We start from the raw sequence: 56,883 nt of genomic DNA on the forward strand, positions 1-56,883 counted from the left end.
TATATATATCTTCATTTCTTTAGGTCTAGTGACAATAGCGGAGAGGTCACACCTGTTCCCATGCCGAACACAGTAGTTAAGCTCTCCAGCGCCCATGGTAGTTGGGGCTTTGCCCCTGCAAGAGTAGGACGTTGCTAGGCTGTTATTGAATTCCGACAAACTAGAGTTTTTGAAGCTTTAGTTATTACATTCAAGGCCCGCACGGGGTTTTAAAATATCCCGTACGGGCACTATTTTTGGAGGATTAGCTCAGCTGGGAGAGCACCTGCCTTACAAGCAGGGGGTCGCAGGTTCGAGCCCTGCATCCTCCACCATTTTAAAATAGGGTTATTCCTACATTATCGCGGGGTGGAGCAGTTCGGTAGCTCGTCGGGCTCATAACCCGAAGGTCGCAGGTTCAAATCCTGCCCCCGCAACCAAATATTTTTGGAATGATATTTTCACTATGTGAAAAACTCTGGTCCGGTAGTTCAGTTGGTTAGAATGCCTGCCTGTCACGCAGGAGGTCGCGGGTTCGAGTCCCGTCCGGACCGCCATATGCCGGCCTAGCTCAATTGGTAGAGCAACTGACTTGTAATCAGTAGGTTGGGGGTTCAAGTCCTCTGGCCGGCACCATTTAATATAGTTAATAGATAATTACTAAATCACGAGCCATTAGCTCAGTCGGTAGAGCATCTGACTTTTAATCAGAGGGTCGAAGGTTCAAGTCCTTCATGGCTCACCAAAGTTTTTTGCATTAGCAAAATAACTAATTTTGCGGGTGTGGCGGAATTGGCAGACGCGCTAGACTTAGGATCTAGTGTCTTATGACGTGGGGGTTCAAGTCCCTCCACCCGCACCAGTTTCAGTATCATCATTAGCCATGCCGGGGTGGCGGAATTGGCAGACGCACAGGACTTAAAATCCTGCGGTGGGTTTCCACCGTGCCGGTTCGAGTCCGGCCCTCGGCACCATTATGCGCCCGTAGCTCAATTGGATAGAGCACTTGACTACGAATCAAGAGGTTAGAGGTTCAAGTCCTCTCGGGCGCACCATATCGGGAAGTAGCTCAGCTTGGTAGAGCACTTGGTTTGGGACCAAGGGGTCGCAGGTTCAAATCCTGTCTTCCCGACCATTATTTTATGGGGCCTTAGCTCAGCTGGGAGAGCGCCTGCCTTGCACGCAGGAGGTCAGCGGTTCGATCCCGCTAGGCTCCATTGGTAATATATTGTTTTGGCGGTGTAGCTCAGCTGGCTAGAGCGTACGGTTCATACCCGTGAGGTCGGGGGTTCGATTCCCTCCGCCGCTACTTGATAGGACCCTTAGCTCAGTTGGTTAGAGCTATCGGCTCATAACCGATCGGTCGCAGGTTCGAATCCTGCAGGGTCCACCATTGGAATGTAAATTTAATACGGAGGAATACCCAAGTCTGGCTGAAGGGATCGGTCTTGAAAACCGACAGGGGCTTCGCGGCTCGCGGGGGTTCGAATCCCTCTTCCTCCTCCATAAAATTTAACTGTATTTTAAAAATGCGGGTGTAGTTTAGTGGTAAAACCTCAGCCTTCCAAGCTGATGTCGAGGGTTCGATTCCCTTCACCCGCTCCATTATAACTATGGGCCTGTAGCTCAGCTGGTTAGAGCGCACGCCTGATAAGCGTGAGGTCGGTGGTTCGAGTCCACTCAGGCCCATTAACCTCATTAAGAAGATCTTTATGAGGCATTTATTTTAATATAAACTTTGGTAAAAACTTGACAGGTTTATAATGTTTAACGTGCGCCCTTAGCTCAGCAGGATAGAGCAACAGCCTTCTAAGCTGTGGGTCAGAGGTTCGAATCCTCTAGGGCGCATAACTTTTTTTAGCTATAAATGAAAAGTACAGATTCAAATTATTCCACAGTAGCTGAACCGCAAACATCATCGAATTAGCATCCATGCAGGTTCTGCGAAAAGCGATAGCTCATCGATATGACTTCACGCTTTGAGCACATCCAATTCAAATGGAAGAGCTCGTTGAAAAGTACAGATTCAAATTATTCCACAGTAGCTCAGTGGTAGAGCAATCGGCTGTTAACCGATCGGTCGTAGGCTCGAGTCCTACCTGTGGAGCCAATGGAGAAGTACTCAAGTGGCTGAAGAGGCGCCCCTGCTAAGGGTGTAGGTCGTGTAAGCGGCGCGAGGGTTCAAATCCCTCCTTCTCCGCCATCTTTTTTTATGGCCCGTTGGTCAAGTGGTTAAGACACCGCCCTTTCACGGCGGTATCACGGGTTCGAATCCCGTACGGGTCACTTTTAAATAAAGCCATTCTATGAACGCACCAACTTGGGAATGACACATTAATCCCTTCAAATCACCCATCGCAACACATACCCTATCACAATCTTTCCACCGGAGGATTAGCTCAGCTGGGAGAGCACTTGCCTTACAAGCAAGGGGTCGCAGGTTCGAGCCCTGCATCCTCCACCATTTACTGAAATAAAAGACTTATTTATATATGGAGGGATAGCGAAGTTGGCCAAACGCGGCGGACTGTAAATCCGCTCCCATCGGGTTCGTAGGTTCGAGTCCTACTCCCTCCACCATATACCAAATAGAATTCTAATGGGCTATAGCCAAGCGGTAAGGCAACGGTTTTTGGTACCGTCACGCGCTGGTTCGAATCCAGCTAGCCCAGCCATTCCTATTTCAAAAAAATACTTACTTAGGGGCCTTAGCTCAGCTGGGAGAGCGCCTGCCTTGCACGCAGGAGGTCAGCGGTTCGATCCCGCTAGGCTCCATATTTCAAAAGGACTGCATTTAATGCAGTCCTTTTTTTGGAAAAGCCATGGTGGATCGTAATAAATGTTAGAACCAGAATTACATAGAAGTAGTATTTGTTGAATTATTTGTGAGGGTTAAATCCATACTAAATGCTGAGGTGAGATGATGTATAAACTGTTGTCACATAACGATCTAGATGGAGTCGGGTGTGGAATTTTAGCAAAGATTGCTTTTGGCAATCAGGTGAACGTTCGTTATAACTCCATTTCAAGTCTTGACCGAGAAGTGGCTTATTTTTTAGAAAATGATAATAAGGATACTTCCTTAATTATTACAGATTTATCTGTAAATGAACAAAATGAAAAAGGACTTGATGCTTTCTATCAGGCAGGTGGGAAAGTAAAGCTACTGGATCATCACAAAACAGCAATTGCTTTTAACGACTATGAATGGGGAGAAGTCTTAGTCGAGGATGAAAATGGAAAATTAACCTCAGCTACTTCGTTATTGTATAATTATCTTGTTACCCATCAGCTATTAGAACCCACAAGTATGATTGAAGAATTTGTAGAGCTTGTGAGGCAGTATGATACTTGGGAATGGGAAAAAAATGACAATATTAAAGCAAAACGATTAAATACGCTCTTTTTCTTGTTTTCTATTGATTCATTTGAAGAAAAGATGCTCGATAGGCTAAAGACAGGTGAGCATTTTTATTTTGATGAATTTGAGCAGAGAATACTTGAAATGGAAGAAAACACGATTGAACACTACATCCGTCGTAAAAGACGTCAGTTAGTACAAATCGAAGTTGGTGGTCATTATGCAGGTGTTGTCTACGCTGAATCGTATCACTCAGAGCTAGGAAATGAGCTTGGTAAAGAATACCCTCATCTTGACTATATCGTGATTTTAAATATAGGTGGCAAACGTATGGGTTTTCGTACCATTCATGACGATGTAGATGTTTCTAAAGTTGCCGGACATTATGGTGGAGGTGGACACGAGAAAGCATCGGGGTCTCTGTTGACGGATGAGGCTTACAATCAATTTGTAGCTAATACATTTCCTTTAGATCCCCTACAAGAAGATGCTAAACGTAATCGCTTTAATTTAAAACGATCAACATTTGGTTCCTTATATAAAAATCGGAATGAAGACATATTCCTTATACATCAAGTTAATGATCAGGAGTGGTCAATTGAACATAACCATACAACTATGGAACAAACCTTTTTTACCAGCTTTGATGAAGCAGAAAAATTTTTAAAAAGAAATTATCAAGCTTGGTTAGCTAGAGATGAGGCTTTTGTTAATTATTTGATGAAGGAAGTTTCAAAATCAACATACCGGTAATAATCTTAATCCCCTAAGTTTAAAGGCATAGCCTTTGACTTGAGGGGATTTTTTTTAGAGATTAACATTTTCTGTTAAAATGAAAATAGCATAAGTTTAGAAGGCAGATATTTATGTTTGAAATCGTGGTGCAGTAATTCTATTAGTTATTTACTTTTTTGTAAGTGAATTTCTTCTAAAAAGACGACTGAAAAGTAGGTGAATGGATTATTCAAAAAAGAGCGGCAAACCTTCTTTATTACAATTGAAATGATAATTCCTCGTTTGTCATAGGCTCAAGTATTGCTTTTAATAATTTCTTTTACTCACCTATTTTGCGAAGAACACCCATATTCGTGTTCTTCTTCTTTCTACGCAGTAAAGGATTTTTATAGTCTTCTTTTTTAAAAGGAAGTTATTAGAGTTTTATCGAATTATTATATAAAAAGCGAGATATGGAGGCTGTTGATGTGTTAGTAAAACCAAAAAAATTACAACCTGGTGATCGTATTGCAACAGTTAGTCCTTCCTGGGGTGGGGCTGGAGATCCAGAACTAAGATGGCGCTATGATCAAGGTATTCAACGATTAAAAGAGTTGTTTAGTCTTACGGTTGTCTCTATGCCGAATAGTTTGAAAGGGTCAGATTATATTTATGAGAATCCTAAAGCTCGTGCAGAGGATTTAATGACGGCTTTTACAGATAAGAGTATTAAGGGGATTTTCGCGAATATTGGAGGAGAAGATAGTATTCGCTTACTACCTTATATTGACTTTAATGTAATTCGAAACAACCCAAAAATCTTTATGGGTTATTCCGATGTAACAGTGAGCCATTTGTTTTGTCATAAAGCAGGAGTTTCTTCTTTTTATGGTCCAGCAATTTTAACTGACTTCGCCGAAAACATTGAAATGGATCCATATACAATTGATAAGGTTAAACGGACATTTTTTTCTAGTGAGATTATTGGTGAGATTCAGCCTGCTAAGGAATGGACGAGTGAACGATTAGAGTGGATTGAAGAGAATAAAAATAAACGCAGAAAAATGGAACACAATCAAGGGTATGAAGTTCTTCAAGGATTTGGTAGAGTTCAAGGACCTCTTATTGGCGGCTGCATTGAAGTACTTGAGTTCGCAAAAGGAACAGAAATATGGCCAGACAAGAAACATTGGGATAATAGCATTCTTTTCTTTGAAACATCAGAGGAAAAGCCTCCGCCAAGTCTAGTTAAATATTGGTTGCGAAATTATGCAGCACAAGGTTTGTTACAAAATGCCAAGGGGATTATTTTTGGCAAACCACAGGATGAAAGGTATTACCAAGAATATAAAAAGGAAATTTTAACTGTTATGCGAGAATATAATTTAGAGAAGTTACCTATTTTATATAATTTGAATTTTGGTCATACCGAACCCAAATTCGTTTTGCCCTACGGCGCTTTGGCTGAGATCGATTGTGAATTAGGGACTTTCTCGATATTGGAAAGTGGAGTGGAATAACATTAGAGGAGTGGAAGGGATGAATCGTTTAAATTTAATTACTTTGGGTGTAAGGAGCATGGTTGAATCACTTCATTTTTATCGGGATGGGCTCGGCTTTGAGGTAGTTATCCACGGGGATGAAACTAATCCCGACGTGATCTTTTTTAACAATGCTGGGACAAAAATTTCTCTTTTTCAAGCAAATCAGTTAGCGAAGGATATAAACGAAGAAAATCCGCCTGTGCTTGCTCAAGGATTTGGTGGCATTACACTTGCTTATAACGGAAAGTCTAAAGAAGAAGTCGATCAGATATTTATGTTAGCAGAAAAAGCAGGAGCAAGAATTGTTAAAAAAGCCCAAACTGTATTCTGGGGTGGGTATAGTGGGTATTTTCAGGATCCAAACGGATATTATTGGGAAGTAGCGTATGGAGCTGATTGGGAATTTGACGAAAGTGACATGTTAATTATTGGTGGAAACTAAAAAGTAGAGAAGGAGGATTTTTTACTCCTTCTTTTTCTATTTGCGCATAGTAAAATTAAATAATATTATATTGAAAAATTCAATCTTGTTTTTTCAGTTATAATAGTATGGAGCCTTTAAGATTATGTTAGTATTTATAAAGGAGGATACTATATGAGAGTATTAGGAGATAGTTTTAAATACCTTTTTTATGTTCTTGGATTTATTTTATTATTGGTTATTATAAGTGAAATTAATTCTTACTTCGCTAGTTTTGTTCGCGATACATATAGAGTATTTCCATGGGTTATATACTCTACCTTAATGTATATGCCAATTGGTATATATCTTGGGATACCGAAATTAATAAAAGAGTTCACCAAAGTAGGTAAGTGGAGGGTAAACGTTTTAAAGATTATCTTTGTTGGTTTTCCAATGCTTTATCTTTCATTTTATTGGTATCTTCCTATTCCAGTTTTTTTGATCAATCCTGATTCGTTATTTAGTTTTGGTACTATAATAGCGGGTTATATTTTAGTAGATAGTTTTAATAAAGAAGAGCGATTCTTTAGCTAGACTTTGAGACCACAAATTCCACAGTGATATTAGTAGAAAGTGTGATAATTCGTAACTAGGATTCATTTTAATATGGAGGAGATCTCATGGATTGGAGCTGGCAACAATCTCAAGCATTAAAACCCAGACAGCGAAGTATATTCAGGTTGTATTTAGGCACTAAATATTACCGCTTAAGAAGAATTATAGAATGGTACACTGATGGCAAACTATATGCGAAAGACATTGAGGCTAATCTTTATCCTAATCAAATTATAAAGCATCAAACTGTATTGCGACGCAAGTTAAAGGATGTAGACATGTGGTATCAAGAAAACAAAATTATTAATTTAAAAATTGCATTAAAAAAATTGAACGGATTGACGATCAAGCCTGGAGAAACATTTTCCTATTGGAGGTTAATTGGACAGCCTACAAAACAAAAGGGATATAGAGAAGGCATGGTTCTTCATTATGGGGCTTTTAAACCGGGTGTTGGAGGTGGATTGTGTCAGCTTTCAAATCTCATTTATTGGATGACCCTACATACAAAATTAACTATAAATGAGAGGCATCGACATAGTTACGATGTGTTTCCAGACTCTAAGCGGACACAACCTTTTGGTAGTGGTGCCACTTGCTCTTATAATTATTTGGATTTGCAAATTACTAACGAAACAAATCAGATTTATCAACTCAACTTGTATATGACTGATAACGATTTGGTCGGAGAGTGGTGTGCTGAATACCCTGAAATCATGTCTTACCAAGTCTATCAAAAAGATCATCGAATTACACACGAAAATTGGGGAGGATATGTAAGACATAACACTATCTTTCGAAAAGTTTTTAATGGTCAAAACGAGCTTGTAGATGATGAATATATTACTGAAAATCATGCACTTATGATGTATAATCCTCTTATTGAATATGAACAAGAGGAAGAGTCTGTTCGTTTTTGACAATAGCGTACGAACATAGGATGAAAGGAGTTTTACAATGAATGCAAACAGAGAAAAACAAATGATAAAATGGGAAAAGACGAGAGAATTTGGAAAGTGGAAATACATTTTAGTATCAGGAGTATTTGGTGGAGTAGTGTATTTTATTATCTCAATCCTATTAGATATAATGTTCAGTAGACCTTTCAACTTTTATGAGCACATAATAACCGGAATAATTTTTGGTTTTGTGTATGGACTTGTGTCTTGGATGTTAAGTGAAAGAAATTATAAGAAATATAAAGAGAACAGTTAAGAATAAGGATCGATAAGACTAAAAGAAAAGAAGGAACTAAATATGGTTCCTTCTTTTCTTATAAAGCCCTCACATTATCACTTAACACCTATGACCCTGATTCTTTTGTAATCAGCAATCCAGACACCATCTTCTAATAGAGTGTCACTTAAGCTATGCTCTACATTAGTTATTATCAAACTGACTGTTTCTTCATCAATTCCAGCAAACATTGATTGTCCAAACATGTTAATCCAATTTCGTAGTCCGTTTTCTCCTTCTAATGGCGTAGGTCTTTTAAAGTGAGTAGCAAAAGTGACTTCAAAACCTTCTTTTTCCATTTGGGTTGAATACTCACCTATACTTGGAAAATACCAAGGAAAACGTTCCTCAGCATAGGTTAATCCTAAAAGCTCCATCTCTTGTTTAATTTGGTTTGTTATAAAGAGCACATTTCCCTTGCCTCCAAACTCAGCAACAAAACGGCCACCATCTTTTAAGCTATTGTAAATGCAGGAAAGTGCTTTTTGTGGGGGAGTTACCCAATGCAGGGTAGCGTTAGAAAAAATTGCGTCAAATTCTTCAGTGTACTTTAATTCAGTTGCATCTCCAACGGTGAACTTTATGTATGGATATTTACTTTTTGCTCGCTGGATCATATTTTCTGACTTATCGATTCCCACGACATTTACCCCATGATCATAAAGTTTTTTCGATATATCACCAGTTCCACAACCAAGATCAAGGATATGTTCGTTAGGCTTTGGAGCCAAGAAATTAATCAAATCATTACCATACTCAGAGACAAAAGAATGTTTTCCATCGTAAAGTTTGGCATTCCATGAATCACTACTTTGTTGACTTTGGTTCATAATATCCCCCCTAAAAGATACTAGATCTAAACTGATCTAAACTGTTAATTAAGTGAATTATAGGCTATAAATCCTTAAATTAGAATGTTTTTGTTTTAAATTATATCTACTTTTGAGAATTTTGAAAAATACGTTACTTTTGTAAGTATACTTCACGTTCATTAATTGGTTGTAAAGGTCGGCTATTTTCCGGGAATAGTTCAGTAATTTTGTTAATTTGACGTTTTGACATTTCAATTGGATGCTTGAAAATAAGCCATTCAACCCCTTCTGTACAAGGAGGAGTAGTTAGTGAACCTTTATATTTAAAAAAATCTTTTTGTTTTGGGAGAAGGTTCGCTATATCTATTGTTTTTTCTATCCGATGTATTTTACTATCTGTCTTAGGAACATTTTCAAGTATTTTTGAAATAATATTATTGGTGTCACCGGCTTTAACCCAGATCCCAATTACAGTGAGTCTCCCCGTTGAATCTTGATGAACTAAATGAACCTCAACCGGGAATCTCCTATTATCCAATTGATGTTCACTTGGGTGATGAAAATGTATTTGTTGAAGGTGATATTGTGTAGTGCCAATTGTAACTGAGTTTTTTTCATTATAGGGTACTACTTCTATAGTACGCCCACTATTTTTTACTGAAAATATAGTAGGAGTGTACTTAAATGAAATATCTTCTAGACCAGAGGTTTGGATGGCTTTTGCTGTTCTAATATTAATCGGGGATTGCATGGAGCCTATAGTACACTGGATAAATGTTGGATCCAACAACCCCCAATATCGCGGCCCTGTTTTTCCAAAATATGACCATTCCAGTTGTCTTTTTGATGAGACAGGATCTGAATTTATTGGACCATTAAATATGTTAGAAATTATAAAAAATATTAAAGTAAATACTAGTAACTTACGAAATCGTTCTTTATACATCTTAGAAATCCTTTCCTACGTTTTTTTGCTCACGTTTTTGTATTTAAGATTTTTCCGGTGGATTATCAATACCTTCTAATATTGTTCCACCTAACACATCAAGTATCCAAACTCGGTTAACGAAACATTGAATCATTCCACACTTTCATAGATAATAAATTTTCAGTTATTTTTTTTTGTTTTATTGATGTTTTTATTTGCTTAAATGCAAATGATAATGTGAACAAAATGATACAAAGCTTTAAAATATGATATCAATAGAAAATTTTCATTTAATATCTAGCTTGAAATCTGCTAGAATTAAAAAGTAAATGATTTTAAATACATGGATGAGTTGGCTAAACCTATCTAGTAATTTGTAAAGGGATAGTTATCCTATGGAAATGAAAGCGATTTAATTTTAAAATGAAAGAATACGGGGGACATACTATGACAGTGACAAAGCAGGATCGTTTAGCTTACACGGCTAAAGCAGAAGAAATTGTTAGTAAGATGACATTAGAAGAAAAAGTGTACTTAATGAGTGGTAAGATGCCATTTGAACAATTGATGGCCGATATTGCTAAAGGTCATCATTACAATTGGTACCCATACCCAGCAGGGGGTAACGACAGATTAGATGTTCCTGAAATGAAGTTCGTTGATGGGCCTAGAGGTGTAGTTTCTGGAAATAGTACGTGCTTTCCAGTATCAATGGCTAGAGGTGCTGCCTTTGATAAAGACCTTGAACAACGCATAGGTAATGCGATTGGTAAGGAAATTAGAGCGCACGGTGGGAACCTTTTTGGTGGGGTTTGTGTTAATCTGCCACGTAATCCGGGGTGGGGTAGAAGTCAGGAAGTATATGGTGAGGATTCGTTTCATTTAGGTGCGATGGGGGCTGCTTTAACTAAAGGAGTTCAAGAGGAAAATGTAATCGCATGTGTCAAACATTATGCTTTCAACAGTATGGAAAATGCGCGATTTAAGGTCAGTGTAAAGGCTGATAAACGAACAGAGCGCGAGGTGTATTTAGCTCATTTTAAAGATTGTGTTGATGCAGGAGCAGCTAGTATTATGAGCGCGTATAACTTGTATCAAGGAACCTTTGCCGGACATAGTGATTATCTGTTAAATCAAGTACTAAAAGATGAATGGGATTTTGACGGCTTTGTTATTAGTGATTTCATTTGGGGAGTCAAGGATACAGTCGAGGGTGCTAATGGTGGTATGGATATTGAAATGTGCCACACAAAATATTTTGGTGCTCACCTAGTTGAAGCCGTTAATAATGGACATGTAAAAGAAGAGAAAATTGATGAAGCTGCATTACGAATTGTTCGAACGCTACTTGCTTTTACTGAGGCTGACAATAAGGAGTACAGCAAGGAATTAATTGGCAGCAAAGAGCACATTGCCCTAGCTTTAGAAGCTGCAGAAAAATCATTAACACTGATGAAAAATGATGGAGCTGTATTGCCATTTTCAAAAACAGAGACAAAGCGAATTGCAGTGATAGGGAAACTTGGGGACAAAGGAAATATTGGAGACCATGGATCAAGTCGTGTGTTCCCAGATTACATTGTTACACCGTTAGAAGGGCTACAAAAATTAATGCCAAATACTGAAGTGATTTTTAATGATGGCTCAGATTTAGAACAAGCTAAAGAGCTGGCGAAATCTGTTGACGCTGTTGTGTTCGTAGTCGGATATAATCATGATGATGAAGGTGAGTTCATTAACAATCCTGATGAAGATGTAGATGCCTTGGGCGATGGAGATGCTGGTTTTGGTGCTGGTGGTGATCGGATGACATCCCTAGGACTCCATGATGAAGAAGTATCGTTGATTAAATCAGTAGGCCCTTTAAACACTAATTCAGTCGCTATCTTAATTGGTGGTAATACAATAATGATAGAGGAATGGAAAACAGAAGTCTCTGCAATCTTAATGGCATATTATCCAGGAATGGAAGGTGGAACTGCATTAGCTAAGACTTTGTTCGGAGATGTCAATCCTAGTGGTAAATTGCCATTTGTTCTACCACAGCATGAAAGTGACTTACCACAAACTGATTGGGATGCGACAGAGATTACTTATGATTACTATCATGGATATACAAAATTAGAGAAAGAGGGAATTGAACCTTCCTTACCATTTGGTTTTGGGATGTCTTATACAACTTTTACTATATCAAGTGCAACCTTTGAGCAAGAGGGAGATAGTATTGTCGCAACATGTGAAGTAGAAAATACAGGAGAATATACAGGAACAGAAGTCATCCAACTGTATGTAGGGTATAGTAACTCAAAGATAGATAGACCTGTTAAGGTACTACGCGGATTTGAACGTGTGGAGCTCAAACCAGCTCAAAAACAACTAGTTAAGGTTACTTGTCCAATTGAAAAAATAAAATGGTTTAATGAAGCAACAAACAAATGGGAATTAGAAGAAATGGACTATGATGTCTATATTGGAAATAGTAGTGATATGAAAAACTTGATCCAAGGTACTGTAACATTGAAAGGTTAAGTAAAAATAGTTAGAAAGAGATCACTTAAAATTAGGTGATCTCTTTTACTATAATTTATTTAGTTAAAAGCAAATGTTTAAGACTTATCTATATATTTTCCCCTTAAATATATAAAGACTTTAGTAACGATAATGGCTAAAGACAAAATAAGGAGATAGTTTAAGAAAAGGTAAAAGTAATTCATTCCCTTTTCGAGCTGCATTAAATTTACCGACACTAGAAGTGGTTTAATTACAAAAGAAAAGATAGCACTTAAAATAACTCCATATAAAAAAACATTCCTATTATGATTAAGACACCATTGATATACCAACATAAAACAAACAGGAACAAGTGATACATCTAAAGCTACATTAACTGGCATGATAGGTATTACCTGGAAAGGATAAGTGACATGCGCTGTTCTCATGGCAATTGCATCAGAATAAGCGAACCAGGTATGTATATTAAAGCCATAAAAACCAATTTGAAATATTTTTCTTTTATCAATAGCGAAATATATAACAATTAACGGGATGATCAACATCAGTAGAATAGCCCAGAATTGCCATGTTTCCCAAGTGGAGTAATCTTTCCAATACTCTGTCCACATTTTAACCACTTTTTCTTGTTCTTGTAATATTTTATCTAACTGTTCATTTTGCGCTTCTGTCATTACACTAACCACCTACAAGAAAGTTATTTATATTATCCCTTTGTTATTATGAATAATACTAGGTCATCTTTTCACTTGGAATAACACTTATAACCTTATAACTATTGTGACTTAGCACTAATCAACGTTAAAAATTATTGTTCTGCGTAAATTTTTAATAAATAATTTTTATCTTTTACTGTAGCTAGAAAGATTTTCTTAATATCACTATGTCCCTGTGCTAGAAGTTCTTCTTTTAACCATTGATGATCTTTCATTATGGACTTTAAGTTTTTAAGTTGAACTTTTCCCTCAACAATCACTGCTATGGGGAATCCTTCATCAACTGTAGATAAATTTAACTGACTTTGTGTATTAGCAACCCTATTATTTTGTGAGAGAATACTTATATTACCATTGGGTTCTAGCAAGGCATAATCTACCTCGTCGATATCTAAATAACCAGCAGTCCGGATAGATGACAGTAATTCCATCAATGTGTAGCGACTACTTCTTAAATTAGCTGGCATAATTTCTCCATTCTTAATTAAAAAGGTGGGCTCGCCCATGAGAAGTTTATTTAACTTATTCCATAGGCTCAATTTTGAAATGGACAAATAAATAACCACCACAACAATAACCCCAACTATACCCTGCGAAATTCCCTGGATCTTAATCGAACCGAAAAGTAAATAGGCTAAGAAAAAAATTGCTCCAAAGTCCTGTGGTGTCAATTGAGCTAGGGCTGTTTTCCCTAAAATTCTGATTGCTACTATGTAAACAATATATATAATAATTACTTGTCCAATAAAAAGTAACATAATAACACCTCATAGGATAAATTCCACATAATACAATGGTTTGTCTATTTATTTAAAACTATGCAATTTTTGAAAAAAGAAAAGAGTCTCAAATAAGGAGAAAGAACTGTTGTATTCTATAACATATAATTCCATTATTTTACATGAGAATTAGATTTAATTCAGACACACACTAACTCCTATAAAAGTATGAGAGGAGTAGGTTAATGGAGTTATCGCCTGTTTTGTACCATAAGCTTATACGCCCAAAATGGAGCACCCATAAACATATACATCAAAATGTAAAAGAACATTTTGATCTTGAAAATAAGAAAATCCTAGATTTCGGTGCAGGCACAGGAGCTAATTGTGCATTGTGTAGTCCTAGTAATTATTATGGTATCGATCCCGATATGAAAAGAATTTCTTATGCTCAACGTGTTTATCCTGAGTACACATTTAATGTATTTAAAGATGATAAAATTCAATTAGAGGATTCTTCCATTGATATAATATTGATTGTCGCAGTATTACATCATATCCCACCAGTTAAAATTGGATTGTATATAAAAGAATTTCAAAGAATTCTAAATCCAATTGAAGGTAAAGTTATTATTATCGAACCTTGTTTTACTAATGAAAAGTCTATTAGTAATTGGTTTATGAAGAATAATGATAATGGAAATCATATACAAGACGAACAGGGGTATTTAGATTATTTTGAACGGCATGGTTTTATGTCTAAAGTTTTAAAAAAGTATAGAAAGCACTTCTTTTATAATGAGCTATTCTTTTGCGCTTATTAGGTTTTATTTGTAAACAGTATGTACTTCCAATAATAGTGTGAACGACAGTCGATGAAGAAAAAAGGTACCGGTTCCACCTCGGCTCGTTCGTGACGGGTTCCGGTCCTTTATTGTAAATGGTGATTTTAAAAATGAGAACCCAGATTATCATATATCGGTTTCTCTGTTTCTTTACTACCTCCTAAGGGAGCAACTACAGTATCCCTTTATCCTTGAGATATTTGATAATATATCTAGCAGCATCTCTGGCTGAATGTTGCTCAGTATTTATAGTGAGCTCTGGATTGATTGGTGGCTCATAAGGAGAATCAATTCCAGTGAAATCTTTAATTTCTCCCTTTCTAGCTTTCTGATACAAGCCTTTTGGATCTCTCATCTCACAGATTTCGAATGGACAATCGATAAATACTTCAATAAATTCATCTTGACCAAAGATTTGTCTGATTTGTTCCCGATCCTTTCGATAGGGGGAAATGAAGGCGGTCATCACGATTTGACCACTGTCGACAAACAGTTTTGCTACTTCTCCAACTCTTCGAATATTCTCTACCCGATCTTTTTGACTGAATCCTAATTCTTTGTTTAGACCATGTCTTACATTGTCACCATCTAAGACATAGCTTTTTTTCCCTAAAGAATATAATTGAAAATCTAACTCGTTTGCTAAAGTTGATTTTCCTGAACCTGAATAGCCGGTAAACCACAAGGCACAGCTTTTATGTTTGTTTAGCTTTTGTCGATCCGCTTTCGTAATTTCGGTTGTGTGCCATACAATGTTTTTTTGTAACATATATTATTGCCCCGCTTCCGTTAAAGTTTTTGACATACCTTCAATAAGTTTATTAGCCACTTCTGGTCGACTAAATTGTTTTGGAGGTAGCTTCCCTTCCTTCAGCATTGCTCTGACCTTGGTTCCAGATAAGGAAACGTGGTGCTCTATATCATGGGGACAGGTTTTTGATGTTCCCATACTTTCACATTTATTGCAGTAAAAGCTATTTTCAAACCGAAAAATCTTTATCCCAATTTCCTCTTCGGAGAAATTATTAAAGATTTTTTGTGCATCATATGTCCCATAATAATCACCTACACCGGCATGATCACGGCCAACAATAAAGTGGGTGCACCCATAATTTTTACGAACTATTGCATGAAATATTGCTTCTCTCGGTCCAGCATATCTCATCGCTGCTGGAAATACAGATAAGAAAACACGATCGTTTGGATAGTAGTTTTCTAGTAAAACATGATAGCATTCCATCCTTAACTCACTAGGTATATCACCAGCTTTTGTTTCCCCAACTAGTGGGTGAAGTAGTAAGCCATCCACCGACTCTAATGCAGTTTTTTGAATATATTCATGCGCACGGTGTACAGGGTTTCGGGTTTGAAATCCTACCGTTGTTTTCCAACCCAGCTGACGAAACGCTTCTCTAGTTTCACTAGGTTCTAAATAAAAGGCTGCGAATCTATTTTTTTGCGGATAGTTAACTAACGTAATTGGTCCACCTAAATAGACATTTGGACGTTCTAGTAATTTTTTTACTCCGGGGTGTTCGGCATCAATTGTTTGATAGACTTTTTCTGCTTCTTTGTGTTTATCAGGAATATACATATCAGTTACAGTCATTACTCCATAAACGGTATTGTCATGAACCAAATTGACTGTACTACCGATTTCGATATCGCTGGCTGTATCTTCACTAACAGGTAATGTAATTGGAATGCTCCATGGAAGACCATTTTCAAGACGCATTGTTTCGATGACAGATTGATAATCTTCCATATTCATAAATCCAGTTAATGGACTATATCCCCCAATTGCAAGTAATTCCAAATCACTTAAAGCGATTTGATCAAGGTGAACCTGCTTATTCCTACCATCCACCTGGTAATCTGTATCAACTCTGTTAATTAGTAAACCTCCATGGGGTTTAATCATATTAATTTCCTCCTATTTTCTTTATTGCGACCTTCTCTTTATATATCGGATGAGCTTTCGTCGCTGGTTTCCATAAACCTATTGCATAAACCATTGCAATAAACACAAACAATATCGCTACTCCAGAAAAATCGAAATCTACGAACAATTTCACTAAGTTATAAGAAATAACAAGCGAAAAGAGTGGCGAAATCACCCATGTTTTAATTAATTTACCGATGATGGCTTTTTGCCAAATTTGTCTACCTTTATCTGATGCCCCAACCCCTAAGATACTGCAAGTCGTTACTTGAGTATGTGGAATAGGAATGCCAAATAGAGACGCGATAATGACTAAAGTAGCCCCAATGCCAGAGACTGCGCTTCCCTGTAATAGGCTTAGTTTGGTGATTTTTTTACCATTTGTCTCGAGTACTTTTCCACCTAAAAAGATCGCACCCAATGCAACAAAGAGGCCCCCACTGAATGTTCCTTGTTCAATGGTAATGATTCCGGTAGCAACAAGAGGTCCAACGGCATTCGCAACATTATTCATTCCAGCTGAAAATGCTTCTAGAAATCCAGTTACAATTACTAATAGCGCTAAAAGCTTAGGGCCTCTACCTCTAGAAAGAAAGGTGAATTTTCTCTCAGTTACCTTAACCACTTTATTAGTTACAAATGCTAATAAAAAGGCTATCAATGGTATAAGAATCCAGTACATTACTATAACCAACAGTGTCTTAACAAATAATACTTGGAAAGCAATACCAACGCCTACGATTGCTCCAACAGTGACCTCACTAGTTGATAATGGAATCCCACTTAAATTAGCAATAAACAGCGATATAGCAGCAGAGATAAGAATGATCAGGGCGATGTTAATCGATATGATACTCTCTGGAATGATCTCTGATCCTAGTGTTTTAACAACTTCTCCGCCCCCTAATATTGCACCGAAAAATACTCCACTGCCACAAATCAGTAATGCTATTCGTTTACGTTTTACCGCACCGGATCCGTATGCAATCCCCATCGAAGCTGCTGCACCACTTGCACCTATATTGATAGCAAAAAATAAAGCAATCAGACATGCGAGTATTGTTAATATCAATCTAAACAGCTCCTATTTAGGCTGGTGCAGCCCACATTCAGTTTTCTCAGCAGTTGCCCATCTCCCAGATCGGGTATCCGCCGCCTTTAGCACTTGCGTTGTGCATTTTTCACAACCAATGCTTGGGTAGTTGTTGTCATGAAGTGCGTTATAAGGCAAGTTGTTTAGCTCGATGTAACTCCAAACATCGTCCCATGTCCAATGAATTAATGGACAAATTTTAACTCGTTTGAACGTGTTATCTTTGTTAACATATTCAGTATTTCTTCTACTAAAGGATTGGTCGCGTCTTAACCCGGAAATCCAAGCATCCACATGAGATAGTTCATTTTCGAGGGGTTTGATCTTTCTGGTATGACAGCAAAGATTTGGATCTCTTTCCCACAAGTTGTGACCATATTTATCTGCTTGTTGTTCCAGGGTGAGTGAAGGCCTAATCATTTTTATTTTAAGTTCAGGATATTTTTTTTTAATTTCATCTATGAGGGAATAGGTTTCTTTAAAATGTAGATCTGTATCTAAGAAGACAACAGTTGCCTTTGGATCAACCTTAGAAATTAGATCAATCAAAACTATTCCCTCTGCTCCAAAGCTACAAGAGTATAATATTTTATCCCCATATACTCGGTAGGCCCATTTGATTACATCCATGAAGTCTTTTAGGTCTTTGTTAAGTCCTTGTTGAACCTGATCATCCCAGTTTTCATAGACAAGTTTTTCATTCATTTTTTACCCTCATTTAATAGTAATTTTGACAATTCCCTTTTTGTAAAATATAAATTTCTAAATAGGTATTTGCCTTAAAGTCAATGTATTCAATTGTTAATAGATTGTTCAAAATGTAAAAGCCTATTTCTGTGCTCATTAAAATGAGTAACGAATATAGGCTAGGCGAATATACTTTTTGTAATGGGTCCTCACTTTGTAGTGGATATTTCTCGTTTTTTTAAAAAACATTCAGAAAGATTAGGAGAAGATCTGATGAAGATTAACATTTATCAGGGAAGAACAGTCCCACCCACTGTAGCTGATACCACGATTGTTATTGATGTGATTCGAGCATTTACGGTAGCTCACTATGCTTTTTTACAAGGCGTTAGTCGGATTTTACTAGCAGAGACAGTCGAGCAAGCTTTTCAGATTAAAAAAGAACATCCTGAGTATCTGTTGGCAGGTGAAGTAGCTGGTTTAGCAATTAAAGGGTTTGACTTAGATAATTCCCCTTATCATATCCAAGAAAAAAATCTTACAGGAAAAGTACTTGTCCAAAAGACAACCAACGGAGTTCGAGCTACTCTGAATTGCTTAAAATCAGATAGTGTATTTGTTACTGGTTTTACCAATGCAAGAAACACAGCAGAATTTGTTAAAGAAAGAATAACAGGAGAAGAAGAAACGATTAATATCATTGCCTCCCATCCGAGTGGAGATGATGATCTTGCTTGTGCGGAATATATAAAAAGTTTAATAGAAGATTCCAGTTCAATTTCAGCACGAGAGGTAGTGGATAGAATAAAGCAATCTCATGTGGCTGCAAAGTTTTATGACAGAGAGAACAAAGCATTTCAATATGAAGACATCTTTCAGTGTATAAGAGAACTAAATACGGATTTTGTAATGAAGGTGGATCATGCTAGTAAAATACCAACGATTGAGAGGGTTCAGTATGATGGAAACAGGTTTAATTTTGCCAACAAGGGAAGTGAAACCAAGACAAAAAGGATTAACAGTTCTTATTGATAATGGAGCTCCCTTGAATTTATTCATCGATACGATTCATAGTTCAAGAGATTATATTGATCTAGTGAAGTTTGGTTGGGGAACATCACTAGTTACGAGTTTTTTGGAACAAAAGATAGAATCTTTACGAGAGCATGGTATTGACTTTTTTTTCGGCGGAACCTTATTTGAAAAATTTTTAAGCCGTGACAGAGTCGGAAATTACTATGATTATTGTAAGAAATATAACTGTAATTATGTTGAAATTTCAAACGGAACAATTGATATTTCTAATAGTGAGAAAGCGAGATTTATTAGGCAGTTTTCTAATGAGTTCACCGTTTTTAGTGAGGTTGGTGATAAAGATTCATCAAAAGCTAAAGACCAAGAATCTTCCGAATGGCTTGAAAATATTCATGAAGATATTGAAGCTGGTGCCACGAAAGTTATTACTGAGGCAAGAGAAAGTGGTACGAGTGGAATGTGTCACGAGGATGGTGACATTCGAACAGATATCTTTGATGAAATTCTTGATTCTGGTATCCCAATCGAAAAACTTATCTTTGAAGCACCAAATAAAAAAATGCAAACATTTTTTATCGATCATGTTGGGAGCAACGTCAATCTTGCAAATATAGCTTTATCTGACGTAATCTCATTAGAGACACTAAGGTTAGGCCTTAGATCAGACACCTTTAACATTTAGTCCCTATTTTAATATAAACACCTATAATGAGGAGAAATATAATGAGAAAAACAAATAAAGTGTTTCACTTAGCTATCCCGTGTAAGGAATTAAATGAAACGGTAGAATTTTATGAAAAATTAGGTTGTAAGCTTGCTAGAAGGTATGATGATCGTGTCACGTTTGACTTCTTTGGTGACCAGGTCGTATGTCACTTAAGTCCAAACAATATTGATACAAAACCAAAAATGTATCCGCGTCACTATGGGATTACTTTTTTAGAAAAAGAAGAATACGATAGTGCATTAGAATTTGCTATTCAAGAGCAGCTTCCGTTCTTTAAGGATCCGATGGTAAGATTTGAGGGGAAACAGGAAGAACACATGACGTTCTTCCTAATCGATCCAGCTAATAATTTACTGGAGTTCAAGTATTATCATGATAGCAGTATGGCTTATTAGATCAAGAAAAGATATTTAAGTACAACAGAGACTGACATACTTGCAGTCTCTGTTGTTATCTATAGAGTGGAAATTATGTAAAAATCCAAATTGACAGTAATAATAAGAATGGGTCATTACTAGGAGTTGTACGGAATTTGGAGGGAAATTATAAAAAACAGCATAAAATGAAACTTTTCCTTTTACGAACCGTTAGAATAATGTACCATTTAAATAGAAATATTGTTTTGTATGTTTGCATGATAGTGGGTTCTTTGAAAGATTATTGAATAAGCAAGTATGCTGGTTAATAAATTCTAAAAAGGAGGTTTTTGCATGAACAGAACAGGTGAAATTGTCTTGGGTATTATTGGGGTATTACTTTATGGTCTTCTTGTCGCATTAGGTGGTGCAATGGTTTGGCTAACCAATAATGAAGGATTGTTACAGGAGATTTTTGATGAAACGACGAGCGAGCTAGATCCAAGCGTAAGTGTTGGTAGTTTTGAGGGCTTTGTTGACTCACTGAGCAGTGGCGGATGGTTCTTTTTAATTGCTTCTCTTGTTGCGTTTGTCTTAGGGATTGTTGCTATTATCCTTGTTAAGGGTAATAAAATGCCAAAAGTTGCTGGTATAATTTTTATTATCTTAGCTGTAGTCGGGTCTTTTGTTACATTTGGATTAGGAATTATCGCGGGAATATTTTATTTAATTGCAGGAATTATGTGTCTAGCACGAAAACAGCCGCAAAATGTAGCCTGATTTTTAAGACGTGAAATTTTATTAGTGTGTTAGATAAAAGCTTTCCATAACAGTGGAAAGCTTTTTTTGTTAGATGACATCACTATTTATTTAGAAACCGATTGATAGTTAGTAAAATGTAAGTTTATTCCATCAACACACGATAGTTAAATTTATCTGTATCAAATTTTAAATATCAATCCATTTTCTATAATTAAGTAACTTTTTAATTCAATTTCATTTTTTTAATTCTAGGTAAGGAAAATACCCACACAAATGTATTTTATTAACATACTCTGTGGGTATGAGGCAGTTATCTAGAGGCTATTATCAGTAATTCCCTTTACCAAGTTTATTTTTGACTAAAAAATAAAACTGTTGTTTCCACCGAAACAATTTAATTCTATGTGGATTTCGAAAATAGTGAGCTAGCCACAACTACTGCTGAAGGGAACTGCCTCTTAAATAGATCAATAAATTTTGTACACTTTATATAGAATAACACACATAAAAAAGGAAGGGGGTGCAGCCCTTCCTTTTATCCGTTCAACAGAGGAGTAGTGTTGAATGAGCACATCTGGCGGTTATGGCTCTTTTTATAAAACTTTTTGAAAATGGTGATTTGCTGATTTTAATAATCTCCACCGATAGGGTAGTTATTACCAACAATAATCAATAGAACAAACAGTACTACTAACAAAATAAAACTGTTGTTTCCACCGAATCCTGCGTAACCCATTATTTCACCTCCTTTCGTGCTCGAAGTTAAAAGGTTACTTAAACCCTGAAAATGCTTAATTAATAACCGTATCCTCCTCCTGTACCGCCGTAACCACCACCAGTAGGGTAGTTGTTACCAACGATAATCAAGAGGACAAAAAGAACTACTAGTAAAATAAAACTGTTGTTTCCACCGAAGTATCCTCCACTCAATTCAGTCACCTCCTTATCTTTAATACATCATATGGAGTTAGAATCAATAAGGAATGGCTAATGCCACTAAATAACTATAAATCCATGAATGTCTTAGACAATCAATCACGCAAATTGGACAATTGACTTATTCATAACAGAATCTAAGAGAACCTTATGGTGCAAACGTGGTAGCTAGAAGAAAAGTGTCTCTACTAGTTTTTTGTTTGGATTGATTATTGCTTCTTCGAAAAAATCCTACCTGTTACTTTTGGATTAATCTAAAAAGTCTTCCACTAATTATTAGTGGAAGACTTTTTTTTCTTTTGATAACAACAAAAGAAAATCATCGAAATTAGTCATCTAATTCCATTTGAATATACCTTCTAGTGTTTGGCCCATAGATGCCATCGTTCGCTAGCGCGGCGTACATGGATTGAAATCTTCTAACTGCATCCTCAGTTAATGGACCATATATCCCATCAATTAGTTTTGGATCAAAATTGATTTCTTTTAAAGCGCGTTGCAACTGTTTTACTTCAGAACCATTGTCTCCTCTTCGTAGCGTTACATCTGGTAATGGAAAGTCGTCTATTCTTTTACTGCTACTTACTACTTCTTTTAATTTATTCAGCGTTTGAGGTCCAACAAGTCCATCTACTAACAATCCATATTCTCTCTGAAACTTTAATACAGCTCGTTGTGTTTCGGGTCCGTATTGTCCATCAACACCATAGATCGGTAGACTGAATCCTGCTTTAATCAAGTCTTGTTGAACCTCACGAACTAGCGAACCTCCATCACCTATGTCTAGAGGTAAGTTAACAGATGATCCTCTTACAACTGATTCGGATCCCTCTTCATTACCTTGAAGTTGGTCATAGGCACGTTCTACATCATTGATAAAATCACTCCAAGATATCCCATGTCTATTTAAAGCATTTTGGGGATCTGTTCGACGTGAAGGGTCTAAGGTACTGTGGGCGATAATATCTTCACTTGGATCTAAGTCGTATTTATCTACGAGATAGGCGTGGTACCAAACATATCTTTTATAGGCTTCATCAAAATTAATGCTTCCACCATATGCTAGCTCGACTCCAATTGCTGCATCATTTGCATCCTCACCATAGATTCGATTATCAGTTCCTACATTGTAGCGGACGTGCCAAGCCTTTTCATCCAACGGAATAATTTCTAATATGTTATTGTCATCTATAAACGTGTGAGCCGAAGCAACTGGATCAACATTTTCAAAATAATTCCTATTTGCATAAGCGGAAGAGCCCGGGTTTCCTGTGTCATGACTAACGATGAACTGAACATCAGCTAGGTCTTGGCCAGACCTAGAATTTCCAAAATTTATATAGTCTCTTTTTATTTCATACGGCATTTTTTCACCTCTCTATAGAACAAATATGAGAAAGATTAATATTCCTCTGTATCAATATATTTTATTAGCGAAGGATTGTGAGCAAAAAAGGATACAGAAAGCTAAAAACAGTTGGATAACCTATACTCAAATTTATTCCTTTTAGGTGAAATAAATAAATATGAAAAGACTTAATTTAAAGATGTAACTAATTGCACACTTAATTCGTTTATATTAATAGAGGAATTACTAGGGGAAAATAGAAGTAGTTCCTTAATTAATCTGGTTCCACTTTCTGTTGTGGAATCCTTTTAAAGGGGTCTTACTATGAGAGAGATTGTCTATGTTATCATTCTATCAGTTGTCGCGTGCTTAACTTTATATTTCCTAACCCAAATAGTTGAGGTTAACTATGCACTTCAAACTATCCTCAAAGTGTGCTTTTTTGTTGTCATTCCAATCGGCTATGTTTATTTTGTGAAAAAGATAAAATTCACCCACTATTTAAATTGGAAGACATTACTACATAATCCTTCTAAACTATCATGGATCTTTGCCATTTCAACTTTTACTATAATTCTTATTGCCTATTTTTTTCTTGGGAGCTTCGTTGATTTTAACAGTATTGCATCCGAACTAAGGGAAAAATCAGATATTACTGCTTCTAACTTTATTTTTATAGGCTTGTACATCACATTTGGGAACTCACTATTAGAAGAGTTATTTTTCAGAGGTTTTATTTTCAAAAACTTATATCATACTAATTATAAAAAAACTGCCTACTTATTTTCATCTTTATTATTTGCTCTTTACCATATTGCTATATTTAAAACGTGGTTTAATATTTGGTTGATAATACTATGCACGATAGCTTTATTTGCAATTGGAATGCTCTTTAATTGGTTAAACGCGAATTCAAAGGGTTTTATGAACTCCTGGATTATTCACATCTTTGCAGATGCAGCTATTATTATTGTCGGATTTAGAATGTTTGACATTTTTTAAATAGGTTATTTTTGTGTTGTTTGTAGCAGCTATTGATGAAAATTGGGTCGTATCTACTAGTTGTTTTGCGCTCCGGGCAGTCGCTTTCCGCGGGCAACGCTTCAACTTCCTCGGAAGAAAACCACTTCCTTGAAAAAGGAAAACACTTTTTCTGCGTGCGATGTATCGCTTTCGAAGCGTTTTCTTGTCCTGCGGGATTTGCTGAAGCGATTGTAGAAAGCACATATAAATGATGAATAAATAGATAGATATAAGTTACGTCGGAGTCTATAGATTTTCTGTCAAAAACAAGTTTTTTTGAAAGAGCCTTTGTATAAGGAAAAGGTCATAATCAGGGTGTAAAACTTATTTGCGTAGCAAATATCAATATAATAGATATTCTTACATATAAATAAACATGTCCTAAAAATGGAGATGAGTAATTTATATGTTTTTCGTTAAAAAAGCAGCTGCGATTATTTTGGGAAGTATACTACTTTCGGTAGGAATTAACCTGTTCTTGGTGCCATTTAAACTTCTAGATGGTGGAGTGATAGGGTTAGGATTAATTATAAATTATTTGACAGGAATTCAAGCTGGACTAGCCATTATTTGTTTAAGTGTACCTATTTTTGTTTTAGCTTGGGTTTATAATAGAGCTTATTTTTATAACAGTCTACACGGTATGTTATTATCTTCATTTATGATAGATTTTTTATCAAGACTTCATTATTCGATTATAGTAAGCTTTCCAATTCCACCAATCCTAAGCTCTATTTTAGGCGGAATACTTATTGGTCTAGGGATTGGCATCATGCTTCGTCAGAGAACCAGCACTGGAGGAACTGATCTTTTAGCCCAATTTTTATCAACAAAATATAAAATCAATGTTGGAATATTTATCTTTATTTTTGACGCCCTTATTATTTGTTTGGGTGGATTGCTAATTTCCTTTCAGGCATTTTATCTCTCCGCTATTACGATTTTAGTTGTTGGTATATTTACAAGTATTTGTACATGGAACATGGAAAACGATATCCAACTTATCAATGGTTAGAAGTTACAAGTACCTTGAAAACGGTATGATGCTGTTTGGTTATTTGTTATAATACTAAACTAAGTCTGATTCAAGGTGAGACGATCGTTATTAAAAGATATGTATTACCTAAGGAGAAGTTATAATGTTTGCCAAATTAAAAAACTTTAAAAATTTTGATTTAATATTTAACAGCATTTCAGATATGGTCTTTTTAATGTCTATAGACGATGAAGGAGTATTCCGATATGTAGCTGCGAATCAAGTAGCCATTGACATACTCCAGTTTCCTATGGACTTTGTAGGTAAATCAATAGATGACATAATGTCTCCTTTTTCTGCAAAGGTGATTACAGATAGATATCATCAGGCTATTGATGCCAAAGAGGTTGTAGTCTATGAAGAAAAAATAGAGTTCCCTCTAAAAGATAACTCTAATGAGAAAAGATTAGGATGGGTGGAGTCAAGGGTTACTCCTGTATTCAATGACAATGGAGAATGTGAGCGAATTATATCTATAACCAGGGAAATTACAGAACAAAAGAATCGTGAAAAAGAATTACAACGTGTAAAGGAGCAATTTGAATTGATCTTCAACAACGTTGCGGATGCCGTTTTTACTTTTGATAAGGATGGTGAATATCAAACCGTAAATCCGAGTTTTGCAAAAATGTTTGGATGGTCTGTTGAAGAAGTATTTAACTATCCAGCTATGAGCATCCTGCCGAAGGAAAATGATTTTTCAGAGATTATGAATCGATTAAAAAATGGAGAGGTCATTGAAAATCACTACTCTGAAAGAAAATCAAAAAATGGCGATATCATTCATATTTTGTCTTCATACACTCCTGTTATGGTTGATGGTAAGATGACTGGAGGTATTGCAGTATATAAAAATATTACTAAAATGGATGAATTAAAAGAGAGATTACATGAAAGTGAAGAAAGATATCGCATTATAGTTGAAAGCTCTAACGATCTTATTACTGTTACTGACCGACAGGGACAAATAATTTATGCTTCTCCTTCCCATCAACAAATATTAGGGTTGAAACCAGACTTCTTTATTGGAAAGTCTTTTCTTTCCTTTGTTCATCAAGATGACATGTCTAACGTCAGATCCTGTATGAATCGTATGATTGAAAGTGGTAAATCGGATGAAATAGAGTATCGAAGACTGAACAAGAACGGTGAAATCATCTGGATTCAGTCACATGGTGGTTTAGTCTTAAATTCAGACGGCAATGTAGAGCAGATTGTTTTTGTATCAAGAGACACCTCAAATCGAATGAAAAGAGAGTCAGAATTGAAAACGATGGCTTTATATGATGAGCTAACAGGACTTCCAAATCGTACTTTATTTAACGATTGTTTAGAAACAGCAATGAAGGAGACAAGTCGTAAAGGGAAACCATCCGCTTTATTATTACTAGACTGTGATAACTTCAAACATGTTAACGATTCATTTGGCCATGATGTTGGTGATGAAGTAATTAAGGAGTTTGCAAGACGAATTCAGGTAAATGTTCGTAATATCGATACTGTATCAAGAATGGGTGGAGATGAATTCCAGGTTGTATTACCTGATTTAAATGACAAAGATACGGCTAGAAAATGTTGTCAGCTTATTGTTGATGCCATGAAACATCCAATAGTAGTTGGTGAAGAATCTATTTCAATAACTACAAGTATAGGCATGTCCTATTATCTAGAAAAAGGCAAGACGAAGGAAACTCTTATTAAAGAAGCAGATAAGGCGCTTTATGCATCAAAAAGTAAAGGAAAGAGCACATTTTCAGAATATAGTGATGAAGTACCAAATAAATCGAAGGTAAAATTCGTTAAACGGCTATTCAAAAAATAGAATCCCTTTAAGGAGTGTGATATAAGTGAGTAAATGGTTCCCTTGGTTGTACGATATGGCTATGAAGCCATTAGAACAACTTAAACTAACTAAAAGAAGAAAGCTATTAATTAATAATGCAACTGGAAGAGTACTAGAAATTGGTTCAGGAACAGGAGTTAATTTCCCATATTATACAAATGCAATACGAGTAGATGCAATTGAACCTAACTCGCTGATGCGTGATAGATCACATAAGAGAAAGTACACTACAACAATTCAGACGTATTTAGTGGGTGCGGAAAAGCTACCCTTTGCAGATAATACATTTGATTCTGTTGTTGGAACCTTGGTTTTCTGTACAATACCTGAACCAACCAAGGCTCTTGAAGAAATACAACGTGTTAGTAAATCTGGTGCGAAAATATTACTTCTAGAACATGTTCGATTAAATAATAAGTTTCTGGGAGAGATACAGGACATAGCAACGCCAGTATGGAAAAGGCTTTGCGATGGTTGCCATTTAAACCGTAACACGGAAGCACTTATTAAAAATTCGAGGTTATCCATCTTGAAAAAGGAGTCTTTTTACAGAGGGCTTTTCATCACAATCCAGTGCCTAAACAATAAGAGTTCAACTGATAAGGCTCATGATAAATTGATGCCATAACTGGAAGCAATATGATAATCATGATCATGTCGCTTCCATTGGCGAATTAATTGCCATTTAATATCTTTCCTATTAGATTAAACTAAGATTATTTGGATATTACCTTCCATCATCCATCCGACATTAAAGATCATCACCACCTTCGCCACCGTCGGAGCCACCATTGTTGCCGCTACCATCATCAAAGAAATCATTAATCGTATCTATCACCCCTCCATTCTTTGATTCGTTAGGCTCTATATTTGACTTATAATCTAAAAATTTTCCAACTGTCATACTTTGAAGTACTGTGTCCTTAGTTCTACGAGTAAATAAGAATATAATCGCTATAATTATTAGTAATCCAAGTGATATTAACAAAAACATAACTATCCCTCCCAGTTTAATTTTTAATAATCTTCATCGATATGAAGCAAGAATTCCTTTTGTTCACAATTTTTACTCCTACAAGTACTGCACCTTGAACAAATATCCTACCTGCAAATGTTACATGTTTGATCAACAGAACTATATATATTTAATTAGAGTTCCCACATCGTTACACGTAGGCACTTAAGTACGTTATTAATTAAGTTCGATAATGAGATCACTGCCTACTCTCTTTGTCATTACAGCATAGTAGAAGTGGTTCTTTGACCTATAATACTGCAAACATCTTTATTCAAGCTTGACTAAGCGACTTGCCAGTAATAAGATTGTTCATTTTTTACACCTCATCTCCACCATTAATAAATTTTATGAAGGGAACGGTAGATTATACCTAACTAGCACTTGTCTATAATTAGAATCGATGAACTAATATGAATCTCTTGCGAGAGTTTATAATAAAAGGAACAATTTTTTCGTAGTAAATAAATCTGACATTTCATCAGCTCCTAATATATCTGTGTACTCATTCATAATGAGTTAGGCATTGTATCTGGGAAATCAGGATGGAATGAATGATATTGCGGTTTACTAAACTACTAACAATGCTTTCAACCTTATGCAATCAACTAAAATGTGTTGTTTAGTTTTTAAGAAATATGATGTAAATAAAGGAATTTTGTCACTTATTGTTTAATATAAATGAATAGAGTGGTATATTTATAACAACATGTCATCATGAGTTAGCCTTTCATTCTTAGAATCTTAAGAATGAAAAGGAGTTAATCATGAAAAAAAAATACTGGACAGGTGAAGAAATTCAATTTATTAGGGAGAATATTGGTGTATTAAAAGTCCCGACGATAGCCAAAAAGCTAAACAGAACGGAAACAGCAGTTTTGTTAAAGTTGAAGCGATTAGGATTAGCGAACACTAAAGCTTATGCTGGAAACCTTACCATGCACCAGCTTGCTAATCTATTAAAAGTGGACGCTAAAACAGTGAAGTTGTGGATAGAAAATCACGGATTACTCTGTAAAAGAAGAGTAACAAGATCAACAAGGAAATTTTACTTTATTAGTCAGGAAGAATTTTGGTGTTGGGCATCCATCAATAAAGAAAAGATAGACTTCTCTAAAATTGAACGTCAAACCATTGTACCTGAACCTGAATGGGTTGAAAAAGCAAGAGCAAACAATAAACAGAACAAGAATAAGTATAAGTCATGGACTACAAATGAGGTCAAATTTATGCTGCATTTACTTTCTACCGGAAGTAATTTTGAGTATATAGGGAAGCAGTTGGACCGTACTTCCACTAGTGTGGCACGGAAATATGATCGAGTAAAATATCAATAATATCCCATACCTATATAAAAGGCAAAATTGTTGAAAAGCAATGACGCAAAGCCAAGGGCCTAAGGAAAACTAAGGTAGCCGGTTACTATAGAATGGAAGGTATACCATCGATGACATCCTTTAGGCGCAGGTTAAGCGCCTTTTTATTTTGGAATTTAAAAATGGGTAATTTTAGACTAAGTAAATAAATGGTAAATAAATGAGCGGAAAAGACTATTAAAGTTTGGAGTGAACTCTAGGATAATAAATAGCATACATAATACTTCATAAATTGTACGAAAAGGCAAAATCACTGAAAGGTGATGACGCAAAACTATAGGGGCTAAAGTCTTAATGATTATGCTAGCCAGTTCCCGAATACGGACTCCGTCGATTTATGGATTTAAGGAGAATATTATGAAGAGAATATATTTTCGAATTAAGTACAATTGGCATACGTTAAAGTTCAAGAAATTAAAACTTAGATTAGAAAGAGACGTACAACAACCATCTGATTCCAACCTCGAAACACAATTGAGTTATCATGAAAGATCTGCGATTCAGTGTATGTTTAAATTCTAAGGCGTCCAATTAGGGCGCTTTTTTTATTGCCCTAGTTTTAGTGATGCAGGGTTTGCTCCCTGTATGTGATGGAATTTAAGTTGAAGATATTTCAGAGTTAATCAGGTACTCAATTTCCATAGTAGTATATAAAGGGGATTGAACAGTGTATAAAAACTATTATTCTAGTTTTTTGCATAAATTTTGAGATGTACCCGACCCATGTATATAGTAGAAAGGAGAGATATTTATGTTTACATTTTTATGGTTGGCACTAATCATAATTTTGTTTTTCTCACTTTATTTTAATATGAAGAAACTGCAAGAATTGGGCACTACTGGAATCAAACCGATTTTAACAACTATTTGTTTATATTTAGTAGCCATTCTAAACATTTTAGCTTATCTTTTAAATTCTTTTGGTATTATTAGTTGGTTCTTAACGATTTTATTATTGCTGTTAGGAGCATATTTTATGAAACATATGCCATCAAAGAAGGTAGTAAAGAATTAACAAAGAAAATTAATTAGGTCTTCAATTTGCGTCCTATTTTCTCGATAGGGATGCCTCTAATAATGAAACGTTACAAGGTGTGATAGCCAAGAACAGGATATATGAGGAGATACAAAATTCAATCGATGAAGGGAAATAATACTACTTATTGAGGAGTCTAAAATTTCATTGACTTAGCATGTGACAGATGTGCTTGTCTTAATTTTCTCCTAAAGACAAAGGAAGCGTTGCTTCCTTTGTCATCTAACAATAGGTGGAAAGCATTTCTTAATAGAAAGAAGCTCCAACAATTATCAACAAGATAAATAGGACGACGATTAACGCAAAACCGCCACCAGCTCCATATCCTGCAACTGGAGCAGCTCCATATCCAGCTCCTACACCAGCACCGTAGCCATAACCATAACCACCATAATAACTCACTAAAATCACCACCTTTTATCCTGATTGCTATAAATTATGCAATAATGGGTTGGTTATTGAGGGCTAAGGACTAAATATCTGTAAAATGGGCTAGAGCTAATGAATATCGAAAAACCTTGTTAGAAACTCTAACAAAATTAAGGATGGTCTTTGAATAGTATGTTACATTTAATTTGTCAAGACATAGGTGAATCAACACCTAGAAGTTTTATTTTGCTCTCCGTTTATTAAGGTGTTTGCTACGTGTGTGTGTAACTAGTATAAAAAGCCAAAATACCCCCGTATTTTGGCTTTTTATGCTTACAAATATAGTTTTTAAATGATAAGTTTACTTTACTAAACCAAGTGATTTTAATCCGTTAAATATTCCAGATTCGGTTACATCTGTCGTTCTATGTTTTGCATACTGAAAGATATCTGGATGACCATTTCCCATAGCAAAACCCTCCCCAACATATTGGAGCATTTCCTTATCGTTCATCCCATCTCCAAAAGCAATAGCATTTTCCTTGGGAATTGACAGATGATCTAAAATGGCTTTAACTGCATGTCCCTTATTAACACTTTCCCGGATTACATCATAACTATGGGTTAATCCTGCAACATTGACTTGTGAGAAATAAATGTCGTCGCTCGTATAATATAGATCAACATCATTATTATCTAAATTCATTAAGGTTATTCCTAAGACCTTATCCATTACCGAATTGGAAAATAATTCATTTTTCTTCAATTGAAATACATCAATAAACTGCTGTACGACTGGCGCATCCATCGCAGTAAAAGTGTTCTTGTTATTCGTATATAAAACCATCTCATGCCCATGTTTACTAGAAACCTGTAAGTAAAAATCAATTGTCTTAGAATCCATTGGTTCATTTAATATTTCCTTATTCTTGTACGTGGCAAATGCTCCATTGTAGCCAATACACGAGTGGATATTTAAATGCTGGGCAATTCCAGAAATCTCATGTAAAGGTCTACCAGTAGCAAGAATGACTTCTAGACCTTGATCTAATGCCTGATTAACCGCGTCAATTGTAGATTCTTGAATAGTATGATCAGGTCTTAAAATAGTACCGTCAATGTCTAAAAATATAGCTTTGTAATTAGTCATCAAATTCTCCTTATTATCATTATGTATTTCTAAGATTATCTGAATTTTATCATAAATTCTTAGTTTGGAGTATTCTTGAGTTTCCTAAGGTGGCTTAGAATGTTATGGAATTAACTAGTTGCACTTAACCAGGATCCTTTATTGAAACGGAAATAAATTTGCTATAACCAAAATAAGGATGATTATTGCAATTAAACTAATGGATAGAAATAGTGTAAGAATACCTTTCAATATAGTTGTCCATCCTGAAATTCCGCTAAACCCAAGCACACCAAAACCAGTGAGGTTAATGATAGATACAAAATAAAAAACAATGGATGGGGTCCCAGTAGAATAAAGTATAGAATCAACAACTGAATTTGAGTAAGGGACGATGATGAACAGCAAGTAGAAAATAATAGAAAAAATTTAAGACCAACGATTAATTGTTTTTACTCAACAAGCCCATCTCCTTTTTTTGTGTAGTTTATCATCGAAACAGAATACTGGATACTTATATTTAAATTCGATATTGTATAAACTAATAAAATGATTTATGGTATGTAGGGTGTTTTAATAATAATTATTTTTTCTAGTATAGGCCTACAAGGGTTTTTAAAAAGAAAGGGAAGTATATGAGACAAAAAAAAGAGTTCGTTGTGATTGGGCTAGGACGTTTTGGTGGAAGCCTTTGTAAAGAACTATCGGACATAGGAATTGAAGTGTTGGCGATAGACAAAGATCCAGAAAGAATAAAGGAATATAACTCTGTAGTTAGCCAAGCTGTGGAACTAGATGCTATAGATGAGGAATCATTAATAGAGATGGGAATTCGTAATTTTGATTGTGTTGTTGTCAGTATTGGCGAAGATATTCAAGCGAGTATTCTTATTACTCTGATTCTAAAGGAAATTGGAATCAAGCAGGTGTGGGTAAAGGCTCGAAATGACTATCATGAAAAAGTTTTACAAAAAATTGGCGCAGATCGAATCATTCATCCAGAACGAGACATGGCAAGAAGAATAGCTCACCACATAGTTTCTGATAAAGTAGCGGACTACATAGAAATTTCCAAAAATCATAGCATAGTGGAAATAGTAGCAAGTGATAAGCTAAATGGAAAAACAGTAGAGAATATTGACGCACAAGAAGGGTTTAATTGCGTTATCGTTGCAATTCGGAAAAGTGAAGATAACCTTATACTATTACCATCTAAAACAACTATTGTAGACAAAAACGATATTTTAGTTACAATAGGAAAAAACACTGATTTAGAACGTTTTGAAGATAAAAAAGTCTAGTGTACCACTATGACTAATCCTTATTGAGAAGATGATATTCATATAAGAAAGATTGAAAAGGAGGGCTGTTGATGCTCTCCTTTTTCGTGTTTTGAAAAACATTATAAAAATGCCTCAAAAAAAGTTATAATAACCTTACAAGGAAAGCGGTTTCTTTATTGTTCAAAACTGAGAAGGGGGATTACTTTTGGAAAAGTATATTGCATTTGATGTTGGTGGTACAAAAGTGAAACATGCGGTTGTATTAGAAAATGGTGTCATTATCACTAAAGGCAAGTATAATACGAGTTGCATGGACTTAGACAAGTTTCTGAAAGACATGATTGATCAAATTGAAGACTATCATCAACAGCATAATATAAGAGGGATAGCAATTAGTATGCCCGGTTTCATTAACGTCAATACAGGGTATTCAGAAACTGCTGGTGCAATTGTGGTGCTAAACGGTAAAAATTTAAAATCACTTTTATTAGAAAGGGTATCTATTCCGGTTGAAATTGAGAACGACGGAAATTGTGTGGCGTTAGCAGAAAAACTGAATGGTAATGCAATAGATTGTGAAAGTTTTATCTGTGTAACAATTGGCACTGGTATCGGTGGAGGAATCATCATAAATAATAAAGTCCTCCACGGCCATACATTTAAAGGTGGGGAATTTGGATTTATGGTAACACAGAACAATAGCCCCAAGAAGGAAATTTGGCATAACAACGGTTCTACCAGTGGCTTAATTGCCGATTATAAAGAATTAAAAGAAATTAACACGAATGAAATCATAGAAGGGCAACAAGTATTTGCTGAAGCAGAGAAAGATGAACGGGTAAAAAAGCTGATTGATGAATGGCTAAAAAACATTAGTAATGGGATATTTAATTTGGTTGCAACCCTAAACCCTGAAAAGGTATTAATTGGTGGGGGAGTAAGTGCTCAAGAAATAATAATAGATGGTCTTAAAAGTCACTTAGTTCAGAACAAAAATTGGCGAATTTTAGAAGTTCCTATAGAAATATGCAAGCATAAAAACGACGCAGGAATGATAGGTGCTTTAAAACATTTCTTGGATAGGAATAGTGCTAGAGTTAATGTTTAAATCCTGACCAGTACAGACTACATGTCTGCAGCCGTACTGGTTTCATTATGATATTTCAATGTGCTTTTCTACATCATTCTTGTGTTTTTCATAGAAAACTGTCATAGATTCAAGTGTTTCTTTAAAATCAGGGCATTCGATTCCAGAACCTTCTAAGTCTAACTGGGCCTGCGTACAATCATAGGTGGTCAGGCAGGTAAAATAGTCTAGAGCTTCTTTCTCCACCTTTAATCTTTTTCTAATGCCTGGAATTGTTAAGGATGCTTTGGCCAACCAAACAGGGATTTTACCGACTGGTTTCTTGCCAAGATATTGTACCATTAGCATTTTATAAACCTCTTTCATTGTGTAAGGACTTGGATCTGTTAAATGATAAGTTTTTCCGACCCCGATATCTGAATGTCCTAAGTAAATAGTTGCTTTAAGAATATAGTCTATGGGTACAAAATTTCCTTCAGCCGCCCCAGTTCCCAAATAAGGAATAATAGGGAGAAATCTCAAATTCTCAAACATATTTAACATGAAATATGGCCCATCGAATTTAACCGTTTCACCAGTTTCAGAGTTTCCTTTCACAACACCAGGTCGGATAATGGTTGTTGGAACCTTGTCAATTACACTTCTGACCAATTTCTCAGCCTCAAACTTTGTTTGTTCGTAGTGGTTTTTAAATGTTTGATTAGCTTCTAATTCTGTTTCTACTATTCTACCTTCGCGGGTCCCAGATACATAAGCTGTACTAAAATAAATATAACGTTGAATAGTATGCAAATTGAGAATCCAGTCATTTACTTGGTTCGTACCAGTTACATTAACATCATAAGCAAGCCTCTTGGGCACGGCAAGATCATAAATAGCTGCTAGGTGAAAAACATGAGTAATCTTTTTACTTAGTTGCTCGTTTAATTCAGGACCGATGCCCAAGTTTCGTTTGGTTATATCACCTTCAATTAAAATAAACTTTTTTGGACTGATCTTTTTCTCATTAGTGATTCTGTTTATTTCATTTTCTGCTTTTCCCTTCAGACTAGGTAAAACCAATAAATAGAAATAATTAATATCGTACTCTGATTCGATAAGTCTCTTGATTAATGATGTACAGATGAATCCAGGAAATCCTGTAAAAAAGTAACTATTAGCCATTAAAATTTATCCCCTTTGAGAATTCATTAACTAATATATTAGTGAAAACACTCACAAAATCCTCTTTTCTAAAAAAACTTTCAACAATTAAGGACAAATTGGTATGATTCTAAGTGCTTTCTGGCTCTCTTTTCCTTTTAGCTTTATGAGGTCATGTGATATTATTAAACTCTCTTCAATACCATTTGGTTAGTAATCGTTTCATAACAGAATTAAGGGAGTTATTTTTTTGGACAGCTTTAATAATCAATTCTTATTTTCAATATTAATCATTGCATTAGGCTATTTTTTAAAACAAACGAATTTATTAAAAGAAAAAGATGGAGAAAGTTTAGCAAGGGTTGTTTTTAACATCACCCTACCAGCGCTAATTATTGTCACATTCAATGATATCCAATTTGAATCATCCCTATTTTTATTAATTGTTATTGCAATCATTTACGGTTTATTTACTGGATTCCTTGGCATCTATCTTTTTAGAAAAGAAAGTAAAGATGTAAAAGGAATGCTAGCAATGATGGTACCAGGTTTTAACATAGGTCTCTTTGCATATCCACTTGTTGAAGTGATATGGGGAATTGAAGGGCTTCGATATTTCGGAATGTTTGATGTTGGTAATGCTTTTATTGTGTTTGGCTTAGCTTATTTAATTGCAAGCTACTATTCAGGTGGTGAGGTTAAGTTAGATGTTAAAACGATAGTGTGGAAGATGTCTAAATCGGTTCCACTAATGACATATATCGTTGTTTGTACAGTGAACATAATTGGTTTACGTTTCCCAAGTGTAGTCACAGAGGTTGCGAGCACCATATCATTAGCGAATATGCCGCTATCACTACTATTGTTAGGTATATACTTTAGATTCACATTTGATAAAAGCTATGTTAGGTACTTTGTTAAATATATAGTTTTAAAATATGTCGTTGGTTTGGTATTAGGTATATCCTTATTTTATATTCTGCCATTTGATGATATGTTTAAATACACATTAATGATTGGATTTATACTACCAACACCGACGTCCGTACTTCCATTTGCGGTAGAGTTTGGATATGACAAGAGGTTTGTCGGGACATTGGCTAATCTAACTATTGTTATAAGTTTTATCCTAATTTGGTTAATGGTTAATATAGTAACGTAGATATGCTTGATCATAACAAGCAAATAAATCGCAATGTTTTTTAGGGATTCTATTAAATTTTAACAAGAGAATAAATTTTTGGGAGGGAGTAGTATTGACAAAAATATATTTGGATTTCAATGCAAGTACTCCAATCGATCCAGAAGTGATTGACGAAATGACACCCTTTTTTTCCAAATCTTTTGGTAATCCTTCATCACAGCACTGGGCCAGTAGTGAAACAACACAAGCAATCATAAAAGCGAGAAATCAGATTGCACACTTGTTGGGATGTCACCAAGATGAAATCATTTTCACAAGCGGCGGAAGTGAAGCCAATAATCATGCTTTAAAAGGAGTATTTTCCAGCCTTCAACATAAGGGCAATCATATTATTACGACGAAAGTAGAACATCCAGCAATCATGAGTCCATGCAAATATTTAGAATCGATTGGGGCTGAGGTCAGCTATGTGGATGTCGACCAATATGGTCGGGTTGACCCGGAACAAATTTTGAATGAAATTAAAGATACAACGATATTAATAACTGTAATGCATGCAAATAATGAGATTGGTACAATTCAGCCGATTGAGGCAATTGGGGAAATTGCGAGTAAGCATAGGATTGTCTTTCATTCCGATGCCGCCCAGTCCATTGGAAAGGTTCCGACTAAAGTTGATATGATGGGCGTTGACTTGTTATCAATTGCTGGACATAAGTTATATGCTCCGAAAGGAATTGGCGCCCTGTATATCAAACGAGGCACTTCGATTTCACCATTTATTCATGGGGCTGGTCATGAGAATGGCCACAGAGCAGGAACAGAAAATACACCATACATTGTTGCCTTGGGCAAAGCGTGTGAACTAGCGGAAGAAGGTTTAAATCATATTGATTCGATTCGGGAGCTTAGGAATTATTTTTGGCAACAATTATCTAATTTATTTGAAGAACGAGTCGTGTTAAACGGTAGTCCTGACAACTGTCTTCCTAATACACTAAGTGTTAGTTTTGTTGGTGTGGAGGGAGAAAAAATTTTACAAGCAATTCCCGAAATTGCAGCCTCCACGGGCTCTGCATGCGATTCCGGAAAGGTTGAATTATCTAATGTATTAAAAGCGATGGGTGTTACCGAACATATTGGCATGGGGACGATTCGCTTTAGTTTAGGAAGAACAACAACTAAAAATGAAATTGATGAAGCGGTAAACTTGATTACTTCTAGAGTACTTGAAAGTTAACAGATTAGGAAACACGCACCCTCAATGTGTGTTTCCGTTCTTCAGTCTACGTGAAATGATGATTTTTAACTTGATTGAGAGAGAGTGAAGTTATCTAGCTGAATATCAGTGCTAATGTCCATAATACGATAGTGCAAACCTATTCACCATAGCAACAATCCATAAAACAGCAGCCAAAACTCGATGACCAGTTGCAATAAGAGCAAGTGCTGCGATACAATAAATAACCATTTCTAATACTAAATGTGTCCAGCCGCTGAGTAAAAAAGGAGCAGCAGGAGATCCAAAAGTTCCCCAAACGATGATGATGATTAGTGAAGATCCAAATCCTAAAAAAATTTTTGTTAAATTTCCATTCCTGTTTGAAATCCCCAGTAGCCGACAACAAAAATTACGCATATTTCTAACATAAATCGGATAGCCATAGTAAGAAGTAACATCTTTATTTTCTCCTAATCAGTACTATTTTTGATTCCCTTTAAATAAGATTTAATAATGAAGTCTAAACTTTTATCTGAATTTATAGGTATTCCAAATCCCCCGCTTTGTTCTAACGAAGAAAACCCATGTAATATACTACGCAATCCACGAACTGTATGGATAGCATCGTCCTTATCTAGTTGAAAGTGATTAAGGGAGTTTAAAGCTAATTCAACTATTTTGTTACCGGCCTGCTCTACTTTAGGATCTCGGTTATCAGGGGCATAAAGTGTTGCCTCATACAATCCCGGATGTGTTCTTGTGAATTTTAAATAGGCAAAACTAATAGCACTAATCACATCATCACCTTCTTTCTCAGTAGTAGCCTCTACCATTACACTATGCAACTGTTCCAAGCCATAGAGAGCAAGCTCATTCCGTAAGGCAGGTAGCCCATCAATGTGATTATATAAAGAAGGGGGGCGAATGTTTAAGCGCTTAGCTAGTGTTGCCATTGTCACGGCATGGATTCCATCCTGATTTGCAATTTCAATTGCAACGTCTAGTAGTCTATTTCGATCAAGTCCAATTCTAGGTGACATTTAGACACTCCTTGTTTGATTTGAATTCATTTTAGTCTCCGCGTCTTTGATTGCTTTGTTAATTAAACCGAATGGTTCAACTAACATGCGTCCATGGCCGACAGCTAACAACGTTGGTTTGAGTTCAGCGATCTTTCGTGCGCTAGTTAGGGCAGCTTGTTTGTCCCAGGTGGCTAGTGCAGGGAAAGGAAAAGATAATTTTAGTTGCCCGGACACAGCAATTCCTCCTCTTGTCTGAAAAGCATCACCTGCTATGATTGAATTATCTCTTGTGTCTAGAAAAGCCATTTGCCCTGGTGTGTGTCCTGGTGCAGCAATTGCTCGTAATGAACCAATTTGGTCCCCGTCCTCAATAAATATATCTGCTTTTGTTTTAATTTTTTTAGGTACACCACCGCGGATTGGTAAGTTTGTTTCATGCTCATCAACCGATAGGTCCCCAGCTAATAAGCGCGAATCTCGTTTTGAGATGTACACAGGCACAGTCGGTAGTGCGTCTTTTAATTTATCAAGTGCACCAACATGATCATCATGCCCGTGGGTTAACAAGATTTTTGTGATAGGCTTGCCGATAGAACTTGCAAATTTAAGGATTTTTTTCGCGCTATAAGGCAAAGCAGCATCAATTAATGTTAACTCGTTTTCCTCCTTGACTAAGTAACAATTAACAGGAAAAGCATGCTCAAGAAAACTAATTTGATAAATGTTATTCATTTGTTTCATTCCTAAAACCCCCTAATTATTTAAAAACTAATAGTATTAGTTTTATTATAACTAATAGCATTAGTTTTGCAAGCGTTTTTATTAAAAAAACATTTGAGTTTTCAGTTAGTAATTAAATCGTACAATTCTGTGAACTAAGTCACAAACGATTGGGGAAATGTTAGAATAGGTATTGAAACAAACATTCCGATAGGAAGATACTTGTTCATTTATGTGAAAAACATCACGAAATTAGTGGAAATTTGTCGAATGAGTACACCAAAATAATTTTGCATTAGAATTTTAGATTTACAAAGCAACGACAAGATTTCAAATATAAATGATTAGAGTAAATCCTAATATTTTTTAAGGAGGAATTTTGAAATGATGAGACAGAGGACAATTCAAATTGAAGAGTTATCGTGTCCCAGTTATATTAATAGAATTGAAAATGCACTTCCAAAACTAGATGGAGTTTCTGAAGTGATAGTAAAGTATCATTTGGATGAGGTGGAGGTAATTTATGAAGAATCACTTATCCATTTTAATGAAATTGAAGGAGTAATTAGGGATCTAGGATTCAAGATTTCACCGCGCCTTATTCTATTAGAGCAAAAAACTATTAAAGGTATGCACTTAGCTTAGCGTAAGTTTTTATATGAGAATTATCGAAATAAGTATGGGAAATGTGTAAAAACCTTTTACACATTTCCATTTTTTTGATTAAATGATCTGTTAACGCTATGCTTAACTAACAAAACATGAGATGGTAGATGGAAATAGCTAGGATTCATAAGGTTATATCTATGTAGCGCATAGGAGGATTTATAGATGAAGCGAATTGCAATTGACATGGATGAAGTAATTGCGGATCTTTTTACAAGCCAATTAACCATGTTCAATAACGACTACAAAGAGAATATTTCGCCAGAAGATATAATGGGTAAAAAACTTAGACACCACCGACCTGATTTGACAGAAGAGCTCTCAAACTATTTAAAGCAGCCAACTTTTTTTCGAGACTTAGAAGTAATAGAAGATAGTCAAGAAGTGATTAAGGAATTAAGTAAGCATTATGAAATTTTTATTACCACTGCTGCGATGGAATATCCGACATCATTCACTGAAAAATATGAGTGGCTTAAGAAACACTTTCCTTTTTTAAATGATATGAATTTTGTTTTTTGTGGGGATAAGAGTATTATTCATGCCGATTATCTTATTGATGATAATGTAAGACATTTTAAAGGATTTTCCGGTCAAGGCGTCTTGTATACCGCAAACCACAATATTAATGAGATAGGTTATGACCGGGTGAATAACTGGCAAGAGGTAAAGGATTACTTTTCAAAAAGGGTAAAATAACATAAAAATTCCCGAATCCTTCCTTAATTTGTGACCTTTAATTAAAGGCGGAAGTTCAAACTATATTTGATATCACATTTTTTAAAAAAGGGGTTATGTAATGATCTTAGAAGCCGTTATGCTTCAGGTTAAAAAAGGCATGGAACAAGAATATGAATTGGCATTTGAAAAGGCATCTAAGATTATCTCATCAATGAAGGGGTACATATCACATGATTTGCAACGTTGCATAGAAAACGAGGGAAAATATCTACTTCTAGTGAAATGGGAAACAATAGAAGACCATACAATTGGGTTTAGACAGTCTAATGAATATGAAGAATGGAAAAAACAATTGCATCACTTTTATGATCCATTTCCAATTGTAGAACATTTTGAAAGAGTTTAACTTAATCGAGAACCATGATAATTGACAAAGAAAAACTGTACTTTTATAATTGTCTTGAATTCAAGATAAAGTAAAAAAAGTGTTTTTGTGAATAGGATAAAATTAAAAGGAGGTACCATAATGAAACACATATTTAGAGAAGGCTCAGACAAGTCTAAGCCGGTACTACTTTTGTTGCACGGGACAGGAGGTACTGAACAAGACCTCTTACCTCTCGGTGACATGATTGATTCTACGGCATCAGTTTTAAGTGTTCGAGGTAACGTGTCTGAAAATGGGATGCCAAGATATTTCCGTCGAATTGCTGAGGGCGTTTTTGACGAAGAGGATCTGATTTTCCGGACAAAGGAACTTAATGAATTTTTAGGTGAGGCTGCTGAGAAGTATCAATTTAATCGTAACAATATTATCGCTATTGGCTATTCAAATGGTGCCAATATTGCTGGTAGTTTATTGTTCCATTACGAAAATGCTTTAAAGGGAGCGATGCTTCACCATCCAATGGTTCCAAGACGAGGCGTAGAATTACCTAACTTGGCGGGCTTGCCCGTTTTCATCTCAGCAGGTGAAAATGATCCGATTTGTCCAGCTCAAGAGACAAAGGACCTAGACGAATTATTGTCTAAGGCTGGAGCAACAGTTGAAGTTCACTGGGAAAATAATGGACATCAATTAACTCAAACAGAAGTATCGGCAGCTGCTGATTGGTATAACAATTACATCAAGTAATGAAAAAAGAGCCGTTCTCCTTTGGATGACGGCTCTTTTTTTTCATTTTATTCAACTAATCCTAGAGACTTCAATCCATTAAAGATACCGGAGTTAGATACGTCAGTTGTACGATGTTTAGCGTGTTTAAATAAAAGTGGATGTGCATTCCCCATTGCAAAACCCTCGCCCACAACCGTAAGCATTTCTTTATCATTCATACCATCACCAAAAGCAATTGCATTTTCAGGTGAAATACCTAAATGTTTCAGAACCTTTGATACAGCGTGACCTTTGTTAACACTTTCCCTTATGACATCAAAATCATTTCGCATTCCATCAGCGTGAACAGGGGAAAGGCGAAGATTTTCATTGGTTTCATAGAAGGACAGGTCTTCATCACCCAGATTCATCAGGCACATACTTAATATGTCTCCGTAGTTGTCATTCGTAAATTCAGCATTATTTTTAAAATGTAAAAACTCAATTATCTGTTTTGAAATTGGCGATTCAAGTGACAGGAAAAGGTTTTGTCTATTTGAGAAAAGTAGCATCTCATGTCCTTTAGACCTAGCAATAGTTGTAAATTGTTCAACAATTGCGGGATTCATCGCCTCTTTAACTATTTCCTGATTATCGCAAATGGCAAAGGCACCGTTATAGCCGATAAAAGAATTAATATTTAATTCGTCTGCTAAATATGCAATTTCATGTACCGGTCTCCCAGTTGCTAGGAATACTTCAATACCTTTGTCTTGAATTTGTTGTATGGCAATTTTGGTTGATTGCTCGACACGGTCATCTTGAGTTAAAACAGTTCCGTCAATATCTAAAAAAACAGCTTGATATTTAGTCATGAATATCTCCTTACTAAAAGTTAATTTCCATTAATAATCTTACCATAAATTGATGGGGTGAAAAGAAGTTGAGTTGAGAAATTCTACAATATCATTAACAAAAGTTAATTATCCTATTGGGTTTCAATGGTTGAAGGATTTGCTCGAATCGATTTTGATTCTCAGGTTAAACTAGATACACTTGTTTGTTTTTCAATTCCATTTTGGAAGTATTTGTAATTTAAGGCTTTATGTCGGGATTCCTAGCTATTTATTTAAACAAATAGCTCGAAATATGGTATAATTATTTAGAAAGGGAGTGCCCGTTTGAAAAATACGAATAATCTGTTCGACAATGGTGAAACTGTGAACATTCAAAAGACCGGTGAGTTAGTCACGATTTCAAAATGGCAATATGTAAAACACATGAAAAAGTATTCTTATATTGTTAATGAGCATCCGAGTACTTTTTTCTTTGAGGAAGAACTTAAAAAAGCTTAGCTTAGTTTTCTCACCTAAAACTATTATCGCTTAGGATTTTATTGAATCCTAGGCGTTTTTATTTTACTTCAAAATTCAGGCCAATCTTATAATGAAATTTATGGTATCCTTTTATTTAGGAGAAGTAGAGCATAAATAGTATAGGATGTTTGTTTAAAAACATCAAGAACAATAAAATTGGTCTGCCAATATATGAGTGGAGACATTACTAATCTATAACCTTATATACTTAACGGAAAGAAATTACATCGTTCAAAGAACGTGTTTCGATTGATAAAACTAGTATATAGGAATTGCAAAGCAACTACATATTTTTTTGAAAAATGCTATGCGAGGTGATTATTATATTTGAGCTATCATTACTACAATGGTTAATAGTTATTTTAAGCGCAATTTTTATCGGTTTTACCAAAACAGGTGTCTCGAGCTTGGGGATATTAGTGGTTACAATCTTGATGTATGTATTTCCAGCAAAAGAATCTGTTGGTATTTTGCTACCGTTACTTATTGTCGGTGACATATTTGCGGTTATTTATTATCGCAGAAGTGTAGTCTGGAATTACCTAATATCATTAATTCCATGGGTGCTAATAGGTATCCTTATTGGATATTTTGTTTTAGATCAAGTGAATAGTGATCAGTTAAAACCGATCATTGGTGCTTTAGTCCTTGCATTGATTATTTTACACGTGAGTCGAGAGCGACTAGGTGAGAGATTTAATCAAATGCTACCTAAATCCTTAGGTTTCACGCTACTAATGGGTGTGCTGGCAGGATTCACTACGATGATTGGTAATGCAGCAGGAGGAGTTATGGCTGTATATTTACTGGTAAAAGGGTTGCCAAAACGCGAATTTATAGGTACAGGAGCCTGGTTCTTTTTGTTTGTTAATTTAATTAAAGTACCATTTTATATCTCTTTAGGACTAATTACGTTTGAGTCTATCTCGTTTAATCTATGGTTGGTGCCTACTATCATTGTTGGAGCTTTTATTGGTGTAAAAGTCTTACCATTAATACCTCAAAAAACCTTCCAAATATTAATTTTAGCCTTTGCAGCAATTGGCGCGTTACGGTTACTTTTTGTCTAATTTTTGAATTATATCCTTCATTTTAAAACAGCTGATACTAGCTGTTTTTTTGTTTTACTTTTTTAATGAGCTTAAGAGATTACTTCGTATTAACCCTTATGAATAGGAAAAGGAGAGATGTTTAAAATAGAATAAAATCTAACCGTTGACAAGCTTGTATATACAAGATACAATGAAAACGCAAACAAGATACTTGTATATACAAGTTGAATAAGATAATTATAAAAAGACACAGGGGGCATACACATGGGTAAGTATAAAGATTCAGCAGAGGAATTGCTGGAGCACATTGGTGGTAGTGACAATATCTCTGTTGTTACACACTGTGCTACGAGAATGCGATTCGTATTAAATGATCCAAAAAAAGCAGATGCAGAAAAGATTGAAAATATTGATCTCGTTAAGGGAACATTTACAAATGCGGGACAATTTCAGGTCATTATTGGAAATGAAGTTGCGACCTTTTATAATGAGTTCGCTAAAATGGCTGGAGTCGGAGATACATCGAAGGATGAAGCAAAGGTAGCAGCGAAACAGAACATGAACTTCATTCAAAGGCTGATTTCACATCTTGCAGATATTTTTACTCCATTAATTCCAGCACTGGTTGTCGGTGGTCTTATTCTAGGTTTTAGAAACGTTATTGGCAGTATTGGAATGTTTACTGAGGCAGGTAACTTTAGTTTTGCGATGTTTGGTGAAGAAAATGCCCTTACATTAGTAGATATATCTCAGTTCTGGGCAGGTACTCATGCATTTTTATGGTTAATTGGTGAAGCAATTTTTCATTTCTTACCGGTTGGAATTACGTGGGCAATATCAAGAAAAATGGGAACGACACAAATTCTTGGAATTGTACTTGGTATTACCCTTGTTTCTCCTCAGCTACTTAACGCATATGGTGTTCCAGGAGCAGAAGATATACCATTTTGGGATTTTGGGTTTGCACAGGTAGAAATGATTGGGTACCAGGCGCAAGTTATCCCAGCAATACTTGCTGGTTTTGTCCTTGCATACTTAGAACTTGGATTACGTAAAGTTATTCCAAATGTTATTTCAATGATTTTTGTGCCATTCTTTGCATTAATCCCGGCAGTTTTAATTGCACATGTTGTACTTGGTCCTATTGGCTGGACTATGGGTTCTTGGATTTCTAATGTGGTTTATTCAGGACTAACTTCATCAGTTGGTTGGTTATTTGCTGCAATATTTGGTTTTGCTTATGCACCACTAGTTATTACTGGTCTACATCACATGACTAACGCGATTGATTTACAGTTAATGAGTGAATTTGGTGGTACGAATCTTTGGCCAATGATTGCCCTTTCTAATATTGCGCAAGGTTCAGCTGTTGTGGCAATGATTATTTTAAATAGAAAAGATGAAAAGGAACAGCAGGTATCTGTTCCAGCAGCAATTTCTTGTTATCTTGGTGTAACAGAGCCAGCCATGTTTGGTATTAACTTGAAATATGTTTTTCCATTTTTAGCTGCCATGATTGGATCCTCTGTTGCAGCTGTAATCTCAGTAGGTAGTAATGTTATGGCTAACTCGATTGGTGTTGGTGGGATACCAGGAATCTTATCGATTCAGGTTCAATATATGATAATCTTCTTCATTGCAATGATAGTAGCTATTGTTGTGCCAATGTTGTTAACCTTTGCTCTGGCAAAAACAAAAATGGGTGTTAACGCATATAAGCGACTTGGAAAATAATCAATATTCTAAGAAAAATAGCAACCAGAGAACTAAACTGGTTGCTATTCCAATTTCAAATCATGAGTGAACAGGCAGGTGTACATAATGAATGAACCATGGTGGAAGAAAGCCGTAGTATATCAAATTTATCCAAAAAGCTTTAATGATACAACAGGAAATGGTGTTGGAGATATCCAAGGGATTATCGAAAAATTAGATTACCTCAAAGAGCTTGGCGTGGATGTTCTTTGGTTAACGCCTATTTATGACTCACCTCAGCGGGATAATGGTTATGATATTAGTGATTATTATAGTATTTATGAACAATATGGTTCAATGGAGGATTTTGATCAATTGCTGGATGCTACGCATAAACGTGGCATGAAAATAATCATGGACATTGTGATCAACCATACATCAATAGAGCATGACTGGTTTCATCAATCGATGTCATCAAAAGATAATCCATATCGTGACTTCTATATTTGGAAAGACGGGGAAGACGGGAAGCCACCAACGAATTGGGCTTCTAAATTTGGTGGGTCAGCTTGGCGCTATGATGAAACCACAGGGCAATATTACTTGCATTTATTTGATGTTACCCAAGCAGACTTAAATTGGGAAAATGAAGAAATGCGAAAAGCTGTCTATCAGATGATGGACTATTGGCTTAGAAAAGGTGTTGATGGGTTCCGCCTCGATGTAATTAATTTGATTTCAAAAGACCAAGACTTTCCAAACGATGATGGTTCCGTTGCTCCTGGTGATGGCCGCAAATTTTATACAGATGGACCACGTGTTCACGAATTTTTTCGTGAGATGAATGACGAGGTTTTCTCTAACTTTGACATTATGACAGTCGGTGAAATGTCATCAACAACAATTGATAATTGTATTAAATACACAAATCCAGAGCGTAATGAATTAAACATGACATTTAATTTTCATCATCTAAAAGTGGACTACCCAAATGGGGAGAAGTGGACAAAAGCAAATTTTGATTTCCATGAGCTAAAAGAAATACTATCAACTTGGCAAGTGGAAATGCACAAGGGTGGAGGATGGAATGCATTATTTTGGTGCAATCATGATCAGCCTCGTGTAGTTTCACGGTTTGGAGATGATCAAAGGTATCATAATAAATCAGCTAAGATGCTGGCAACCACGATTCATATGATGAAGGGAACTCCTTACATTTATCAGGGAGAAGAGTTCGGAATGACCAATCCTAACTTTAATGACATCGAGGACTATCGTGACGTGGAATCATTAAATATGTATAACATGAAAAAACAAGAAGGTATGTCAGATCAGGCTATTATCGAGATTTTAAAACAGAAGTCAAGGGACAACTCTAGAACACCAGTTCAGTGGAATGATAATACAAACGCAGGCTTTACTAACGGAACTCCTTGGATAAATATAGCTGAGAACTATAAGGAGGTAAATGCAGAACAAGCAATAGCAGAAAAGGATTCAATTTTCTATCACTATCAAAGATTAATTCGGTTAAGGAAAGAATACGATGTGGTAACAGATGGAGACTATCAGTTGATTTTAGGCGGTCAAGATGATACTTTTGCTTATGTACGAAGCAATAAAAAAGAGAAATTACTTGTAATCAATAACTTCTATGGCAGAGAGACTAGTTTTGAATTACCAGATACAGTAAATATTAATGGATATACAAGTAAATTGTTATTGTCGAACTACCATGATTCATCAGATGAAATAAAGCATAAAAGATTAAGGCCATATGAATCGATTGTTTACCACCTAACAAAATAATTGGAGATAGCTGTTATGGAGAATAAATATTTATCTATTTACAATCAAATTTCTGACCAAATTAAAAAGGGGGAAATGGAACCAGACACACTTCTCCCATCTGAAAATGAGCTCACAACTCTTTATGACACATCTAGGGAGACGATTCGTAAGGCGTTAAATCTTTTATCCCAAAATGGATTCATACAAAAGGTAAGAGGTAAGGGTTCGATTGTTATTGATGTAAATAAGTTTGATTTTCCTGTTTCTGGCTTAGTGAGTTTTAAGGAATTGGCACAGAAAATAGACAATAAGGTTAGAACAATTGTAAAAGAATTCTCATTGGTTAAACCGGATGAACATGTTAAACAACAGCTTAATTTAACTAGTAAGGATTTGGTATGGAAGGTAGTAAGAGTTAGGGAAATAAGTGATGAGAAAATAATTTTAGATAAGGATTATCTGGTTAAAAAATATGTTCCAGGATTAACAGAAGAAATTTGCGCTGATTCTATCTATAGCTATTTAGAAAATGATCTCAATCTTACAATTAGTTTTGCTAAAAAGGAAATCATAGTTATTGAACCGACTGAAGAGGATCGCAATTTACTTGACCTTGAAGGATTTCAAAATATTGTTGTCATAAAAAACTATGTTTACTTTGACGATGCTAGCTTATTTCAATATACTGAATCGAGACACCGACCAGATAAATTTCGATTTGTAGATTTTGCACGAAGAAATCATTAGAAAACTAAAGGAGTAATCTCATGCTTAAAAATCTATTTGGTAAAAAGGAAAGTGTAGTAGAACATATTACAACCCCTATAAATGGAAAGATTGTAGATATTACAGATGTCCCGGACCCTGTTTTTTCAAAAAAAATGATGGGTGAAGGTATTGCAATTGAACCAACTGATGGTGAGGTAGTAAGCCCGGTTGATGCAGAGGTAGTTCAAGTCTTTCCTACCAAACATGCCGTAGGGTTAAAAACAAAATCAGGACTTGAAATATTAATTCACATTGGTTTAGAAACAGTAGGGTTAGAAGGTGAAGGTTTCGAAAGCTTTGTAAAAGCTGGTGACAAAGTCAAGCGCGGAGATAAACTAATAAGCTTTGATTTAGAAATAATTAAAGAAAAAGCAGTTAGTACGATATCTCCATTGATTCTGACCAATATGGATGAAGTAGTTGAGAGCGTGGAGAAAAATTTAGAGGAATCTGCAAAGACAACGGAGACAGAAATCCTTACAGTAACGCTAAAGAAATAGGGATTTAAGAGGAGCGAATTATTCGCTTCTCTTATTTGATAAATACGCGTTTAGTGGTTTCTACTTTTTGTAAAGTATATTATTTTACTTTTGCTACACCTAAGGCGAAATTACTCCAAAGGATATTTTCAACTGTAGGTACTAGTGTTTCTTCACAATCAATAATTAGAATTACTTCTGAATGTTTATCTTTTAAATAACGTTTTTTTTTCTTTAGGATTATTTCTGTGAAAATGCGAATGGCCACTCCTATAAACAACCCACTAAATGCGCCAATTAAGCCCCAATATATAGGTCCCCAGGTTAATTCAAATCCTCTACTTGCTCCAATCACAGCAAATGCTGATGCAAGGACCATCCCAATATCTATGAATGATGTACCATCGGAGCGATGAAGACTATCAAAAACTTTACGTTCCTCTATCCGATTATCAAGTGGGACTGCATAAATATTCTCTTTTTTTATACCTTTTTTTTCTAGACTAGAAATAGCTAATTCTAAAAAGGCATTGCTTTCAAATGTAGAAAAAAGTTGCATATTAATCACTCACTTTTTTTCCTTTTTGTATTTTAAAATCAATTGATTGGTAGTTTTTAATTAGATAATTTCGTTGTTCTGCTTCGTACAATTTGTTGTTTTCTACTGTATTCATATAGGAATCATAGATAGAGAAACCGTAAAGTGTTGGAAAGAATAAAAGCCATTCTGCGTCTAGAACTGCTGTGGCTCCTTGAATATCACCTAAAAATAGAAGGGAAATAGCTTCAAGAGCGTGAGAGTAGTAAAAAAAGATGACTGCCCAGACAATAACAAAAAATGCGGTGAGAATTCTATGTATATAAAGCTGACCTAGTCCGGGGACAAATGCAGACCATATCACTGCTAACAAAGGATTTCTTTTATCGAGATAATTGATTTCTAGTGCACCTATGCTAAATGAATTAAAACGATGTTTTTCATGTTCTGCTAGAAGGTAAACCTTATTCATATCGACAGTTGTTCGATAACTATCCCAAATCCCGAAAATGTATACTGGAATGTAAACCAACATCCATCTTGTATCTAATACGTTTTTAGCCATCTCGAATTCACCTTGAAACGAATAAACCATTGCTAAATTAATATGAGCATTGAGGTTAACTACTACTTCCCAAATAAATAAGACAAAGCCGCGGAGATATTTTGATAGCAGTAAATGTCCAAACCCAGGAAAAGCAGCACCCCACCAAGCAATTATGAAAGGGTTTCTTAAATGAATTTGAGTTGTACCTAGAACACTGACATGAGCAGTATAGCGCCTTGCTGTGTTGTCATTTGTGTAGTTATTCATCCAATTCCCCTCTAAGTTTTTATTATAACTAGTATTCCTAATGAATTTCTTCTTATTCTATTCTGGAAAACAATTTCCATTTGGGTGTGTAAAATTTAAATGAGATGTAAGACTGAACAGATATGTGCGATATACTTAGTCAAGCATGTAATAAGATTGCACAAATTGGACTAAACAAGCAATTATTTTTATAAAATTATCCAGGGATAATAAGAATCTCAGAATGGATTTTATTGTAGTATTAAAGATATTTAAAAGGTATATTATAATCAGCCTAGGAGGAAACATGAGAAAAATTACATTGTCTAATGGAAAAATTGTGGAAGTAGAATGCTTAAGCTGTGCTATAACAAGTGGATTGGTGAAACCAGATGGTGGGGTTATCGTTGAGACCCAATACTTTCATGCTCATCAAGATGTTGCTTACCCGATAGAAGGTTTGGTGATTCTCGCATCCAAACGACATATAACCTGTTTAGATGAATTAACAGACGAGGAAAAAAACGATTACATTAATATTCTATCAAGAATTAGAAAAGCGCAGAGGGAAGCACTGGGAATAGAATATGTCTATTATTTTTATAATGAGGACACGACTCATCACTTTCATACGTGGTTAGTACCTCGATATGAGTGGATGTACGAGTTTGGACGCTCCGTAGAGTCTGTCAGACCAGTACTACTTCATGCAAGAAATAAAATGAATGATATTTACAATAGAAAAAAAGTCATACAGGCCATAGATACTTTAACAGATGAACTGAATTGATGGTTTCAAAAAATAGAAAAGTATCAAATCGTATTTGATTTGATACTCTTCTTTTAAATTCATTCGCAAGCAATACCGTCGCCATCTCCGTCTAAGTGAGAGCCAAAACCTGGTTCACCTTTATGAATTGGATCAGCATTTGCCTTACGGACTGCACTGCAATTTTTGTATGTGTCATTCACAGAAGTTGTGGACGATTCATTATCTTGGTAGTAAAAGCCATCTTCATGGACATAATTATCTAGGTTCCAAATACCAAGCTCGCCATCTTTGGCTCTATTTTGTGCTTTCATATATGCCTTGTAATGCGTATAGGGTGGATCATAGACATATGCTAGTCTTGCATAGCCACCTTCTAACAACATTTCATTAAAGGTTTGATTACCTATCCAAAGATAGACAAGTAAGCGATCATATTTATCTCGTTTTGGTCCATCGTACTCTAGTTGTACTTGCTTTCCAGTTAATGTCTCCTGTGCGAACGCACTTGCTTCTGGACCAAACTGTTGGACAGGTGTGTTCGGTGCTTTTGTTTCTGGAGTATCTACAAGTAGCAATCTTATTGTTTCTTCCTTGCCATTTAAGTTGATTTTCATCGTATCGCCATCAACTACTCGGGTGACTTTTGCGGAAACAAAATTAGGGTTGCTAGGTGTTTCGGATTCTTGAATACTGCTATTTTCTTTAGCTTTAGATCCAGAATCCTCGTTAGTTGTTGACTCGTCTTCTTGTGTTACATCAGTACTTCCTTTAATTTCGGTACTCGTTTTTTTGTCATCTGAAGGTCCATTAAGCTCTTCAGATGCACATCCAACCAAGCTTATAGAAAAGCCAATTAATGCAACCATCAAGATCTTCTTAGATTCAATAATAGTAAATTTGTGTAATATCAATATGTTAATTGCTAATAAGATAGCAGAAATTAAATACAAAAGATTGTAGTCATAGGATGCATGTGTTACCAGATTAACCATTCATTCATCTCCTTTGGAAGGAATCCATGCTATAAAAGATCATGATATGTGGATAGTTATCTATTGTAGCTTAATAATCATGATCCGTGAAGGTATAGACTTTATAAAATAGAGGAGCGTCCAATTTCTGGACGCTCCTCTAAATGTTAGTTAGATTGTTGAACTTCTCCTAGTACGATATCATAATAATCATGTTCAAGTATCTTTGTAGAATAATAAAATTTGTTTTCAACTATGGTTGAGATCCAGTCAATATATTCCTGATCGACTTCTTGGCCATTATCGGGTATGAATTTTTGATCTTCAGCATTATATTTTCCCTTGTCAGTAACGTAACTTTTGTTTAGGAAAGGAACTATCGGATCCGCATCAGAAAAAATATCTGTTCCCATGAGTAGTCTGGAATCATATTCAAGTCCAAATAAGTTTGACAGTGTAGGTATAATGTCTAAACTCGAACTCGGTTTAGTTATTGTCTTTGGTTCCATGCCTTCTGTATATAGGATAAAATCATTTTCATATAATTCGAAGTTTTGTTCTACTGAATGTCCAGCAAACTCGTCGATTGTTTTGTCATCTAGTCCATAAGGATAATGGTCTCCACTCAAAGCGATTAATGTATTTTCAGCAATACCAGCTTCTTCTAATTGATTGAGCAAATGTTCCAACGCTTTATCTAATTCAATTTGTGTAGAGATATATGCTTTAGCTTGATCAGAGAAGGGAAGGTCCATCACTAGATCTTGATTTTTGCGAGCCATTACATTACCTGAAAATGAATATTGCATATGACCACTTACAGTCATGTAATAAGCGTGAAAAGGTTCGTCATTTATATATTCAGGTACAGTCTTTTCAACCATTTCCAAATCGGATTCTGGCCATGTTTCTCTTATGTTAAGTCCATTACCAAGCCCTTTGTATTCATAGCCCATGTTCGGATGTGAAAGATGCCTACTATAATACGTATAGGAGTGGTTATGATAGGCTAGTGTTTTATAATCTAGTTCTTTAAACTGATTCCCCATTACAAATGGTAAATAGTTATCTGCTGATTCTTCAAAACTCCAAACACCACTTTTAGGAAGTAAACTAGTGAGTGCGACATATTCACCGTCAGTGGTACTAACCTCCCAAGAAGGGGTATAAAAATTAACAAAATTATAGCCGTCGTTTATCAGTTTGTACAAAGTAGGGGTTGCACCTTCGTGAACAGCAAATGGTGAAAAGCTTTCAGCAGTGATTAAGATTAGATTGTAGCCTTTATATTTACCAGTGTAGTCGTTTTTAGCTGTAGGCTCGATACTATTAAAATAGTTATGCATATTTTTAATTTCTTCATTTTCTTCATTGGCAGCAAGCTTTTCAAAGTCAATATCCATTGTATTGAATTCGATTATTTCTTCGTCAATTTCCTGTTCAATCTCATCTTTTGTATTAGCTGTTCGATCAGAAATATCTCTGGTTGGATTTGAAAAATATGCAGGAACAACGATAGAAGGTGCCTCGATTTCTGGCGACCAACCTGTTAAGGATCTCTGTAAGTCCAATCTCATCATTGTAATTAGTCCGATTTTTTCAGCGGATAAGGAGGGATAATTACTGTTGAAATACAGGTCATGGGCAGAATGCTGTTCCTTACCGCTTGCTAAAATTACAATTAAAGAAGAGATGTGCACTAGAATAATTATGGCAACCAGCACAACTCTAGGGAACCAGTTAATTGTTTTGAAGTAGAGTAGTTTATATCCGAATAATAAGAACAAAAGGGTGGGTAAAAGGAACAAAATAACCCAAAAGGCATTCCTTTCTAGTACTGTTACTATGTCTTGCCAAAAATCTAGTACCTGACCTGCATTGCCAGCCGAATATAGACTATAAAATGTTTTGAAAAATTCATGGTAAATATACTGGGATGAATAAAGCAAACTAGCTGTTCCAAGTAGGAAACATGATATTATAAAACTGAATTTCCCGTGGGTTAAGGTAGAGATAATAAAACAAATAATAGCAAAAGAAATTAGGAACAATGCTGAAATAATGAAGCCTAAAGAAAATATTCCACCAGTAACAAGGGACCTAAATAAAATATCCATAAATAATAATGAAAGAATAAAATAGTATAGTAAATATTTTGTGGTACCTATTTTAACCATAATGAACACCCTTTCATTACTAGTTTAATACAATCCCTCGTCTGATGCGATATATTTTTTTATTCTAAACTCGTGATTATATTCTATATAGACGATTTAAATAAAGGAGTTGTTACAATTTCTATTGCTTGTTTTACCTTAGTTGGAATATTGAACAAATAAAAAAGGCGAATTCAATTAAGAATTCGCCTTTGTAGATGTTCAAATTAAATTATGCTTTTTGAACGTTAGCAGCTTGTGGTCCACGGTTACCTTCTTCAACTTCGAAAGAAACTGTTTGGCCTTCTTCAAGTGTTTTAAAGCCTTCGCCTTGGATAGCAGAGAAATGAACGAATACGTCGTCTTGTCCTTCTACTTCGATAAATCCAAAACCTTTGTCTGCGTTAAACCATTTTACTGTACCTTGTGTCATAAATATTTCCTCCTAGTGTGGATCGTCCACACAATGTATTACTATTCTTGCTCTTGCCTCAAAACGAGAACTTTACGTAGCGTTTTACTTGAAGTGTTTGTCGAACAAAATAGCTAATTCTTATTATAGCAAATATATAGCGTTTGTCAACAAGCCAAAAGATTATTTCAAGATTTTTTTTTTATTAACTCCATTTATAAGATGAATTGTGATAAAAATCTAGTGTTGTTTTAGTTGGAAAGCCAGTTTTAAAGCACTTTTGTAACTATGAGCTTGTTGCGTACGTCTATATATTATGAATGGAAAAATTTTCGAAAAAAGGTTACAGTTAACAATTAGCTTTTACAAGTGGAAGAAAGTGAAATATATAGGATATATTCTATTAGTGTTTTTGAGTTCAAGTATTTTTTCTTTTCAGCCTGTAAAACCACGGGGCTTGCCCCGTGGAGTAAGTCAGTATTAATGCGATAAGATTGCTTAAGTATAAAGGGCAAACAAAGAAAGAAAATTATATAAAGGTCAATCGTAAGCATGCAAAAGCTTAACATATTCATTTAACCCTACGATTAGTAAAAACTGTCGGGTTAAATGATTTTTCTTAAACATAAGTCCATCTACTTTATTTTCTATTCTAATTTTCGGTACTCTATAACTAGTCAAATTTCTTAAAAAAGAGGTAAACGATGAAACAAGTACATAGTAATATCATACAATTTCGTGGTTCCCATTATAATTTAGGTGTATATCAAGGTAAAGAATTAATGAATTCCTTAACAGTAAAAAACCGTGAAAAACAATGGAAGGTTAGAAGGCCTCGGTTTACGATTGATGCTAAAGAAGCGGAAGAAGCAATAACTACTTATGCACCAGGTTTATGGGAGGAGTTAATAGGGATAAAAGACACTTTAAGATGGCCAATAGAGCGTGTTTTAAAGGAGTTTGGAGGCTATCGATTAGACTATGTCAGGTCAGGATGTTCGATAGTCACAGGGGATAACTATTTTATTCGTAATTATGATTACCATCCTAAAACTTACGAAGGGCGGTATGTTTTTTATCAACCAACTGATGGCGGGTACGCAACGGTTGGTCCGAGTCAACGGATAACCGGTCGATCTGATGGAATTAATGAAAAAGGCTTGGTAATGGGTTATAATTTTATGCATCGTAAGAAGCCGGGCGATGGTTTCATATGTGGCATGATTGGCAGGATCGTTTTGGAGCATTGTGCGAATGTATCAGAAGCTGTTGAAATGCTAAAAGTAATTCCTCATCGTCATTCATTTAGCTACATCGTTTACGATAAGAGCGAGGAAACCTATGTGGTCGAGGCTTCACCTAGGGGAATTGAAGTTCGTCAATCGAATGTTTGCACGAATCATTTTGAAAAAATGGAGCATGAGAATCGAAACTATTTAGTCGACTCAGAGCGAAGGCTGAATGTAATACAAAAACAACGAGAGAGTTTCGGTGATGCCTATGATGCATTTCGTTTGTTTAATGATCCAGGTAAAGGCGTGTTTTCAACTGAGTACAGAAATTGGGCGGGAACAATCCATACATCAGCTTACTTTCCTAGACATATGAAAACGTGGTTTGCTTTAGGTGGAAACCAACAGCCGACTGCATTCGATTTCACAAAATGGCTCGAAGGAACAGATGTGACTTCGAATCAAATAATCGGTCAGGTTGAAACTGACATACCGTTTGCACACATGGACGAAAATGCAAGTTGGTTTAATGCAAAATAATATTATTAAAATTATCAGTAGTGAAGGAGTGAAGATATGAATGGTAAGAGTCGTAAAGATATTCAAGCAGGTAATACTGTTGATATTGTATTAAAAAACGATCAAAGAAGCGGAAAATTAACTCGTGGAGTTGTAAAAGACCTTTTAA

At 35.5% G+C, this 56,883-nt stretch carries 60 protein-coding genes, 23 tRNA genes, 1 rRNA gene, 1 pseudogene and 2 riboswitches (1 of these 87 only partly in view); of the genes and pseudogenes, 60 read left to right on the top strand and 25 right to left on the bottom strand.

Annotation, left to right across the window (positions count from 1 at the left end; translation table 11 throughout):
• The first annotated feature begins 24 nt into the window (after positions 1-24).
• The 30 genes from rrf to GH741_RS14430 all read left to right on the top strand — a co-directional run bounded on the left by rrf (position 25) and on the right by GH741_RS14430 (position 7,831).
• Positions 25-140, top strand: a 5S ribosomal RNA gene (rrf, locus tag GH741_RS14285).
• A 98-nt stretch (positions 141-238) separates the two neighbouring features.
• Positions 239-314 (top strand) — tRNA-Val (locus tag GH741_RS14290).
• A 28-nt stretch (positions 315-342) separates the two neighbouring features.
• A tRNA-Met gene (locus tag GH741_RS14295) sits at positions 343-419 on the top strand.
• Between the two features lie 40 nt (positions 420-459).
• Positions 460-536: transfer RNA gene (locus tag GH741_RS14300), tRNA-Asp, on the top strand.
• 3 nt (positions 537-539) lie between these two features.
• A tRNA-Thr gene (locus tag GH741_RS14305) sits at positions 540-615 on the top strand.
• 33 nt (positions 616-648) lie between these two features.
• Positions 649-724, top strand: a tRNA-Lys gene (locus GH741_RS14310).
• A gap of 32 nt (positions 725-756) precedes the next feature.
• A tRNA-Leu gene (locus tag GH741_RS14315) sits at positions 757-841 on the top strand.
• A 23-nt stretch (positions 842-864) separates the two neighbouring features.
• Positions 865-953: transfer RNA gene (locus GH741_RS14320), tRNA-Leu, on the top strand.
• 4 nt (positions 954-957) lie between these two features.
• Positions 958-1,034: transfer RNA gene (locus tag GH741_RS14325), tRNA-Arg, on the top strand.
• Positions 1,035-1,037: 3 nt separating this feature from the next.
• A tRNA-Pro gene (locus GH741_RS14330) sits at positions 1,038-1,114 on the top strand.
• A 9-nt stretch (positions 1,115-1,123) separates the two neighbouring features.
• Positions 1,124-1,196: transfer RNA gene (locus tag GH741_RS14335), tRNA-Ala, on the top strand.
• Between the two features lie 18 nt (positions 1,197-1,214).
• Positions 1,215-1,288 (top strand) — tRNA-Met (locus GH741_RS14340).
• A 7-nt stretch (positions 1,289-1,295) separates the two neighbouring features.
• A tRNA-Ile gene (locus GH741_RS14345) sits at positions 1,296-1,372 on the top strand.
• Positions 1,373-1,392: 20 nt separating this feature from the next.
• A tRNA-Ser gene (locus tag GH741_RS14350) sits at positions 1,393-1,485 on the top strand.
• A 25-nt stretch (positions 1,486-1,510) separates the two neighbouring features.
• Positions 1,511-1,584: transfer RNA gene (locus GH741_RS14355), tRNA-Gly, on the top strand.
• A gap of 10 nt (positions 1,585-1,594) precedes the next feature.
• Positions 1,595-1,668 (top strand) — tRNA-Ile (locus tag GH741_RS14360).
• A gap of 85 nt (positions 1,669-1,753) precedes the next feature.
• Positions 1,754-1,827 (top strand) — tRNA-Arg (locus GH741_RS14365).
• Between the two features lie 187 nt (positions 1,828-2,014).
• A tRNA-Asn gene (locus tag GH741_RS14370) sits at positions 2,015-2,089 on the top strand.
• Between the two features lie 2 nt (positions 2,090-2,091).
• Positions 2,092-2,182 (top strand) — tRNA-Ser (locus tag GH741_RS14375).
• Between the two features lie 11 nt (positions 2,183-2,193).
• Positions 2,194-2,265, top strand: a tRNA-Glu gene (locus tag GH741_RS14380).
• Between the two features lie 102 nt (positions 2,266-2,367).
• Positions 2,368-2,443, top strand: a tRNA-Val gene (locus tag GH741_RS14385).
• Between the two features lie 30 nt (positions 2,444-2,473).
• Positions 2,474-2,559, top strand: a tRNA-Tyr gene (locus GH741_RS14390).
• Positions 2,560-2,579: 20 nt separating this feature from the next.
• Positions 2,580-2,654 (top strand) — tRNA-Gln (locus GH741_RS14395).
• Positions 2,655-2,681: 27 nt separating this feature from the next.
• Positions 2,682-2,754, top strand: a tRNA-Ala gene (locus GH741_RS14400).
• A 148-nt stretch (positions 2,755-2,902) separates the two neighbouring features.
• A complete protein-coding gene (locus GH741_RS14405) occupies positions 2,903-4,093 on the top strand; it encodes a DHH family phosphoesterase (protein WP_153737459.1) in 1,191 nt (396 codons plus the stop codon).
• A 449-nt stretch (positions 4,094-4,542) separates the two neighbouring features.
• Entirely contained in the window at positions 4,543-5,574 is a 1,032-nt protein-coding gene (locus GH741_RS14410; RefSeq protein WP_338079459.1) for a S66 family peptidase, read from the top strand.
• 19 nt (positions 5,575-5,593) lie between these two features.
• Positions 5,594-6,040: a VOC family protein gene (locus GH741_RS14415; protein ID WP_153737461.1), complete on the top strand. Its 447-nt coding sequence runs from the start codon at positions 5,594-5,596 to the stop codon at positions 6,038-6,040.
• Positions 6,041-6,193: 153 nt separating this feature from the next.
• Positions 6,194-6,595: a hypothetical protein gene (locus tag GH741_RS14420; protein WP_153737462.1), complete on the top strand. Its 402-nt coding sequence runs from the start codon at positions 6,194-6,196 to the stop codon at positions 6,593-6,595.
• A gap of 86 nt (positions 6,596-6,681) precedes the next feature.
• Positions 6,682-7,536 (top strand): VanW family protein, encoded by an 855-nt coding sequence (locus GH741_RS14425; RefSeq protein ID WP_153737463.1) that lies wholly within the window; start codon positions 6,682-6,684, stop codon positions 7,534-7,536.
• Positions 7,537-7,573: 37 nt separating this feature from the next.
• Positions 7,574-7,831, top strand: coding sequence for a hypothetical protein (locus GH741_RS14430; RefSeq protein WP_153737464.1), 258 nt, complete (start codon positions 7,574-7,576; stop codon positions 7,829-7,831).
• A 77-nt stretch (positions 7,832-7,908) separates the two neighbouring features.
• On the opposite strand, the gene GH741_RS14435 is transcribed toward GH741_RS14430, so the two are convergent.
• Together GH741_RS14435 and GH741_RS14440 are read right to left on the bottom strand one after the other, a co-directional pair.
• Positions 7,909-8,682, bottom strand: coding sequence for a class I SAM-dependent methyltransferase (locus GH741_RS14435; protein WP_153737465.1), 774 nt, complete (start codon positions 8,680-8,682; stop codon positions 7,909-7,911).
• Positions 8,683-8,815: 133 nt separating this feature from the next.
• Positions 8,816-9,610, bottom strand: coding sequence for a carbonic anhydrase (locus GH741_RS14440; protein WP_153737466.1), 795 nt, complete (start codon positions 9,608-9,610; stop codon positions 8,816-8,818).
• Between the two features lie 429 nt (positions 9,611-10,039).
• Between GH741_RS14440 and GH741_RS14445 the strand changes: the two genes are divergently transcribed.
• Positions 10,040-12,121, top strand: coding sequence for a beta-glucosidase (locus tag GH741_RS14445; RefSeq protein WP_153737467.1), 2,082 nt, complete (start codon positions 10,040-10,042; stop codon positions 12,119-12,121).
• 77 nt (positions 12,122-12,198) lie between these two features.
• On the opposite strand, the gene GH741_RS14450 is transcribed toward GH741_RS14445, so the two are convergent.
• Positions 12,199-12,777 (bottom strand): CBO0543 family protein, encoded by a 579-nt coding sequence (locus GH741_RS14450; RefSeq protein WP_153737468.1) that lies wholly within the window; start codon positions 12,775-12,777, stop codon positions 12,199-12,201.
• 134 nt (positions 12,778-12,911) lie between these two features.
• Positions 12,912-13,577, bottom strand: a complete 666-nt coding sequence (locus GH741_RS14455; protein ID WP_153737469.1) for a DUF421 domain-containing protein — start codon at positions 13,575-13,577, stop codon at positions 12,912-12,914.
• A 206-nt stretch (positions 13,578-13,783) separates the two neighbouring features.
• On the opposite strand from GH741_RS14455, the gene GH741_RS14460 reads away from it, so the two are divergent.
• Positions 13,784-14,362: a class I SAM-dependent methyltransferase gene (locus tag GH741_RS14460; protein WP_153737470.1), complete on the top strand. Its 579-nt coding sequence runs from the start codon at positions 13,784-13,786 to the stop codon at positions 14,360-14,362.
• Positions 14,363-14,555: 193 nt separating this feature from the next.
• On the opposite strand, the gene cysC is transcribed toward GH741_RS14460, so the two are convergent.
• Genes cysC through GH741_RS14480 form a run of 4 tightly spaced genes read right to left on the bottom strand, consistent with a single transcriptional unit; the run spans position 14,556 to position 18,123 of the window.
• Positions 14,556-15,152, bottom strand: a complete 597-nt coding sequence (gene cysC, locus GH741_RS14465) for an adenylyl-sulfate kinase (RefSeq protein WP_153737471.1) — start codon at positions 15,150-15,152, stop codon at positions 14,556-14,558.
• Between the two features lie 3 nt (positions 15,153-15,155).
• Positions 15,156-16,310, bottom strand: a complete 1,155-nt coding sequence (gene sat / locus GH741_RS14470) for a sulfate adenylyltransferase (protein WP_338079472.1) — start codon at positions 16,308-16,310, stop codon at positions 15,156-15,158.
• Positions 16,306-17,397: an inorganic phosphate transporter gene (locus GH741_RS14475; protein ID WP_153737473.1), complete on the bottom strand. Its 1,092-nt coding sequence runs from the start codon at positions 17,395-17,397 to the stop codon at positions 16,306-16,308. Before GH741_RS14475 ends, sat begins: the two co-directional genes overlap by 5 nt.
• A gap of 12 nt (positions 17,398-17,409) precedes the next feature.
• A complete protein-coding gene (locus tag GH741_RS14480) occupies positions 17,410-18,123 on the bottom strand; it encodes a phosphoadenylyl-sulfate reductase (protein WP_153737474.1) in 714 nt (237 codons plus the stop codon).
• Positions 18,124-18,378: 255 nt separating this feature from the next.
• On the opposite strand from GH741_RS14480, the gene GH741_RS14485 reads away from it, so the two are divergent.
• From GH741_RS14485 to GH741_RS14500, 4 genes are all read left to right on the top strand, one after another.
• Positions 18,379-19,137, top strand: coding sequence for a 2-phosphosulfolactate phosphatase (locus tag GH741_RS14485; protein ID WP_153737475.1), 759 nt, complete (start codon positions 18,379-18,381; stop codon positions 19,135-19,137).
• On the top strand, positions 19,064-19,822 hold the full coding sequence (locus tag GH741_RS14490) for a phosphosulfolactate synthase (RefSeq protein WP_153737550.1): 759 nt from the start codon (positions 19,064-19,066) through the stop codon (positions 19,820-19,822). The genes GH741_RS14485 and GH741_RS14490 overlap by 74 nt, the downstream gene beginning before the upstream one ends.
• A gap of 41 nt (positions 19,823-19,863) precedes the next feature.
• Positions 19,864-20,262, top strand: coding sequence for a VOC family protein (locus GH741_RS14495; RefSeq protein WP_153737476.1), 399 nt, complete (start codon positions 19,864-19,866; stop codon positions 20,260-20,262).
• Positions 20,263-20,577: 315 nt separating this feature from the next.
• On the top strand, positions 20,578-21,003 hold the full coding sequence (locus GH741_RS14500) for a DUF4064 domain-containing protein (RefSeq protein ID WP_153737477.1): 426 nt from the start codon (positions 20,578-20,580) through the stop codon (positions 21,001-21,003).
• 610 nt (positions 21,004-21,613) lie between these two features.
• Here GH741_RS14500 and GH741_RS14505 read toward each other — a convergent pair.
• From GH741_RS14505 to GH741_RS21955, 4 genes and pseudogenes are all read right to left on the bottom strand, one after another.
• Positions 21,614-21,721, bottom strand: a complete 108-nt coding sequence (locus GH741_RS14505) for a YjcZ family sporulation protein (RefSeq protein WP_153737478.1) — start codon at positions 21,719-21,721, stop codon at positions 21,614-21,616.
• Positions 21,722-21,780: 59 nt separating this feature from the next.
• Complete coding sequence (locus tag GH741_RS14510; RefSeq protein WP_153737479.1) at positions 21,781-21,915, bottom strand: YjcZ family sporulation protein; 135 nt, start codon at positions 21,913-21,915, stop codon at positions 21,781-21,783.
• Positions 21,916-22,249: 334 nt separating this feature from the next.
• Positions 22,250-22,798: a peptidoglycan-binding domain-containing protein gene (locus GH741_RS22305; protein ID WP_420809404.1), complete on the bottom strand. Its 549-nt coding sequence runs from the start codon at positions 22,796-22,798 to the stop codon at positions 22,250-22,252.
• Positions 22,775-23,287: pseudogene (locus tag GH741_RS21955) on the bottom strand (peptidoglycan recognition protein family protein); the annotation flags it as partial. The pseudogene GH741_RS21955 and the gene GH741_RS22305, both read right to left, overlap by 24 nt.
• A 306-nt stretch (positions 23,288-23,593) precedes the next feature.
• Between GH741_RS21955 and GH741_RS14520 the strand changes: the two are divergent.
• From GH741_RS14520 to GH741_RS14535, 4 genes are all read left to right on the top strand, one after another.
• Complete coding sequence (locus GH741_RS14520) at positions 23,594-24,271, top strand: CPBP family intramembrane glutamic endopeptidase (protein WP_153737481.1); 678 nt, start codon at positions 23,594-23,596, stop codon at positions 24,269-24,271.
• 427 nt (positions 24,272-24,698) lie between these two features.
• Complete coding sequence (locus GH741_RS14525; protein WP_153737482.1) at positions 24,699-25,307, top strand: YitT family protein; 609 nt, start codon at positions 24,699-24,701, stop codon at positions 25,305-25,307.
• A gap of 124 nt (positions 25,308-25,431) precedes the next feature.
• On the top strand, positions 25,432-27,150 hold the full coding sequence (locus tag GH741_RS14530; protein WP_153737483.1) for a sensor domain-containing protein: 1,719 nt from the start codon (positions 25,432-25,434) through the stop codon (positions 27,148-27,150).
• Between the two features lie 25 nt (positions 27,151-27,175).
• The gene (locus GH741_RS14535) at positions 27,176-27,799 is read left to right on the top strand and encodes a class I SAM-dependent methyltransferase (RefSeq protein WP_338079463.1); all 624 of its coding nucleotides are present in this window, start codon (positions 27,176-27,178) and stop codon (positions 27,797-27,799) included.
• Between the two features lie 123 nt (positions 27,800-27,922).
• On the opposite strand, the gene GH741_RS14540 is transcribed toward GH741_RS14535, so the two are convergent.
• Complete coding sequence (locus GH741_RS14540) at positions 27,923-28,165, bottom strand: hypothetical protein (protein ID WP_153737484.1); 243 nt, start codon at positions 28,163-28,165, stop codon at positions 27,923-27,925.
• A 788-nt stretch (positions 28,166-28,953) separates the two neighbouring features.
• Here GH741_RS14540 and GH741_RS14545 point away from each other — a divergent pair.
• From GH741_RS14545 to GH741_RS14555, 3 genes are all read left to right on the top strand, one after another.
• Positions 28,954-29,523 carry a DNA-binding protein gene (locus GH741_RS14545; RefSeq protein ID WP_153737485.1) on the top strand — a complete coding sequence of 190 codons (570 nt, stop codon included), beginning with the start codon at positions 28,954-28,956 and terminating at the stop codon, positions 29,521-29,523.
• A 10-nt stretch (positions 29,524-29,533) separates the two neighbouring features.
• Positions 29,534-29,613, top strand: a riboswitch (cyclic di-GMP riboswitch).
• Between the two features lie 182 nt (positions 29,614-29,795).
• Positions 29,796-29,881: riboswitch (cyclic di-GMP riboswitch) on the top strand.
• A gap of 38 nt (positions 29,882-29,919) precedes the next feature.
• Positions 29,920-30,084, top strand: a complete 165-nt coding sequence (locus GH741_RS14550; protein WP_153737486.1) for a hypothetical protein — start codon at positions 29,920-29,922, stop codon at positions 30,082-30,084.
• 229 nt (positions 30,085-30,313) lie between these two features.
• Complete coding sequence (locus GH741_RS14555; RefSeq protein WP_170287636.1) at positions 30,314-30,577, top strand: hypothetical protein; 264 nt, start codon at positions 30,314-30,316, stop codon at positions 30,575-30,577.
• Between the two features lie 267 nt (positions 30,578-30,844).
• Here the strand turns inward: GH741_RS14555 and GH741_RS21780 are convergent, their stop codons facing one another.
• Together GH741_RS21780 and GH741_RS14565 are read right to left on the bottom strand one after the other, a co-directional pair.
• Positions 30,845-31,000, bottom strand: coding sequence for a YjcZ family sporulation protein (locus GH741_RS21780; RefSeq protein ID WP_338079464.1), 156 nt, complete (start codon positions 30,998-31,000; stop codon positions 30,845-30,847).
• 328 nt (positions 31,001-31,328) lie between these two features.
• Complete coding sequence (locus GH741_RS14565; protein WP_153737488.1) at positions 31,329-32,117, bottom strand: Cof-type HAD-IIB family hydrolase; 789 nt, start codon at positions 32,115-32,117, stop codon at positions 31,329-31,331.
• A 614-nt stretch (positions 32,118-32,731) separates the two neighbouring features.
• Here GH741_RS14565 and GH741_RS14570 point away from each other — a divergent pair.
• On the top strand, positions 32,732-33,397 hold the full coding sequence (locus GH741_RS14570; RefSeq protein ID WP_153737489.1) for a potassium channel family protein: 666 nt from the start codon (positions 32,732-32,734) through the stop codon (positions 33,395-33,397).
• 187 nt (positions 33,398-33,584) lie between these two features.
• Positions 33,585-34,487 (top strand): ROK family protein, encoded by a 903-nt coding sequence (locus GH741_RS14575; protein WP_153737490.1) that lies wholly within the window; start codon positions 33,585-33,587, stop codon positions 34,485-34,487.
• A gap of 45 nt (positions 34,488-34,532) precedes the next feature.
• On the opposite strand, the gene GH741_RS14580 is transcribed toward GH741_RS14575, so the two are convergent.
• Positions 34,533-35,630, bottom strand: a complete 1,098-nt coding sequence (locus GH741_RS14580) for an SDR family oxidoreductase (RefSeq protein WP_153737491.1) — start codon at positions 35,628-35,630, stop codon at positions 34,533-34,535.
• Positions 35,631-35,859: 229 nt separating this feature from the next.
• Between GH741_RS14580 and GH741_RS14585 the strand changes: the two genes are divergently transcribed.
• On the top strand, positions 35,860-36,771 hold the full coding sequence (locus GH741_RS14585) for an AEC family transporter (RefSeq protein ID WP_153737492.1): 912 nt from the start codon (positions 35,860-35,862) through the stop codon (positions 36,769-36,771).
• Between the two features lie 94 nt (positions 36,772-36,865).
• Positions 36,866-37,993, top strand: coding sequence for a cysteine desulfurase family protein (locus GH741_RS14590; RefSeq protein WP_153737493.1), 1,128 nt, complete (start codon positions 36,866-36,868; stop codon positions 37,991-37,993).
• Between the two features lie 111 nt (positions 37,994-38,104).
• On the opposite strand, the gene GH741_RS14595 is transcribed toward GH741_RS14590, so the two are convergent.
• From GH741_RS14595 to GH741_RS14605, 3 genes are read right to left on the bottom strand one after another with little or no spacing between them, the layout of a single operon-like run.
• Positions 38,105-38,392 (bottom strand): YrdB family protein, encoded by a 288-nt coding sequence (locus GH741_RS14595; RefSeq protein WP_153737494.1) that lies wholly within the window; start codon positions 38,390-38,392, stop codon positions 38,105-38,107.
• Positions 38,393-38,445: 53 nt separating this feature from the next.
• Complete coding sequence (locus GH741_RS14600; protein WP_153737495.1) at positions 38,446-39,015, bottom strand: TetR/AcrR family transcriptional regulator; 570 nt, start codon at positions 39,013-39,015, stop codon at positions 38,446-38,448.
• Positions 39,016-39,738 carry an MBL fold metallo-hydrolase gene (locus tag GH741_RS14605; RefSeq protein WP_153737496.1) on the bottom strand — a complete coding sequence of 241 codons (723 nt, stop codon included), beginning with the start codon at positions 39,736-39,738 and terminating at the stop codon, positions 39,016-39,018. It lies immediately after the preceding gene.
• 363 nt (positions 39,739-40,101) lie between these two features.
• Here GH741_RS14605 and GH741_RS14610 point away from each other — a divergent pair, with 363 nt between their 5' ends.
• From GH741_RS14610 to GH741_RS14625, 4 genes are all read left to right on the top strand, one after another.
• Positions 40,102-40,362, top strand: a complete 261-nt coding sequence (locus tag GH741_RS14610; RefSeq protein ID WP_153737497.1) for a heavy-metal-associated domain-containing protein — start codon at positions 40,102-40,104, stop codon at positions 40,360-40,362.
• A gap of 186 nt (positions 40,363-40,548) precedes the next feature.
• Positions 40,549-41,082, top strand: coding sequence for a 5' nucleotidase, NT5C type (locus GH741_RS14615; RefSeq protein WP_153737498.1), 534 nt, complete (start codon positions 40,549-40,551; stop codon positions 41,080-41,082).
• Between the two features lie 100 nt (positions 41,083-41,182).
• Positions 41,183-41,470 carry an antibiotic biosynthesis monooxygenase family protein gene (locus GH741_RS14620; protein ID WP_153737499.1) on the top strand — a complete coding sequence of 96 codons (288 nt, stop codon included), beginning with the start codon at positions 41,183-41,185 and terminating at the stop codon, positions 41,468-41,470.
• 117 nt (positions 41,471-41,587) lie between these two features.
• Positions 41,588-42,199, top strand: coding sequence for an alpha/beta hydrolase (locus GH741_RS14625; RefSeq protein ID WP_338079474.1), 612 nt, complete (start codon positions 41,588-41,590; stop codon positions 42,197-42,199).
• 47 nt (positions 42,200-42,246) lie between these two features.
• Here GH741_RS14625 and GH741_RS14630 read toward each other — a convergent pair whose 3' ends face one another.
• On the bottom strand, positions 42,247-43,035 hold the full coding sequence (locus GH741_RS14630; RefSeq protein WP_153737501.1) for an HAD family hydrolase: 789 nt from the start codon (positions 43,033-43,035) through the stop codon (positions 42,247-42,249).
• A 306-nt stretch (positions 43,036-43,341) separates the two neighbouring features.
• Between GH741_RS14630 and GH741_RS21635 the strand changes: the two genes are divergently transcribed.
• The 6 genes from GH741_RS21635 to GH741_RS14655 all read left to right on the top strand — a co-directional run bounded on the left by GH741_RS21635 (position 43,342) and on the right by GH741_RS14655 (position 49,342).
• On the top strand, positions 43,342-43,515 hold the full coding sequence (locus GH741_RS21635) for a hypothetical protein (protein WP_170287637.1): 174 nt from the start codon (positions 43,342-43,344) through the stop codon (positions 43,513-43,515).
• A 323-nt stretch (positions 43,516-43,838) separates the two neighbouring features.
• Positions 43,839-44,606: a sulfite exporter TauE/SafE family protein gene (locus tag GH741_RS14635; RefSeq protein WP_153737502.1), complete on the top strand. Its 768-nt coding sequence runs from the start codon at positions 43,839-43,841 to the stop codon at positions 44,604-44,606.
• A gap of 246 nt (positions 44,607-44,852) precedes the next feature.
• Complete coding sequence (gene treP / locus GH741_RS14640) at positions 44,853-46,322, top strand: PTS system trehalose-specific EIIBC component (protein WP_153737503.1); 1,470 nt, start codon at positions 44,853-44,855, stop codon at positions 46,320-46,322.
• A gap of 87 nt (positions 46,323-46,409) precedes the next feature.
• Entirely contained in the window at positions 46,410-48,092 is a 1,683-nt protein-coding gene (gene treC, locus GH741_RS14645) for an alpha,alpha-phosphotrehalase (RefSeq protein ID WP_153737504.1), read from the top strand.
• A gap of 15 nt (positions 48,093-48,107) precedes the next feature.
• Complete coding sequence (treR, locus tag GH741_RS14650; RefSeq protein ID WP_153737505.1) at positions 48,108-48,821, top strand: trehalose operon repressor; 714 nt, start codon at positions 48,108-48,110, stop codon at positions 48,819-48,821.
• A 20-nt stretch (positions 48,822-48,841) separates the two neighbouring features.
• Positions 48,842-49,342 (top strand): PTS sugar transporter subunit IIA, encoded by a 501-nt coding sequence (locus GH741_RS14655; protein WP_153737506.1) that lies wholly within the window; start codon positions 48,842-48,844, stop codon positions 49,340-49,342.
• Between the two features lie 79 nt (positions 49,343-49,421).
• Here the strand turns inward: GH741_RS14655 and GH741_RS14660 are convergent, their stop codons facing one another.
• On the bottom strand, positions 49,422-49,880 hold the full coding sequence (locus GH741_RS14660) for a hypothetical protein (RefSeq protein WP_153737552.1): 459 nt from the start codon (positions 49,878-49,880) through the stop codon (positions 49,422-49,424).
• 1 nt (position 49,881) lies between these two features.
• Complete coding sequence (locus GH741_RS14665; protein ID WP_153737507.1) at positions 49,882-50,673, bottom strand: hypothetical protein; 792 nt, start codon at positions 50,671-50,673, stop codon at positions 49,882-49,884.
• Between the two features lie 286 nt (positions 50,674-50,959).
• On the opposite strand from GH741_RS14665, the gene GH741_RS14670 reads away from it, so the two are divergent.
• Positions 50,960-51,442 (top strand): HIT family protein, encoded by a 483-nt coding sequence (locus GH741_RS14670; RefSeq protein WP_153737508.1) that lies wholly within the window; start codon positions 50,960-50,962, stop codon positions 51,440-51,442.
• Positions 51,443-51,501: 59 nt separating this feature from the next.
• Here GH741_RS14670 and GH741_RS14675 read toward each other — a convergent pair whose 3' ends face one another.
• From GH741_RS14675 to GH741_RS14685, 3 genes are all read right to left on the bottom strand, one after another.
• Positions 51,502-52,416 carry a thermonuclease family protein gene (locus GH741_RS14675; protein WP_240795514.1) on the bottom strand — a complete coding sequence of 305 codons (915 nt, stop codon included), beginning with the start codon at positions 52,414-52,416 and terminating at the stop codon, positions 51,502-51,504.
• Positions 52,417-52,562: 146 nt separating this feature from the next.
• On the bottom strand, positions 52,563-54,572 hold the full coding sequence (locus GH741_RS14680; protein ID WP_153737509.1) for an LTA synthase family protein: 2,010 nt from the start codon (positions 54,570-54,572) through the stop codon (positions 52,563-52,565).
• 211 nt (positions 54,573-54,783) lie between these two features.
• The gene (locus tag GH741_RS14685; RefSeq protein ID WP_153737510.1) at positions 54,784-54,984 is read right to left on the bottom strand and encodes a cold-shock protein; all 201 of its coding nucleotides are present in this window, start codon (positions 54,982-54,984) and stop codon (positions 54,784-54,786) included.
• Positions 54,985-55,667: 683 nt separating this feature from the next.
• On the opposite strand from GH741_RS14685, the gene GH741_RS14690 reads away from it, so the two are divergent.
• Complete coding sequence (locus GH741_RS14690; RefSeq protein WP_153737511.1) at positions 55,668-56,735, top strand: C45 family autoproteolytic acyltransferase/hydrolase; 1,068 nt, start codon at positions 55,668-55,670, stop codon at positions 56,733-56,735.
• A 36-nt stretch (positions 56,736-56,771) separates the two neighbouring features.
• Positions 56,772-56,883, top strand: the 5' portion of a protein-coding gene (locus tag GH741_RS14695) for a YwbE family protein (RefSeq protein ID WP_153737512.1). It continues 83 nt past the right edge of the window; only the first 112 of its 195 coding nucleotides appear in the window; the start codon lies at positions 56,772-56,774; the stop codon falls past the right edge of the window.

This window comes from Aquibacillus halophilus, from assembly GCF_009649745.1.
GTDB classification, from domain to species: domain Bacteria; phylum Bacillota; class Bacilli; order Bacillales; family Amphibacillaceae; genus Aquibacillus; species Aquibacillus halophilus.

Coding starts and splice junctions, on each gene's coding strand:
- GH741_RS14405 (WP_153737459.1), top strand. CDS start 2,903: ATGTATAAACTGTTGTCACATAACGATCTAGATGGAGTCGGGTGTGGA.
- GH741_RS14415 (WP_153737461.1), top strand. CDS start 5,594: ATGAATCGTTTAAATTTAATTACTTTGGGTGTAAGGAGCATGGTTGAA.
- GH741_RS14420 (WP_153737462.1), top strand. CDS start 6,194: ATGAGAGTATTAGGAGATAGTTTTAAATACCTTTTTTATGTTCTTGGA.
- GH741_RS14425 (WP_153737463.1), top strand. CDS start 6,682: ATGGATTGGAGCTGGCAACAATCTCAAGCATTAAAACCCAGACAGCGA.
- GH741_RS14430 (WP_153737464.1), top strand. CDS start 7,574: ATGAATGCAAACAGAGAAAAACAAATGATAAAATGGGAAAAGACGAGA.
- GH741_RS14435 (WP_153737465.1), bottom strand. CDS start 8,682: ATGAACCAAAGTCAACAAAGTAGTGATTCATGGAATGCCAAACTTTAC.
- GH741_RS14440 (WP_153737466.1), bottom strand. CDS start 9,610: ATGTATAAAGAACGATTTCGTAAGTTACTAGTATTTACTTTAATATTT.
- GH741_RS14445 (WP_153737467.1), top strand. CDS start 10,040: ATGACAGTGACAAAGCAGGATCGTTTAGCTTACACGGCTAAAGCAGAA.
- GH741_RS14450 (WP_153737468.1), bottom strand. CDS start 12,777: ATGACAGAAGCGCAAAATGAACAGTTAGATAAAATATTACAAGAACAA.
- GH741_RS14455 (WP_153737469.1), bottom strand. CDS start 13,577: ATGTTACTTTTTATTGGACAAGTAATTATTATATATATTGTTTACATA.
- GH741_RS14460 (WP_153737470.1), top strand. CDS start 13,784: ATGGAGTTATCGCCTGTTTTGTACCATAAGCTTATACGCCCAAAATGG.
- cysC (WP_153737471.1), bottom strand. CDS start 15,152: ATGTTACAAAAAAACATTGTATGGCACACAACCGAAATTACGAAAGCG.
- GH741_RS14480 (WP_153737474.1), bottom strand. CDS start 18,123: ATGAATGAAAAACTTGTCTATGAAAACTGGGATGATCAGGTTCAACAA.
- GH741_RS14485 (WP_153737475.1), top strand. CDS start 18,379: ATGAAGATTAACATTTATCAGGGAAGAACAGTCCCACCCACTGTAGCT.
- GH741_RS14490 (WP_153737550.1), top strand. CDS start 19,064: ATGATGGAAACAGGTTTAATTTTGCCAACAAGGGAAGTGAAACCAAGA.
- GH741_RS14495 (WP_153737476.1), top strand. CDS start 19,864: ATGAGAAAAACAAATAAAGTGTTTCACTTAGCTATCCCGTGTAAGGAA.
- GH741_RS14500 (WP_153737477.1), top strand. CDS start 20,578: ATGAACAGAACAGGTGAAATTGTCTTGGGTATTATTGGGGTATTACTT.
- GH741_RS14505 (WP_153737478.1), bottom strand. CDS start 21,721: ATGGGTTACGCAGGATTCGGTGGAAACAACAGTTTTATTTTGTTAGTA.
- GH741_RS14520 (WP_153737481.1), top strand. CDS start 23,594: ATGAGAGAGATTGTCTATGTTATCATTCTATCAGTTGTCGCGTGCTTA.
- GH741_RS14525 (WP_153737482.1), top strand. CDS start 24,699: ATGTTTTTCGTTAAAAAAGCAGCTGCGATTATTTTGGGAAGTATACTA.
- GH741_RS14530 (WP_153737483.1), top strand. CDS start 25,432: ATGTTTGCCAAATTAAAAAACTTTAAAAATTTTGATTTAATATTTAAC.
- GH741_RS14540 (WP_153737484.1), bottom strand. CDS start 28,165: ATGTTTTTGTTAATATCACTTGGATTACTAATAATTATAGCGATTATA.
- GH741_RS14545 (WP_153737485.1), top strand. CDS start 28,954: ATGAAAAAAAAATACTGGACAGGTGAAGAAATTCAATTTATTAGGGAG.
- GH741_RS14550 (WP_153737486.1), top strand. CDS start 29,920: ATGAAGAGAATATATTTTCGAATTAAGTACAATTGGCATACGTTAAAG.
- GH741_RS14555 (WP_170287636.1), top strand. CDS start 30,314: ATGTTTACATTTTTATGGTTGGCACTAATCATAATTTTGTTTTTCTCA.
- GH741_RS14565 (WP_153737488.1), bottom strand. CDS start 32,117: ATGACTAATTACAAAGCTATATTTTTAGACATTGACGGTACTATTTTA.
- GH741_RS14570 (WP_153737489.1), top strand. CDS start 32,732: ATGAGACAAAAAAAAGAGTTCGTTGTGATTGGGCTAGGACGTTTTGGT.
- GH741_RS14580 (WP_153737491.1), bottom strand. CDS start 35,630: ATGGCTAATAGTTACTTTTTTACAGGATTTCCTGGATTCATCTGTACA.
- GH741_RS14595 (WP_153737494.1), bottom strand. CDS start 38,392: ATGCGTAATTTTTGTTGTCGGCTACTGGGGATTTCAAACAGGAATGGA.
- GH741_RS14600 (WP_153737495.1), bottom strand. CDS start 39,015: ATGTCACCTAGAATTGGACTTGATCGAAATAGACTACTAGACGTTGCA.
- GH741_RS14605 (WP_153737496.1), bottom strand. CDS start 39,738: ATGAAACAAATGAATAACATTTATCAAATTAGTTTTCTTGAGCATGCT.
- GH741_RS14610 (WP_153737497.1), top strand. CDS start 40,102: ATGATGAGACAGAGGACAATTCAAATTGAAGAGTTATCGTGTCCCAGT.
- GH741_RS14615 (WP_153737498.1), top strand. CDS start 40,549: ATGAAGCGAATTGCAATTGACATGGATGAAGTAATTGCGGATCTTTTT.
- GH741_RS14620 (WP_153737499.1), top strand. CDS start 41,183: ATGATCTTAGAAGCCGTTATGCTTCAGGTTAAAAAAGGCATGGAACAA.
- GH741_RS14630 (WP_153737501.1), bottom strand. CDS start 43,035: ATGACTAAATATCAAGCTGTTTTTTTAGATATTGACGGAACTGTTTTA.
- GH741_RS14635 (WP_153737502.1), top strand. CDS start 43,839: ATGCTATGCGAGGTGATTATTATATTTGAGCTATCATTACTACAATGG.
- treP (WP_153737503.1), top strand. CDS start 44,853: ATGGGTAAGTATAAAGATTCAGCAGAGGAATTGCTGGAGCACATTGGT.
- treC (WP_153737504.1), top strand. CDS start 46,410: ATGAATGAACCATGGTGGAAGAAAGCCGTAGTATATCAAATTTATCCA.
- treR (WP_153737505.1), top strand. CDS start 48,108: ATGGAGAATAAATATTTATCTATTTACAATCAAATTTCTGACCAAATT.
- GH741_RS14655 (WP_153737506.1), top strand. CDS start 48,842: ATGCTTAAAAATCTATTTGGTAAAAAGGAAAGTGTAGTAGAACATATT.
- GH741_RS14660 (WP_153737552.1), bottom strand. CDS start 49,880: ATGCAACTTTTTTCTACATTTGAAAGCAATGCCTTTTTAGAATTAGCT.
- GH741_RS14665 (WP_153737507.1), bottom strand. CDS start 50,673: ATGAATAACTACACAAATGACAACACAGCAAGGCGCTATACTGCTCAT.
- GH741_RS14670 (WP_153737508.1), top strand. CDS start 50,960: ATGAGAAAAATTACATTGTCTAATGGAAAAATTGTGGAAGTAGAATGC.
- GH741_RS14675 (WP_240795514.1), bottom strand. CDS start 52,416: ATGGTTAATCTGGTAACACATGCATCCTATGACTACAATCTTTTGTAT.
- GH741_RS14680 (WP_153737509.1), bottom strand. CDS start 54,572: ATGGTTAAAATAGGTACCACAAAATATTTACTATACTATTTTATTCTT.
- GH741_RS14685 (WP_153737510.1), bottom strand. CDS start 54,984: ATGACACAAGGTACAGTAAAATGGTTTAACGCAGACAAAGGTTTTGGA.
- GH741_RS14690 (WP_153737511.1), top strand. CDS start 55,668: ATGAAACAAGTACATAGTAATATCATACAATTTCGTGGTTCCCATTAT.